The organism is Paenibacillus sp. J31TS4, assembly GCF_018403265.1.
GTDB lineage: Bacteria > Bacillota > Bacilli > Paenibacillales > NBRC-103111 > J31TS4.
Genome location: NZ_BOSI01000007.1, coordinates 56,993 through 107,670, shown reverse-complemented (window position 1 = coordinate 107,670; position 50,678 = coordinate 56,993). Strand labels below are relative to the sequence as shown.

38 protein-coding genes, 1 rRNA gene, 3 pseudogenes and 1 riboswitch (1 of these 43 cut by a window edge) are annotated in these 50,678 nt (G+C 60.7%); of the genes and pseudogenes, 10 read left to right on the top strand and 32 right to left on the bottom strand.

Features of this window, described 5'->3' with window-relative positions; translation table 11 throughout:
* From KJS47_RS21560 to KJS47_RS21515, 10 genes are all read right to left on the bottom strand, one after another.
* Nucleotides 1–203, bottom strand: a 16S ribosomal RNA gene (locus KJS47_RS21560); the annotation flags it as partial.
* A 358-nt stretch (nucleotides 204–561) separates the two neighbouring features.
* On the bottom strand, nucleotides 562–1,962 hold the full coding sequence (locus KJS47_RS21555; protein WP_213527608.1) for an NCS2 family permease: 1,401 nt from the start codon (nucleotides 1,960–1,962) through the stop codon (nucleotides 562–564).
* Between the two features lie 113 nt (nucleotides 1,963–2,075).
* Nucleotides 2,076–2,176, bottom strand: a riboswitch (purine riboswitch).
* 76 nt (nucleotides 2,177–2,252) lie between these two features.
* On the bottom strand, nucleotides 2,253–2,513 hold the full coding sequence (locus KJS47_RS21550; RefSeq protein ID WP_213527606.1) for a hypothetical protein: 261 nt from the start codon (nucleotides 2,511–2,513) through the stop codon (nucleotides 2,253–2,255).
* A gap of 237 nt (nucleotides 2,514–2,750) precedes the next feature.
* A complete protein-coding gene (locus tag KJS47_RS21545; RefSeq protein WP_213527604.1) occupies nucleotides 2,751–3,455 on the bottom strand; it encodes an ArsR/SmtB family transcription factor in 705 nt (234 codons plus the stop codon).
* A gap of 435 nt (nucleotides 3,456–3,890) precedes the next feature.
* Complete coding sequence (guaA, locus tag KJS47_RS21540) at nucleotides 3,891–5,429, bottom strand: glutamine-hydrolyzing GMP synthase (RefSeq protein WP_213527602.1); 1,539 nt, start codon at nucleotides 5,427–5,429, stop codon at nucleotides 3,891–3,893.
* Between the two features lie 347 nt (nucleotides 5,430–5,776).
* A complete protein-coding gene (locus tag KJS47_RS24165; RefSeq protein ID WP_249716632.1) occupies nucleotides 5,777–8,638 on the bottom strand; it encodes a transglutaminase-like domain-containing protein in 2,862 nt (953 codons plus the stop codon).
* Nucleotides 8,625–9,848, bottom strand: a complete 1,224-nt coding sequence (locus tag KJS47_RS21530; RefSeq protein WP_213527600.1) for a DUF58 domain-containing protein — start codon at nucleotides 9,846–9,848, stop codon at nucleotides 8,625–8,627. The genes KJS47_RS24165 and KJS47_RS21530 overlap by 14 nt, the downstream gene beginning before the upstream one ends.
* A 10-nt stretch (nucleotides 9,849–9,858) precedes the next feature.
* Nucleotides 9,859–10,845, bottom strand: coding sequence for an AAA family ATPase (locus tag KJS47_RS21525; protein WP_213527599.1), 987 nt, complete (start codon nucleotides 10,843–10,845; stop codon nucleotides 9,859–9,861).
* A gap of 54 nt (nucleotides 10,846–10,899) precedes the next feature.
* On the bottom strand, nucleotides 10,900–12,459 hold the full coding sequence (locus KJS47_RS21520; RefSeq protein WP_213527597.1) for a polysaccharide deacetylase family protein: 1,560 nt from the start codon (nucleotides 12,457–12,459) through the stop codon (nucleotides 10,900–10,902).
* Nucleotides 12,460–12,996: 537 nt separating this feature from the next.
* Nucleotides 12,997–13,860, bottom strand: a complete 864-nt coding sequence (locus KJS47_RS21515; protein ID WP_213527595.1) for a hypothetical protein — start codon at nucleotides 13,858–13,860, stop codon at nucleotides 12,997–12,999.
* Nucleotides 13,861–14,378: 518 nt separating this feature from the next.
* Here KJS47_RS21515 and KJS47_RS21510 point away from each other — a divergent pair.
* Nucleotides 14,379–15,257, top strand: a complete 879-nt coding sequence (locus KJS47_RS21510; protein WP_213527593.1) for a YitT family protein — start codon at nucleotides 14,379–14,381, stop codon at nucleotides 15,255–15,257.
* Between the two features lie 101 nt (nucleotides 15,258–15,358).
* On the opposite strand, the gene bcp is transcribed toward KJS47_RS21510, so the two are convergent.
* Nucleotides 15,359–15,841 carry a thioredoxin-dependent thiol peroxidase gene (gene bcp, locus KJS47_RS21505; protein ID WP_213527591.1) on the bottom strand — a complete coding sequence of 161 codons (483 nt, stop codon included), beginning with the start codon at nucleotides 15,839–15,841 and terminating at the stop codon, nucleotides 15,359–15,361.
* 434 nt (nucleotides 15,842–16,275) lie between these two features.
* Between bcp and KJS47_RS21500 the strand changes: the two genes are divergently transcribed.
* The 4 genes from KJS47_RS21500 to KJS47_RS21485 all read left to right on the top strand — a co-directional run bounded on the left by KJS47_RS21500 (nucleotide 16,276) and on the right by KJS47_RS21485 (nucleotide 25,057).
* A complete protein-coding gene (locus tag KJS47_RS21500) occupies nucleotides 16,276–17,301 on the top strand; it encodes an LCP family protein (RefSeq protein ID WP_213527589.1) in 1,026 nt (341 codons plus the stop codon).
* A gap of 186 nt (nucleotides 17,302–17,487) precedes the next feature.
* Nucleotides 17,488–18,822 carry a glutamate-1-semialdehyde 2,1-aminomutase gene (locus tag KJS47_RS21495; protein WP_213527587.1) on the top strand — a complete coding sequence of 445 codons (1,335 nt, stop codon included), beginning with the start codon at nucleotides 17,488–17,490 and terminating at the stop codon, nucleotides 18,820–18,822.
* Between the two features lie 489 nt (nucleotides 18,823–19,311).
* Complete coding sequence (locus KJS47_RS21490) at nucleotides 19,312–23,856, top strand: glutamate synthase-related protein (RefSeq protein ID WP_213527585.1); 4,545 nt, start codon at nucleotides 19,312–19,314, stop codon at nucleotides 23,854–23,856.
* Nucleotides 23,857–24,259: 403 nt separating this feature from the next.
* Complete coding sequence (locus KJS47_RS21485) at nucleotides 24,260–25,057, top strand: helix-turn-helix transcriptional regulator (protein ID WP_213527583.1); 798 nt, start codon at nucleotides 24,260–24,262, stop codon at nucleotides 25,055–25,057.
* A 272-nt stretch (nucleotides 25,058–25,329) separates the two neighbouring features.
* Here KJS47_RS21485 and KJS47_RS21480 read toward each other — a convergent pair whose 3' ends face one another.
* Nucleotides 25,330–25,734, bottom strand: a complete 405-nt coding sequence (locus KJS47_RS21480) for a VOC family protein (protein ID WP_213527581.1) — start codon at nucleotides 25,732–25,734, stop codon at nucleotides 25,330–25,332.
* Between the two features lie 357 nt (nucleotides 25,735–26,091).
* Here KJS47_RS21480 and KJS47_RS21475 point away from each other — a divergent pair, with 357 nt between their 5' ends.
* Both KJS47_RS21475 and KJS47_RS21470 read left to right on the top strand, forming a co-directional pair.
* Complete coding sequence (locus KJS47_RS21475; RefSeq protein WP_213527579.1) at nucleotides 26,092–26,547, top strand: pentapeptide repeat-containing protein; 456 nt, start codon at nucleotides 26,092–26,094, stop codon at nucleotides 26,545–26,547.
* A 245-nt stretch (nucleotides 26,548–26,792) separates the two neighbouring features.
* Complete coding sequence (locus KJS47_RS21470) at nucleotides 26,793–27,890, top strand: L-dopachrome tautomerase-related protein (protein ID WP_213527578.1); 1,098 nt, start codon at nucleotides 26,793–26,795, stop codon at nucleotides 27,888–27,890.
* 187 nt (nucleotides 27,891–28,077) lie between these two features.
* Here KJS47_RS21470 and KJS47_RS21465 read toward each other — a convergent pair.
* The 8 genes and pseudogenes from KJS47_RS21465 to KJS47_RS21435 form a co-directional block, all read right to left on the bottom strand.
* Nucleotides 28,078–28,353, bottom strand: a pseudogene (locus tag KJS47_RS21465) (spore coat protein).
* 36 nt (nucleotides 28,354–28,389) lie between these two features.
* Nucleotides 28,390–28,592: pseudogene (locus tag KJS47_RS24160) on the bottom strand (hypothetical protein).
* 32 nt (nucleotides 28,593–28,624) lie between these two features.
* Nucleotides 28,625–28,813: pseudogene (locus KJS47_RS21460) on the bottom strand (glutathione-dependent formaldehyde dehydrogenase); the annotation flags it as partial.
* Between the two features lie 146 nt (nucleotides 28,814–28,959).
* On the bottom strand, nucleotides 28,960–29,631 hold the full coding sequence (locus tag KJS47_RS21455) for a bifunctional 2-keto-4-hydroxyglutarate aldolase/2-keto-3-deoxy-6-phosphogluconate aldolase (protein ID WP_213527576.1): 672 nt from the start codon (nucleotides 29,629–29,631) through the stop codon (nucleotides 28,960–28,962).
* Nucleotides 29,632–29,764: 133 nt separating this feature from the next.
* Nucleotides 29,765–30,733, bottom strand: coding sequence for a sugar kinase (locus KJS47_RS21450; protein WP_213527574.1), 969 nt, complete (start codon nucleotides 30,731–30,733; stop codon nucleotides 29,765–29,767).
* A gap of 3 nt (nucleotides 30,734–30,736) precedes the next feature.
* The gene (kduD, locus tag KJS47_RS21445) at nucleotides 30,737–31,492 is read right to left on the bottom strand and encodes a 2-dehydro-3-deoxy-D-gluconate 5-dehydrogenase KduD (RefSeq protein WP_213527572.1); all 756 of its coding nucleotides are present in this window, start codon (nucleotides 31,490–31,492) and stop codon (nucleotides 30,737–30,739) included.
* Between the two features lie 195 nt (nucleotides 31,493–31,687).
* Nucleotides 31,688–32,449 (bottom strand): sulfite exporter TauE/SafE family protein, encoded by a 762-nt coding sequence (locus KJS47_RS21440; protein WP_213527570.1) that lies wholly within the window; start codon nucleotides 32,447–32,449, stop codon nucleotides 31,688–31,690.
* A gap of 405 nt (nucleotides 32,450–32,854) precedes the next feature.
* Nucleotides 32,855–33,421: a ribonuclease FAU-1 family protein gene (locus KJS47_RS21435; RefSeq protein ID WP_213527568.1), complete on the bottom strand. Its 567-nt coding sequence runs from the start codon at nucleotides 33,419–33,421 to the stop codon at nucleotides 32,855–32,857.
* A 164-nt stretch (nucleotides 33,422–33,585) separates the two neighbouring features.
* Here KJS47_RS21435 and KJS47_RS21430 point away from each other — a divergent pair, with 164 nt between their 5' ends.
* Nucleotides 33,586–33,861 (top strand): hypothetical protein, encoded by a 276-nt coding sequence (locus KJS47_RS21430; RefSeq protein WP_213527566.1) that lies wholly within the window; start codon nucleotides 33,586–33,588, stop codon nucleotides 33,859–33,861.
* A 131-nt stretch (nucleotides 33,862–33,992) separates the two neighbouring features.
* Here KJS47_RS21430 and KJS47_RS21425 read toward each other — a convergent pair whose 3' ends face one another.
* The gene (locus tag KJS47_RS21425; protein ID WP_213527564.1) at nucleotides 33,993–34,355 is read right to left on the bottom strand and encodes a VOC family protein; all 363 of its coding nucleotides are present in this window, start codon (nucleotides 34,353–34,355) and stop codon (nucleotides 33,993–33,995) included.
* A gap of 259 nt (nucleotides 34,356–34,614) precedes the next feature.
* Here KJS47_RS21425 and KJS47_RS21420 point away from each other — a divergent pair, with 259 nt between their 5' ends.
* Nucleotides 34,615–36,954: a type IA DNA topoisomerase gene (locus tag KJS47_RS21420; RefSeq protein ID WP_213527562.1), complete on the top strand. Its 2,340-nt coding sequence runs from the start codon at nucleotides 34,615–34,617 to the stop codon at nucleotides 36,952–36,954.
* 381 nt (nucleotides 36,955–37,335) lie between these two features.
* Here the strand turns inward: KJS47_RS21420 and KJS47_RS21415 are convergent, their stop codons facing one another.
* The 11 genes from KJS47_RS21415 to KJS47_RS21365 form a co-directional block, all read right to left on the bottom strand.
* Complete coding sequence (locus KJS47_RS21415) at nucleotides 37,336–38,190, bottom strand: protein phosphatase 2C domain-containing protein (protein WP_213527560.1); 855 nt, start codon at nucleotides 38,188–38,190, stop codon at nucleotides 37,336–37,338.
* Nucleotides 38,191–38,267: 77 nt separating this feature from the next.
* Nucleotides 38,268–38,900 carry an NUDIX hydrolase gene (locus KJS47_RS21410; RefSeq protein WP_213527558.1) on the bottom strand — a complete coding sequence of 211 codons (633 nt, stop codon included), beginning with the start codon at nucleotides 38,898–38,900 and terminating at the stop codon, nucleotides 38,268–38,270.
* Complete coding sequence (locus KJS47_RS21405; RefSeq protein WP_213527556.1) at nucleotides 38,893–39,699, bottom strand: DeoR/GlpR family DNA-binding transcription regulator; 807 nt, start codon at nucleotides 39,697–39,699, stop codon at nucleotides 38,893–38,895. Before KJS47_RS21405 ends, KJS47_RS21410 begins: the two co-directional genes overlap by 8 nt.
* 441 nt (nucleotides 39,700–40,140) lie before the next feature.
* Nucleotides 40,141–40,989 (bottom strand): inositol monophosphatase family protein, encoded by an 849-nt coding sequence (locus KJS47_RS21400; RefSeq protein ID WP_213527554.1) that lies wholly within the window; start codon nucleotides 40,987–40,989, stop codon nucleotides 40,141–40,143.
* 88 nt (nucleotides 40,990–41,077) lie between these two features.
* Nucleotides 41,078–41,890, bottom strand: coding sequence for a sulfite exporter TauE/SafE family protein (locus KJS47_RS21395; protein WP_213527552.1), 813 nt, complete (start codon nucleotides 41,888–41,890; stop codon nucleotides 41,078–41,080).
* A gap of 176 nt (nucleotides 41,891–42,066) precedes the next feature.
* Nucleotides 42,067–42,954: a hypothetical protein gene (locus KJS47_RS21390; protein WP_213527550.1), complete on the bottom strand. Its 888-nt coding sequence runs from the start codon at nucleotides 42,952–42,954 to the stop codon at nucleotides 42,067–42,069.
* Between the two features lie 181 nt (nucleotides 42,955–43,135).
* A complete protein-coding gene (gene fabI / locus KJS47_RS21385; RefSeq protein ID WP_213527548.1) occupies nucleotides 43,136–43,903 on the bottom strand; it encodes an enoyl-ACP reductase FabI in 768 nt (255 codons plus the stop codon).
* Nucleotides 43,904–43,987: 84 nt separating this feature from the next.
* On the bottom strand, nucleotides 43,988–45,010 hold the full coding sequence (uvsE, locus tag KJS47_RS21380) for a UV DNA damage repair endonuclease UvsE (protein ID WP_213527618.1): 1,023 nt from the start codon (nucleotides 45,008–45,010) through the stop codon (nucleotides 43,988–43,990).
* Nucleotides 45,011–45,274: 264 nt separating this feature from the next.
* Nucleotides 45,275–45,598 (bottom strand): hypothetical protein, encoded by a 324-nt coding sequence (locus KJS47_RS21375; RefSeq protein WP_213527546.1) that lies wholly within the window; start codon nucleotides 45,596–45,598, stop codon nucleotides 45,275–45,277.
* A 17-nt stretch (nucleotides 45,599–45,615) separates the two neighbouring features.
* Nucleotides 45,616–46,770, bottom strand: a complete 1,155-nt coding sequence (locus KJS47_RS21370) for a D-alanine--D-alanine ligase (RefSeq protein WP_213527544.1) — start codon at nucleotides 46,768–46,770, stop codon at nucleotides 45,616–45,618.
* A gap of 60 nt (nucleotides 46,771–46,830) precedes the next feature.
* Nucleotides 46,831–47,850: an amidase domain-containing protein gene (locus KJS47_RS21365; RefSeq protein ID WP_249716628.1), complete on the bottom strand. Its 1,020-nt coding sequence runs from the start codon at nucleotides 47,848–47,850 to the stop codon at nucleotides 46,831–46,833.
* 578 nt (nucleotides 47,851–48,428) lie between these two features.
* Here KJS47_RS21365 and acnA point away from each other — a divergent pair.
* On the top strand, nucleotides 48,429–50,678 hold the 5' portion of the coding sequence (acnA, locus tag KJS47_RS21360) for an aconitate hydratase AcnA (protein ID WP_213527543.1). 468 nt of this gene lie beyond the right edge of the window; the window shows 2,250 of its 2,718 coding nt (coding positions 1–2,250); it begins with the start codon at nucleotides 48,429–48,431; the stop codon falls past the right edge of the window.

The following is a 50,678-nucleotide window of genomic DNA, read 5'->3' as shown; positions in this document are numbered from 1 at the left end:
ATGCCAGGCGACATTCTCAACTATCCGGTCTTAGCTCACGTTTCCGTGAGTTATCCCGATCTTATGGGCAGGTTGCCTACGTGTTACTCACCCGTCCGCCGCTAAGCATCAGAGAAGCAAGCTTCTCCTCAACTCCGCTCGACTTGCATGTATTAGGCACGCCGCCAGCGTTCGTCCTGAGCCAGGATCAAACTCTCCATAAAAGTGCCACCCCAAAAAGTGAAGAACAGCTTCGCAGCGTATTCCGATTACTTTTCGGGGGCCCCGGGTAAAACCCAAGGGCAAGGCGATTTAAAGAAAGAGCGATTCGCTCATTTGTTCAAACAGTTGCAATGGGTTCGAAAACCGCACTGCGCTGGCTTAAATTACTCACTCGTTGTTCAGTTTTCAAAGGGCATGTCCACTGTCGCAATGTGTCAAACCGTGTCTGTCAAAAGCGACTTTTATAAGATACCATGAATCGAAGCAGTTTGGCAAGGGTTTTGTTAAGAAAAAATAAAAATTCCCGCGGGACAAGCCCCGCGGGAAGGAAATAGGCCGGATTCGGCAAAGGATTATCGCTTAGCCCGCACTGCCGTACAGCGCGTAGCGGAGAATGATCAGAACGGCCAGAACCCACATCAGCCAGTGAATGTTGTACTTCTTCTTGCCGGTCAGGTTCACGATGGCGGCCAGCACGACGTAGAAGACGATGCCATAGGAGATCCCGTTCGCAATGTTATACGTGAACGGCATCATCGTGATGGTGAAGAATGCCGGGATTGCCATGACCATGTCTTTGAAGTCGATCTCGGTGATGGACTGCATCATGAGAACGCCGACGATGATCAGAGCGGCTGCCGTAGCGGAGCCCGGAATAAGCGCCGCAATCGGTGCCAGGAACAGTGCCAGAAGGAAGCAGACGCCTGTCGAAACGGCGGTCAGGCCGGTCCGTCCGCCCGCGGCTACGCCTGCAGAGCTTTCGACGAACGCGGTTGTGGTGCTTGTGCCGAGCATGGCGCCGCCGCTTACGGCGATCGCGTCGACGAGCATCGCTTTGCCGACGCGGCGTCTGCCCTCTTCCGGATTCTTCATCAGTCCCGCACGGTTCGCGGTTCCTACCAGCGTGCCGAACGTATCGAACAGCTCGACGAAGGTAAACGTAGCGATGATCGAGATGATACCCGCATGCATGATGCCGCCGAAGTCAAAGGAAGCGAACGACAGCTGGCCCAGATCCGGAATCCAAGGAGTTTGCGGGCTGGACAGCGTGCTGAAGTCGATCTGGCCGAACAGTGCCGCCAGAACCGTGGTCAGCAGCATGCCGATCAGAATCGCTCCCCGCACACCGATCGCCATCAGCACAGCCATAATAATGAGGCCGGCGAGGGTGAGCAGAACGGTCGGGTTGGTCAGGCTTCCCATGTGGATGATCGTTTCGAAGGAGAGTACGTCGGTGAAGACTCCCTTCGGAATATCGTTGACAGACTCGACGGCGACCGTCATCAGTCCGCTGTTCTTAAGTCCGATAATCGTAATAAACAGGCCAATCCCTACGGTAATCGCGTGCTTCAGGCTGTCTGGGACGGCCACGAGCAGCATCTGTCTTACTTTGGTTACCGTCAGGAGAATGAAGATAATCCCCGAGATGAAGACGGCGGTCAGTGCCATTTCCCACGTAATCGGTCTGCCCGTTCCTGCGGACGCAATAACCACGGTGGCAAAATAGGCATTAAGCCCCATGCCGGGCGCGAGCGCGACAGGGAAGTTGACGAACAAGCCCATCGCCACGGTGAAAATCCCCGCTGCCAGCGCAGTTGCAAGGAATACCGGGTACCACTCCATGCCCGTCTTTCCGAAAGCGGTTAAAGTCATCGGGTTGACCGTCAGAATGTACGCCATGGCCATAAAGGTGGTAATGCCGGCCAGGATCTCCGTGCGTACGGTTGTTCCATTCTCCTTGAGTTTGAAGAACCGATCCATTGTTGAGTACTCCTCCTAGAGTGAAGTTAGAACAACAAAAAGCCTAAGGTTGCGATGACCTTAGGCTTCTCAGAAAAAAGAAAGAAGATGATGCAGGACGCCATTCGCCCCTCTTCCGCTTTCCTTCTTTTCGTAGCCAGATCATTTACGGTGACCTCGTAGAGACTCCCGGGCCGATTCCCGGGATTATACGAAAACGTGTTATTCTGTTTTCATTTTAGTAGGACTCTCGTCCCTTGTCAACTAAAAACACGAACATTGAAGAATTCTTTTATGGAAGTCGTTCGGATTCAACCCTTGCTTCTGGCCGTATGCCGAAGGACGATCTCCGCCGCCCTCAGGCGGATCTCCAGATTCTCGTGCTCCAGCATCTCGCGCAGCACTTCCTTGGCGCGCATGCTGAGCCGCTCGTGGTCTTCCTCTCTGCGGAACAATGCCCATTTGCTTCGGCCCGGCACGCCTCCGTACATCCACCCGTGCTTTGCCGCAGACTCCACTTCTTCTTTGCGCGTCATCATCTCGTGCTCGAGATGAAACAGTTCGAAATTCATTCGGTCTTCCTCCTTTTATCGTTCCTTATGATTAGAGATACCTTTCGATCAAAAGTCATGTCCATTGCCGTGTATGTAACGGTCGCCTGCCTTGTGGCCAGGCGGCCGGTCAAGTTCGTTTGCTGCCGGAACGAAACCGCCGGGATAGCCGGGTCCCCGTCCTCCCTAGCACCGGGCGCGGCGTGGGCGATTCGGTGAATGGCCCCCGCCGTCAAGCCATCCGAAGCCAGGTACCAGTTAGTCCGCAGACTCGCCGGTCCCTCCTTCCGCCTGCCCCTTCTCCGGCGGTTTGCCCGCCGAAGGCCGCCCGAGCGATTCCAACGCTTTGTCGAGACTCTCGCACTCCATACCTTCCTCGTCAAACCACGGCTCATCGATCTGAAAGCCAACGGTCGTCATATAAAACCACTCGCCGTCCGGGTCTTCCTCCTGCCCCAGCTCATTCAGCAGCTCCCGATAGCGGCCCAGCCACTCCACGTATTTCTCCCTCTTCATCTGAAACTCGATCTGCATATTGATCCTCGGCCAGCTGCTCCGGTCCGCATTCTCGACCGCGAACGCCTCTTCCGGAGCGGAGATGGCGCGCATTCTGGCGCGGTTCAGGCCGTTGATCGTCGACTCCCGGTAATAATCCACCACTTCCGAGCCGTACGGCAGCAGCTTGGCGGAAGGCGTGTAGCCGCGCGCAGAGGATCGATAAAACTTCTGCAAAATCCCGTTCTTGGCCTCGGTCTTGGCTACGAAGATCAGACCGTTCTTCTCCAGCTCGTTCAGATGGTAATGAATCTTGGATCTCGGAATCTCCAGCTGCTGGGACAGCTGCTGGCCGGTATAAGCCTTCTCGATCAGCAGCATGATGATCTGCGCGCGGAACGGATCGCTCAGCGCCTTAAGCTGCTCGTAGGTCTCGACAATCATGCACTGCTTCTGCTTTTGTGTCATTCCTATCACGTCCTTTATCGTCATCGGGGGAGCGGTGAAAGCATGGCTGCCTCCCGATTCTTCTATTTTGTAAGAGCGTCCCTGCTTCGATGCTAGCTCGAAGCGGAAGCGGTGAATCGGAACGGCGGGGACAAGAGACCTTGCGGCGAGCCTGCCTCCAGGCGGACTGCCGGCCCCGCAGCGAACTGCCGGTCTCCAGACGGAGTGTCCGTCTGGAAGTTTCATCCGAAAAAGGATTTTTACACCGTCAGTTTTATTTACTCATATGATAATTCGCGACGGTAATTTCTGTCAACGGGGAAAATAACTATAATTTACCCTTTGCCGGGAAGAGGGCGCGCCTGCTTAATCCGCAAAAAAAGACTGCCCCGCGTCATCTTACGATGACCCAGGACAGCCTGTTTGCTGTCTAGTATGTGGTTGAAACGCGGAGGCTTATTCCCACTCGATCGTTGCCGGCGGCTTGGACGTAATGTCGTACACGACGCGGTTGACGTTCTCCACCTCGTTGACGATCCGGACCGAAATCTTCTCGAGCACGTCGAACGGAATGCGCGCCCAATCGGCCGTCATGCCGTCGATGGAGGTGACGGCGCGAACGCCGACGGTGTAAGAATACGTGCGGGCGTCACCCATGACGCCGACACTCTTCATGTTCGGCAGTGCCGTGAAGTACTGCCAAATCTCGCGTTCGAGTCCAGCCTTGGCGATCTCCTCGCGCAGAATTGCATCCGAATCCCGGACGATCTGCAGCTTGTCCTCCGTGACTTCTCCGAGCACGCGGATAGCGAGTCCCGGTCCCGGGAACGGCTGGCGCCAGACGATGACCGGCGGCAGACCGCATTCCTCGCCGACCTTACGAACCTCGTCCTTGAACAGAGCCTTGAGAGGCTCGACGAGCTTGAATTTCATGTCCTCCGGCAGGCCGCCGACGTTGTGGTGAGACTTGATCGTCTGCGCCGTCGCCGTGCCGCTCTCGACGATATCCGTGTAAAGCGTGCCCTGGGCAAGGAATGCGAAGTCGTCGAACTTGCTGGACTCCTCCTCGAACACCCGGATGAATTCGGTGCCGATGATTTTGCGCTTCTGCTCCGGATCGTCGACGCCCTTCAGCTTGCCGAGGAACCGCTCGCTCGCGTCGATCTTGACGACCTTCATGTCGAACTTGCCGACGAACGTCTCCATAACGCTATCCGCCTCTCCCTTGCGGAGCAGGCCGTGGTCGATGAACATGCAGGTCAGCTGGTCGCCGATCGCCTTGTGCAGCAGAATCGCCACGACGGACGAGTCGACGCCGCCGCTCAGCGCGCACAGCACTTTGCCGTCGCCTACTTGAGCGCGAATGTCGCTGATGGTTTCTTCAATGAACGATTCCATCGTCCAGTTGCCTTCGCAGCCGCAGACGCCGTACAGGAAGTTGTGAATCATCTCGTTGCCGTATACCGAGTGGCGCACTTCCGGATGGAACTGCACGGCGTACATCTTCTTCTCCGGGTGGCTCATCGCCGCGAGCGGCGCATGATCCGTACGGGCTTCGATCTGGAAGCCTTCCGGCAGCTCGGTCACGAGGTCCCCGTGGCTCATCCAGACAACCTGCTTCTTGTCCAAACCAAGCACGAGCGGGCAGTCGTCGTTGAACTCGACCTCCGCCTTGCCGTATTCGCGCTTGTCCGCGCGCTGCACCTTGCCGCCCATCTGATGCGCCATCAGCTGCATGCCGTAGCAGATTCCGAACATCGGAATGCCCAGCTCATAAATCGCCGGATCGACGCGCGGAGCTCCCTCTCCGTATACGCTGGACGGGCCGCCGGAGAAGACGATGCCCTTGGGAGCAAGCTCCCGGATCCGCTCCACCGGAGTATTGAACGGAAGCAGCTCGCTGTATACGCCGAGATCGCGAATCCGTCTTGCAATCAGTTGGTTGTACTGGCCGCCGAAATCGAGCACGACTATCAATTCGTTTGGTTTGTTCATGTCTACCTACCTTTAGCCTGAATTGGCACCGCGTTCGCTGCCGGAAGCGCCCCGCACTCCCGAAAATAACCGCACCGGGCCTACATTAATGCAGATAATTATATATAACTTGAAGAAGAGGCGTCAAGGAAACGAGCTGGAATTGTCCGCTAAGGCCGTGGTGACTACCGGCGGTACCGGAAACCTGGAAAATCCCGGAGGTCGCCGGGCCGAAAACGACGCTGCCCGCGCCCCGTGAAGGGTGAAGCGGACAGCGGAGCAACGCCAGGGGTCGAGTCTCTTCTCACCTGATGACATGAAGCTTCCCGGCGCGCGGCGTCTAGTATCGCATGACGGAGAGCAACTCCCTATTGGCGGCTACCGCGCTGGCGCCGGTCCAGCTCCCGGAACACCGTCTCCTCGAGCTTGCTGCGCACCTCGGCCAGCTCCTGCTCGCCGAGCGGCGGGCCAGCCGGCCCGGCAAAGCTGGCCCGCTCGACCAGCCGCGCCCAGGCGGCGAGCGCCTCGCGCTTGGCGGGCCCGCACGGCTCGAGAGCGGCCACATATTCGCGCACGGTCATGTGCGCGGCGGGCGGCCCTTCGAGCCGGTAGAGGCGCCGGCCAAGCGCCTCGAGGCGGCGCAGCCGCCGGCCGGCTTCGCCGCGCGCGGGCAGCGGCGGCGCGTCGCCGGCGGCGAGGCGTACGCGGGAGCGGCGCAGCGCTGCGTAGCACGCCGTACCGGCGGCAAGCGCCGCCAGCACCGCCGCCAGCGCGGCCCCCGGCACGCGGCCGGCCAGCCGTGCGGCGAGCCCCTCGGCGGCAGCCTTGGCCGGAGCCGGCGGCGCGCTCTCGCCGGCAGGAGCGCCGGGGAAGCCGGGCGTCGGCTCGAACGGCTGCCAGCCCGCGCCGGCCACGTACACCTCCGCCCAGGAATGGGCGTCGAGGTTGCGCACCGTCACCGCATAGCGCGGCTGCCCGTCCGCCGCCGGCGCCGCGGCGAAGCCGACCTCGCCCGGGGCAAAGCCGGACACCCAGCGTGCCGGCACGCCCGCCGCCCGGAGGAGGACGACCATTGCGGTCGAGAAGTAGTCGCAGTAGCCCTCCTTCCCTTCGAACAGAAACGCGTCGACGAAGTCCGCGTTTCGACGGGAGGGCGGGGCCGGACTAAGCGTGTAGCGATAGTGCGTGCGCAGGTAGGAAGCGACGGCCTCCGCCCGGGCGAGGTCGTCCTTCGCACCCGCCGTGACCGTGCGGGCGAGCTCCCTCACCCGGGCCGGAAGCGTGTCCGGCAGCTGCAGGTACGCATCCGACAAGGGAGATGGCGAGAGCTCCCCGAGCTCCGGCTGGCTGCGCAACGCCTCATCGGGCGTCACCGTTTCCGAGAGCGGCTTCCAACGGATGCCTGTCCCGCCCCCGCCGTTTACGGAGTCGGTGACGGCAGGCTGCCCGCTCGGGCGCGGCTCGGGAGCGGCGGCCAATGTAGGTAGTGCCTCGGCGTCCGACGGCAAAGGCAGCTGCGCCATCTCCGTAGCCTCTGCCGCGGCGGCGTTGGAGGAGGACGCAGCGCCCGCGGCCTGTGCGTTCGGCCCGGCGCCCGCGCCCCCGGCAGTCGGCACCGCTTGCTCGGCCCCTCCGGCGACCGGCACTGCCGACCCTCCTCCCGAGGCGGCCGCTTCTCCGGAGTTCCGCTCCTGCGAAAAGCCGGGTTCGGCGGCAGCCCCAGCCCCGCCTGCGGCCAGCTCCGGCGACGCGGTGCCCTGGAGCGCCCCCTCTCCGACGCCCGCTTGTCCTTCCGCAGCCGGCTCTCCGGCCGAGGCAGCCGCATCTCCGGTGCTCTGCCCTTGCGAAGCGGCCCCCTCCACACCGGCTGCAGCCTGTCCTTCCCCGGTCGGCAGCGCAGAAGGCAGCTCGACCTTCAGCCGGTAATAGACGAGATCGCGCGGGGAAGCGGCGCCGCCCGGCCGCGCATCTGCGGGAAGCTCCGTACCGTCCGCGTCCGTCATCGCCTCGATGCGGACAATCGTCCCACCGGCGAACAGCCGGTCGCGGGGACCGTCCGGCTCGAGGCGGATCTCCTGGGTGATGAGGCGGCCGCGCGGTGCCGGGCCGGCGGCGGAAGCAGCTTCCGCAGGGCTACTCTCCTCCCCTCCGATTAACGTGCCCTGCCGGCGGAGTTCCTCTTCATCCGCCTCGCCTCTCCGCCAGCCGGTGCCGTCGTAGTAGCTCTTCACGTCGCCGCGCCAGTAGGTCGGCACCTCGGTCAGCGCCGTGAACGCCACCGAGGCATCCGGCGTCACCGGCCCGCCCAGCCGCCGATCCGCCGCGGTGAACCCGGTGCGGGCGGCGGCCCCGCCGGTGTCCGGCCGGAGATCGGCCGGCAGCCGCCCCGGGGAAGCACTCCCGGGCCAGGCGGACGCCTCCGCCAGCGTACGGCGCAGCTGTTCCTTGGCCGCCTGCCAGGAGGCGAACCCCTCCTCGCCCGGCCGCGACGCGGCGCCGGCCAGTCCAGCCAGCACGACGCAGCAGGCCAGCGGAAGCACGAGTGCGGTCCAGCCCCAGCCCCCTACTGCAGGGGACGGGCCGGTGCCCTCTCGCTGGGTGTCCGCCGCCTGCCTGCGCAGCGCCGCATACTGCTGCAGGCCGGCCAGCGCCGTTCCGGCTGCCAGCGTCCGGAGCGCGGCCCCCTCGGCGGCCGCCCCGTAGCCGAGCTGCAGCACGATCAGGTAGCCCAGCGTTGCCGCCACCAGCCAATGCATCCGGCGGCCTGCCAGAAGCACAGCCTGGAGCACGGACGCCAGCATGGCCCAGCCGCCGATATACAGAAGCGCCCGCCCGGCGGCACCCAACTGTTCCGGATTGCCATTCGCGAGAGCCGCGCCGTCCGCTGCCAGCTGCTCCAGAAGAGAGAGCCAGCCGCCGGACGCGGAGGGACCGGCCGCCGCCTGGACCGCGAAGCATGCTGCCGCCAGCTTGAGCGGCCAGGAGGCCCAGCCGGGCACCCGCAGCCCGTCCAGCAGCAGAAAAGCGCCGAGCGCCCAGGCGAAGGGAGATTGCCATGCCGGGGCGTCTTGACCCGCGACCTGCTCGAGAGGCCCCATCCATTCCCGCAGCAGAAGAAAGAGCAGCACCGTCAGCACCAGGTCGAGCACGGGCATGCGGGCCCCAACCTCTTGGAGATTCGGCTGGCCGCTCTGCGTCCCGGGGGGACCGGGCCGATCAGACACGTGCATATCCGGCACGGTGGCCACCTCCTTCGCTTCCTTCTTCCTCCTGCCGCCTTCCCCAGACGAGGAAGGGGCAGCCGAGCGATTCGAGGTGCTCAAGCCAAATCTGCGCCCGCTCGGCCGCCTCTCCACCGCCCGGCGGCACGAAGATGAGCATCAGCGGCCGCCGCCGGGACCGGAGCAGCCGGATGCTGGCAGCCAGTTCCTCGTCGATGCGTGAGGTGATGCAGGTAACGGCCGCCGCCGGAGCCCCGAGGCCCACCCTGACGACGAGCTCTGCAAAACCGAGCCCCCCCTCGGCCGGCTCCAGAACGGCGAGCGTCCGCCACAGCCGGTCGTTCGGCCGCTGCGAGTCCGGAGGCAGCGAGAACGCGTCCCGGCCCGGTACGGCGAGGCCCGCAGGCGTCCCGGCCTGTTCGGCCTCCCGCAGCAGACCCGCCGCGATGCGGATGCGACGTTCCAACGCCTCCTCCCCGTCATGAGAAGACTCGCCCGACAGGGAGCCGTCGAGGAGAAGCAGCAAGCCCTCGGGCCGCCGCTCCTCCGGACTGCGGCTGATGAGCCGCCCTGCCTTCGCCGTCGCCTTCCAGCTGATCTGGCGCAGCGCGTCGCCCGGGGCGTAATCCCGCAGCGCGAGCCCCGGGTCGCCGAAACTGGCCGGCAGAGCCGCCGAGCTGTCCGTTCCCGCCTCCGCCGGCTCTTCCTTCCAAAACAAAGGTGCCGGCTCGGGATAAACGAGGAACCGGGCCGCCTCCGGCGACCTGCTCGTTCTCTGAAGCAGGCCGAGACAGTCCCCGGCAGCCGCCTCCAGCCCGTCGAGCACATAGCTGCCCCGCGCCAGCCCCCGCAGCTCGTATACCGCCCTCACCTCCCTGGAAAACCATGGGAACAGCACGAGCCGGACCGCAATCTCTTCGCCGGTCCGCTCGTTGCGGCCCCCGTCCCGGATCACGAGCCACGGCAAGGGAACGAGCGACCGGTGACGGAGCGTAACGGTGACGTGGACGCCGCTTTCCTGTCCGGCCGCACCCTCGTGCACAGCTCTCGCCAGCGTGCAGCTGCGGAGCACGCCGGCCGTGTGGCCTGCGGCCGCGAGCAGCAGCGCGGCAAGGCCAAAGCCGGCCGCACCCGCAGCTCCGCCCGCTCCGGAGGCGTAAAGCGCAAGTCCGGCGGCAGCCGCGATAGCTGTCGCACCGGCATTCCAAACCCTCTCCATGCCGCTCCTCCTACTCGCCGGCAGCCCGGGAAATCCCGGGTACCGGAACCCGGCGGACGATGTCCTGAAGCACGGCTTCCGTCTGCGCCCCGCCGAAGCGGACTTCCGCCGCAGGGCGTATGCGATGGGCCCATACTTTGTCCAGCATCGCCTTCACATCGTCCGGCACGACATACCGCCGCCCGTCCGCGAACGCCTGTCCCTGCGCAGCCAGCAGCAGGGCGAGCGTCGCCCGCGGGCTAGCGCCAAGCGAGAACGCCGGATGCCGCCGCGTCTCCTCGGCGAGGCGCACGATATACCGTTTCACGGAATCGTCCGCATGCACGCGCCTCACCTCGCGCTGCAGCAGCAGAAGCTCCTCTCTGAGCAGGACAGGGCGCAGCAAGTCTCCGGCGCGGCTATCCGCGTGACGGCCGAGCATCTCCACCTCGCGCTCCGGGCTCGGGTAGCCGAGCCGGATGCGCAGGAGGAACCGGTCGAGCAGCGCTTCGGGAAGGCGGTAGGTTCCTTCGCAATCGGCCGGATTTTGGGTGGCGAGCAGCAGGAAGGGAGCCGGCAGCCGGTGAGACGTTCCGTCGACCGTCACTTGCCCCTCCTCCATCGCTTCAAGCAGCGCCGCCTGCACCTTGGCCGGCGTCCGGTTCAGCTCGTCGGCCAGCACCACGGAAGCGAACAGCGGCCCTTCCCGGAACGCGAACGTGCCGTTCGAGCTGTCGAAGACCGATACGCCGGTCACGTCGGACGGGAGCAAATCGGGGGTGAACTGAATGCGCCGAAAGGAGCAGTCGAGCGTCCGGGCAAGCGCCCGCACGAGCGTCGTCTTGCCGACGCCCGGCAAATCCTCCAGCAGCAGATGGCCCCCGCACAGCAGTCCGACGACCGCCGCCTCCACCGCTTCCCGTTTGCCGACGACCGCTTTCTCCACACTTGCTAGTATCCGTTCGATCAGCACCTCCGGCTCCTCGTACAGCCGGCGGCTGTCCTGGCGATATGTCATGAATGGACCCCTCCTAGATTCATATGAATCTAGCATTTCCATTCCTTGGTCCTTTTACACCGTATAGCCGGCGGACTTGGCCGGAGAACCCGACGCCGTGGGCCAGATCGGCAGCAAGCGCCCCTCCCACGGAGCGGCCCCTTCCTCCAGATCGACCCGGTAGCCGTCCGGGGACAGTGAATAGCCGGCCACTTGCCAGCCCAATGCTTCGGTCATCATCCGAAGCCCCGCGTACACCTTGCCGTCCTTCCACTTGACGTCCGCCAGCCGATAGACTTTGGCCGGCTGGCCGTCTATCCGCACCTCCAGCGTATGGGTACCGGGATCTACGATGACGACCCGGTTCCCGAGACGCACCTCTGCCGCGCGGTGATCCTTCTGCCAGCTTAAAGAGGCCCCCAAACGGGCGGCCAGCTGCTCGAGCGGGACGGCGAAGCGTCCCTGTTCGAATTCGTAGGAAGCGGCCGGCAGCTCCCAGACGGCGTCTCCTGTCCGGACGACGAGAGGGACCCCCGCTTTGATCGGGGGCGGGCCGTTCTCCGCACCGAGAGCCTCCGGCCGTCCCTTCTGCGTCTCCGGCTGTCCAGCTGGGGCGGGAGAGTAGCCGGCGCCTGTAACCGGGACGATCAGCCCGCCCGGCCGTTCGCCGGCCGGACGCACGTAGCCCTCGCCTTCCGCGCCTGCCGGGACGGCGGGCGGCGCCCCGTCCGCTCCCAGTCTCTCCTGCCGGTATGCCTGTGCTGCTGCCAATCGGGCGGCGAATTGTTCCGTGCGGTCGGCCGGCCGGTCCCATTTGACGGAGCCGAGTCGGAATCGAACGGGCTGCGGGCTCTCGTCCAGTGTCCCGAAGGTGTAGCCATGCTCCTTGTAATAGGCGATAATGGCGGGCAGCGCCCGGACCGTCTCGTCGTGGCCGGTTCCGTCGTGCATCAGCACCGTCACCTCCCGGGAGAGCGGCGATTCTTTGACTTTGCGGAGAATCTCCGAGGCCGGAACCCCTCTGCGGGAAGCATCTCCGCTGTCTACGTTCCAATCCGCGATCCGGTACCCCGCCTGCTCAACATAATAGAAATAGAACGCGTCGAAGTTCGTGAACGTGCCTCCTGGAGCCCGAAACAGTGCCGGATACTGCCCCGTCGCCTCCAGCAGTACCCGGTCGGTCCTGCGCAGCTGCTCCCACAGTCCGTCAAAGCTTTCGTACAGCTCCTTGTATACATGATTATAAGAATGGCTTCCCAGCGCGTGCCCTTCCTCCACAATCCGGCGCACCATCTCGGGGTCCTTCTCCGCCAGCTCGCCCAGGACGAAGAACGTCGCAGGAACCCCCTCCCGCTCCAGAATGTCCAGCACCTTGGGTGTCAGGCGGCTCGGTCCGTCGTCGAAGGTCAGGTAAACCGTCGGCCCGTCCGGAACGACTGCCGCTGCCGCCGCCGATTCTATCTCCACTCGCTTGCCCGCCAGCAGCTTCTCATAGACTTGCTTCTCCTCGTCTCCCAGGGTGTACCCCTTCTCCGCCAGCGCCGGGACCGTCCCAAGTGACCCCCAAGCCACCGCCAGCGCCGCAGCGGATGTCCAGAGCCTCCGGCCAATCTGCTTCCATCGTTCCTTGATCATGGGTGCGTCCCCTCCGCTTGTTCTAGCATCCGGTCTCCGTATGAGAGACAGTGTGCTAGAGTATATGGGAAGGACGAGCCGAATATGTCTCCCGTTAGGGGGCGAGAGGGCACCCTGACCAAGAGGGCGAGCCCGGAGCACGCACTTGGCAGACATCCTCAGCCCCGACGCGTGGAGATACCCCTCTCCCGGGAGAGCCGATCGACTCGTTGGCAGCGTAGAGCCACGCCCGAGGAACCAAAGGAATTTTGCAAAGAACGCCCTGGACTTTACGATGAAAATAACCAAAAGCCATAGAACGCGCATCACGCAAAAGAGCGGGAAGCCCGCGCTCCAGCGCCGCTTCCCGCCCTTTCGTTTTCCCTGCCTTCTACGCTTTCCAGCGCCGCTTTACAGCCTGCTCGCTTTCCTTTCCCACTTCTACCGCCTGTCTTCCCGCTTCCTTCCCCTCTTTTAACGCCTGTCTTTCCGCTATCCTTTTCCTCTTCCTACAGCCTGGCCTATCGCCTCGTATGCCCGCTTCCCTTTCCTGCTTCCCTATCCCCTGCCTATCTGCTTTCCGAAGCTCGGTTCGCCGCCGTCTTCCGGATGCAGCGCCTCAGCAGCGTCTCCCGGCCCAATCCACATCCAGATCTGGTCCATCACTTTGATCAGATTGGACCGGCCGTCTCCGTCCTTCGGCTGATCGCTGAAGTAGAATGGGTGTCCGCCGAGAATAGGCACGTCCACCGCCCGGGCGAACCGGCGCAGGAACGGCCACCCCGACCAAGTGACCCAATCGCCGATCCGCCCCGCCTGCCGGAGATGGAACACTCGGCTCCGCCAAGAACGGCGGACGGGCCGGTAAGGCGAGCCTACCTGTACGACCCACGGCAGCGGGTACCCGTCGTCGGCCAGCAGAAGAGCCGCATTGTAAGCCGCCACACCGCCTCCGCTGTGGCCGATCAGCACGAGGTCGGCCCCCTCCTCCCGGGGACAACTCTCCGCAACTGCCCGGTGCACCGCCTGGCCGCCGCGCGTTCGGTCATAACGCTTGTAAAGGTCCTTGCCGACCTCCCAAACCTGCTTATACAGATAAGAACGCGCCTTTTCCTTGGGGACCTCATCCATCGTGCCGTACGGATACAGATCGGCCGTGCTTACCCGCTCGATGCCGGCCGTCCGGTAACGGGCACACAGATCCTCCATCGCCCGTCCGAACATGTTGCCGGCTTGCCAGGTGCCGATGCCCGCGACGAAAAAGACATGGATGGGACGGCGCCCCGCCCCCGTCCTTTCCCTCGGCCCAGCTTCCGTCCACAGCAGCCGATCCGCCTGGTCTCTCAGGGGAGCGGGGGATTCCGGTATCCATCCTCCGTCCACAGGCTCCCCCGGCGTTCCGATTTGCGATTCCGTATTCACCCGGCATCCCCCCTTCTTGTCCAGCCCGCCCGTGAAGTCCAACGGGTGCCGCATCCTTCTGTTAGTATCTACCCGATTTCGCTCGTCCGAATCGGGCAACCTTTTCCTCTCCTACCATTATAATGCCTTCCGTCGGCGGTTGAAAAACCGGATCTTCCGTACCCAGACCAGCCCTCGCTTAGGAGCGAGCGACGCGGTACGGCCGAAGGAAAGACCTAGGAAAAGATCAAGGAAAGGGCCGAAGAAAAGCACGTCCACGGCAAAGACATATAGCGAAAAGAATGAGAGCCCATTCGCGTGGAGACGTTATAACGGACGAATGAGGGCAGCCTTCCTATCCCCCACAAACCCATAGTTCTTCTTGGTCATCGCGGACGTTTCTGCTATAATGGAACAAGACGTTAATAATTAACTAGTCTAAACAAACGAGGGGGGAGTCGGGGGAATCATCGGCTTTCCTCTTTTTTTGCAGAAGAAAGCCGTGTAGCAGGCGTCATTGAATCAATTGGGGGGAACGTATGGAAACAACGATTGAAAAGCAACATGCCAAGATGTCCATTGCCAAGCTGCTGCAGCGCGTCTTTTTTCTCTTGCTGGGTTCCGCCATCGTCTCGGTCGGCCTGGAGATCTTCTTGGTGCCGAACAACATCATCGACGGCGGCATCACCGGCATCTCCATCATGCTGTCTCATATCCTCAACATCAAGCTGGGGATTTTCCTGACCATTCTGAACGTGCCGTTCCTGTTCCTAGGCTACAAGCAGATCGGTAAAACGTTCGCTCTGTCCACACTGCTCGGCGTTCTCGCCATGTCCATCGGCACGACCCTGCTACATCCTGTCGAACCGATCACCATCGATCCGCTTCTCGCGGCCGTTTTCGGCGGCGTACTGCTCGGGATCGGCATCGGCATCGTCATCCGCTTTGGCGGCTCGCTGGATGGCACCGAGATCGTCGCCATTCTTCTGAGCAAGAAATCTCCATTCTCCGTCGGCCAGGTCGTCATGTTCATCAACATCTTCATCCTCGGCAGCGCCGGCTTCATCTTCGGCTGGGACCATGCCATGTATTCTCTGATCGCTTACTTCCTTGCCTTCAAGGTTATGGACATTACGATCGAGGGACTGGACCAATCTAAGTCCGTATGGATCATCAGCGACAAGCACGAGGAGATCGGCCAGGCGCTGACCTACCGGCTCGGCCGCGGCGTCACGTACCTGAACGGCGAAGGCGTCTATTCCGGCGATACCAAGAAGGTCATCTTCATCGTTATCACGCGTCTTGAGGAGGCCAAGCTCAAGTCCATCGTCGAAGAATGGGACGAGAATGCATTCCTCGCTATCGGCAACATTCACGATGTGAAGGGCGGCCGCTTCAAGAAAAAGGATATTCACTGATTTCGGGAGGTCCGGCACCAAAGAGGGCTCGGCTCCTCGATCCGCCGGAAAAAAGACCGGACAAGACGGCTGCCCGCCTTGCCCGGTCTTTTTCGTATGCTTCAGACCGACTCCCGATCCTCGAACGCCTTCACGGCCTCTAGTGCGGACTCGACATGTCCCTTGACAGACACCTTGCGCCATTCCTGGAGCAGCCGTCCGTCCTTGCCGATCAGGAAGGTCGAACGCTCGATGCCCATATATTCCCTGCCAAAGGTTTTTTTTAGCTTCCAGACGCCGTACTGCTCGCATACCGCGTGATCTTCATCGGCCAGAAGCAGGAACGGCAGGCCGTATTTGTCAGCGAATTTCTGATGGCGCTTCACCGGATCGGTGCTGATACCGAGGATGACGGCGTTCAGCCGTTCAAATTCGGCGTGCCGGTCGCGGAAGTCGCACGCTTCTGTCGTACAGGTCGGCGTCATATCTTTAGGATAAAAGAAGAGCACGACATACCGGCCCGCAAAATCGTGGAGCCGGACCGGCTTGCCCTCCTGGGAGGGAAGAGCAAAGGCGGGGGCGGGAAGCCCCGGTTGAACCGTCATCTTGGGTGTCCTCCTTCCCGCTGGCCGGAGGTGATTCATCGTCTCCGGTTCGCGGTAAATTTTGTATAAATCCGGGCCGTACGGCCCGGGCTGCACCGGGTCTTTGGAACCGGATGAAAGGGCGTACGACAAGCGCGCTCAGCGTGCCGCTCTTCCCGTCCCCCCGCCGGATTGTTCTCTGCTGGCAAATTGTCGCAACGTTCGTCAGGTTGCGGGAATTCCTTTCGTCCTACTATAATATAGGCATGTTTTTCGGGAGAAAATGCGACAAGCATGTCGAATGCCGCCGAGGCGGCAGCCCGGACAACCCCGGCTGTCTGTCTCTTCCGGAAGCGGCCGCACTATGATTCCGGCCCCGATTGCACATGCTACTCATCATACACCAATCCGCGAAGCCGAGGAAAGCCGCCGGCCAACAGAAAGGAAGTCCGCCGATGCGCAAAACGTTAAAATGGACCGCCATTGTGCTGGGAATCGCCCTGATCGGGACGATAGGGTTCTTCGCCTACAGCTTCGTCGATTTCGCCAATGGCATCCATACCGATTCCAAAGATTCCAAGTTCTTCGCGAATGTGCCGAGCGCGTCGCCGACTGCCCCGCCCAAATGGGAGGGCAAGGAGCAGGTGAACATCCTGCTTATGGGAGGGGATTCCCGCGAATCGAACAATCACGAGCCGCCCCGCTCCGATACGATGATGCTCGCTTCCATCGATCCGGTGACGAAGAAGGCTTACCTTTTCTCCATCCTTCGGGACTCTTACGTAAAAATTCCCGGCCACGGCAGTGACCGAATCAACGCCGCGCTAGCGTATGGGGGCCCCTCGCTCACGATGCAGACGGTGAGCGAGATGACCGGCCTTCCGATCCAATATTACGTCTATACCGATTTCGAAGGCTTCGTTGCCCTCGTCAACGCGGTCGGCGGGGTCGAGATCGACGTGGAGAAAGACATGAAATACACCGACAAATGGGACGGTCCCGAATTCGATATCGACTTGAAGAAGGGCCTGCAGACGCTCGACGGCAAGACGGCGCTCCAATACGTCCGCTTCCGTCACGACAAGCTGGGCGACTTCACCCGCACGGAGCGGCAGCGCAAATTCATGACCGCGCTGGCGCAGAAGATGCAGCGCACGACGTCGCTTGTCCGGCTCCCTTCGATTCTCAACAAGGTAGAGCCGTACATCGAGACGAACATGCCGATGACCGACATGCTGAAGCTCGGTTCGCTCGCTTATGATGCGAAGACGGAGGGGCTCGTCACCGAGCAGATCCCGCCCGCACCGCTCGTCCAGGAGAAGAGGATCGGAGGAGCCGACGTGATCGGCTTCAACCAGAAGCAGCTGCAGACCTATCTCAAGGAGCTGCTGGCCGGCGGAACGCCCGGCTCGCCCAATCCGTCTGGGTCCTCTGGCAGCTCGACCGGCATCAAGAACCCGACTCCGTCCCCAAGACGGTAACGGACTGTCCCGGCCTGAGGCCGAGGCAGCCCGCCAGACGACACGCCCCTCGCGTTCATGTGCACCATGTTGCCCATACGCGAGGGGCGATTCGTTTGCAGCAGCCGGCAGAGGAACTGCCGGCCTACATACCAGCCGGACGTCCGCAGGAACGGCCGGACTTAAGAGAGAGAAAGGAAGATTGGCATGAACCGAGAACGCTCCGAAGCCCTGTACCAGCAGGCACTCGACCATATCGTCGGGGGGGTCAACAGCCCCTCCCGTTCCTTCAAAGCCGTAGGAGGAGGCGCCCCCGTCTTCATGAAGCGAGGCAAGGGCGCCTACTTCTGGGATGAGGACGGCAACCGGTATATCGACTATCTCGCCGCTTACGGGCCCATCATCACCGGACACGCTCATCCGCATGTTACCGAGGCGATCTGCCGCGCGGCCGAGAACGGCACCCTGTACGGCACGCCGACGGAAGGCGAGGTCGTCTTTGCGCGGATGCTGAAGGAGGCCATCCCCTCACTCGACAAGGTCCGCTTCGTCAACTCCGGCACCGAAGCGGTCATGTCGACGATCCGCGTCGCTCGCGCCTATACCGGCCGGACGAAGATCATCAAGTTCGCCGGCTGCTACCACGGCCATTCGGACCTCGTTCTCGTCGCGGCGGGCTCCGGCCCCTCCACGCTCGGAACGCCGGACAGCGCCGGCGTCCCTTCCTCCATCGCCCAGGAGGTCATTACCGTGCCGTTCAACGATCTGTCCGCCCTTGAGGAAGCGCTGAATCGCTGGGGCAGCGAGACGGCGGCCGTCATGGTCGAGCCGATCGTAGGCAACTTCGGCATGGTGATGCCGAAGCCCGGCTTCCTCGAGGGGCTGTGCTCGCTTGCCAGGCAGCACGGCGCGCTCGTGATCTATGACGAGGTCATCACCGGCTTCCGCTTCCATTACGGCTCCACCCAGACGTATGCCGGCCTGGTTCCGGATGCCGCCAGCAGAGCCGCCATCGAGCCCGATTTGACGGCGCTCGGCAAGATCATCGGCGGCGGCCTGCCGATCGGGGCTTACGGCGGGCGCAAGGAGATTATGCAGCAGGTCGCGCCGCTCGGTCCCGCCTACCAGGCGGGCACGATGGCCGGCAACCCCGCGTCCATCGCGGCGGGCATCGCCTGCCTGGAGGTTCTGCGGGAACCGGGCGTCTACGAACAGCTGAGCCGGCTCGGCGCCCGGCTTGCGGACGGCATCGCCGCCGAAGCCGCCGCGGCCGGCGTTCCGCTCACCGTCAACCGGATCGGCGGAGCGTTCTCGACCCACTTCTGTTCGCACCCGGTGACAAACTACGAAGAGGCCCAGGATACGGACGGCGAGCAATTCGCCCGCTTTTTCCGCCTCATGCTGGAGCAGGGAATCTGCCTCGCTCCGTCCAAGTACGAGGCCTGGTTCCTGACCGTAAGCCATACCGAAGAGGATATTGAGCAGACCATTCGCGCCGCTGGCCAGGCATTCCGGGCCATGCAGGCCGGCGTTTCCTCCTAAACCCCCATCTGCCCCCTTGGAGGGAGGAGAATAGAGAAATTCCGAACATTAAACCCATGAACAAACCGAAGCCGCCCGTCCCCGACGGGCGGTTTTTGCTTGCCTCGAATCCTGTCGAACTCGGATCGCTCGCCAGATGACACAGGCCCCTTTCTCAAACCACTCCTTTTTTCTCTATTATCCATAAAAAATGCATAGATTTTAAAAAAGATAGCGCTTCCATGTCAGGTTTCCTTACTTAGAGGGGATTGTCGGGGCAAAAATTTCGTGGTATTCTGTATTTACTTTTTATTTTCAGACAATTCCCCCAACTCATGTTTCCACTTTGCAGCGCAGAGCCCCAAAGTCTTACTCCCCATAAGACTACATGGCGTCCCCCTTCCTTTCCACTCGATAAAAAAGGGCTGCTATGCAAATTAATGTATTTTTATACACTTGAAAGCAGGAGGTGAAGGTCAGGTTATCTGACCGGCACATATGAATGATGTCATGAGAAACGAAGGCCGCTTTCGCCAATTACTGGAGACAGAGCACGACAGCTGTGGAATTGTTTGCGTGATCGAAAAGGACGGAAACCCGTCCCGCGATAATATTCAAAAGACGATTGATGCTTTGGTTATGATGGAGCATCGTTCGGGTTTTATAAATGGGGAAGGGGATGGCTGCGGCATTCTGACCGACATCCCCCGCGCTTTGTGGCAGCACCGCTTGAAGGAAGCCGGCCTAAATGGATTGCTTGCTTACGACGTCCGTTTCTCGGTCGCCCACATCTTCGTCCCGCGTAATCTTGAGGTCGGCGTTGACCAAATCCAGGCGGGCATCCGCGAGCTGTTCGCCTCGCATGGCGTGTCCATCCTGATCGAGAAGGAGAATGAAGTCGACAGCTCCGTACTCGGACCGAACGGCCGCAACGACGAGCCGACGTTCTGGCAGATCGCCGCCCTGTGCGAGCAGCCCGGCGTACAGGCCGCCGACCATCTGTACGAGCTGCATATCGCCATTGAATCCGCCTACAAGGTTCACGTGGCAACGCTCAGCAATGTCACGGCCGCCTACAAGGTAATGGGCTCCGCCAGCATCCTCCCGCAATACTTCAACGATACCCGCCATCCGCTCTTCGAGGCCCAGGTGACAATCGGCCACAACCGGTATTCCACCAACACGCTCTCCAGCTTTTTCCGGGTTCAGCCCTTCTCCCTGCTCGGCCATAACGGTGAGATCAATACGATCAAGAAGCTGCGCTACGAGGCGGGGATGATCGGCGTTCCGCTCGTCGACGGCGGCTCCGACTCGCAGGATATGAACCGGGCGATCGAGACGTTCATCCATCGGCACGGGCTCAGCCTGTTCGAAGCGATGGAGCTGATTTTTCCGCCGATTATTAATGAGATGAAAAAATACCGCCCCGAGCTTCAGGACATGTACGTCTACTTTCGCCAAATCTGGGGGCATTACGCCCAGGGTCCGGCCGGCATCGTCTCCCGTTACGGGAACGAGTGCATCTTCAGCGTCGATGCGCTCGGCCTTCGCCCGGTATGGATGGTCGAGACCGAGGCGTCCCTGTACTTCTCCTCGGAGCAAGGCGTCGTCACGGTCGGCGAGATGGTCGCCGAGCCGAAGCCGATCGCTCCCGGCGAGAAGGTCGGCGTCGTCCTGACGCCCGGCGAGCACGTGCAGGTGCTCTCCCATCCGGAAGTCCAGCAGCTCGCCTATGAGCGGGTTAGCAAGCGCCTCTCCTTTGCGGACATGCGCCGGCATCTCGAGTTCCCCGCGGAGGGACCGCAAACCGGGCTCCAGCCAGTCGTACAGGCAGCGGACAATATGTACAGCGCCTTCGGCTGGGATCGCGAAGGCATCCAGATGATCGAGAGCATGGCGGATACCGGCGCCGAGCCGATCCGCTCGCTCGGTCACGACGGCCCGCACGCCGCCCTCCACTGGGAGCGGCAGAACATCCCGGATTTCATCAAAGAGAGCGTGGCGGTCGTGACGAACCCGGCGATCGACCGCGACCGGGAGATGGAGCACTTCTCTACTCGCGTCGTCATCGGCCCCCGTCCTTCCTTCTACGGCGACGTGGACGGGAAGCTGCGGCTGGAGCTCGCCTCCCCGCTCGTCCTCGAAGGACTGAACGGTGTAGGCAGTGACGCCGAGCTGAGCCAGCTGTCCTATGAGCAGCTGCTCACCCTGTTCGCAGCCGAAGGCAAGGAAGCGGTGGCGGTGCTCTCGCTTACCTTTGCCCGCGGCACCTCGCTCGAGGACGGGCTGAAGACGCTCGCCGCCCAAGCGGTCGAGGCGGTTCGCGGCGGCGCCGCGCTCGTCGTCCTCGACGATGCGGACGCCCACACGAACGACCGGCTGTGGATGGACCCGCATCTGGCGGTTTCGTCCGTCGATATCGCCCTTCGCGCGGAGAAGCTAGGCCAGGGCGACAATCTCCGCAGACACGCGTCCATCGTGCTGCGCTCGGCGGCGGTCCGCAGCCTGCACGACATCGTCGTCGCCTGCGGCCTCGGCGCCGATGTCATCTCGCCGTACCTCCTGTTCGCCACCGCCTCGGGCAAAAACGGGGCGCCGGCGGCACGCAAAGTATACGGCGCGCTGACCAAGGGCATCGAGAAGGTCATCTCGACGATCGGGACGCACGAGCTGCGGGGCTATACGCGGTTCTTCTCCTCCATCGGCCTCAAGCCGGAGCTGGCGGACGTGCTGGACATCGTGAACTATCTCGGCTCGGACGAAGCGGGAACCGGCTTCACCGAGCTCGAGGAGGATGCCGCGAAGCGGTATGACGACTTCGCGAACGCCAAGGCCAAGGCGGGCCGCAACTTCCACTTCTTCCAGCGGATGTGGAAGGCGCTCGTCGAGGCGGCGTCCGGTACGGCGCCGTACAGCGACTACCGCGATAAGCTGCAGGAAGAGGAGCAGCGCAACCCGGTCTCGATCCGCCACGTCGCCTCGTTCGATTACGCCAAGTCGCACGAGACCCGTAAGCCGCTGGATCCGTCGCAGGTGGATATCTCCGTCGGCGGCCACAGCCTGCCGATGCTCATCTCGTCCATGTCGTTCGGCTCCCAGAACGAGACCGCGTTTCGCGCTTACGCCGAAGCCGGCGAGCGCCTGAACATGGTCACGATGAACGGAGAAGGCGGCGAGATTAAGGATATGCTCGGCAAATACCCGAGAACTCGCGGCGCGCAGGTCGCTTCGGGCCGGTTTGGCATCAACGTCGAGCTGGCGAATGCGGTCGCATTCCTCGAGATCAAGATCGGCCAGGGCGCCAAGCCGGGCGAAGGCGGCCACCTGCCGGGCACCAAGGTGACGGCCAAAATCGCCGCCGCCCGGAACGCGACCATCGGCTCCGACCTGATCTCGCCGTCCAACAACCACGACATCTACTCGATCGAGGACCTGGCGCAGATCATTACCGAGCTCAAGGAAGCGAGCGGCCGCAAGGCGAAGATCATCGTCAAAGTGCCGGTTGTGCCCGGCATCGGCACGATCGCCGTCGGCGTCGCCAAGGCCGGCGCGGACGTCATCACGCTCTCCGGGTTCGACGGAGGGACCGGCGCCGCGCGGATCCACTCGATCACGCACGTCGGCCTGCCGACGGAGATCGGCACCAAGCTAGCCCACGTGGCGCTGATCGAGGCCGGCCTTCGCCACAAGGTGGAGATCTGGTCCGACGGTGGGCTCAAATCGGGCGCGGATGTCGTGAAGATGATGCTGCTCGGCGCCAACCGGTGCGGCTTCGGCAGCATCGCGATGCAGGCGATCGGCTGTACCGCCTGCCGGGGCTGCCATCTTGACACCTGCCATGTCGGGATCGCCACGCAGATCGACTCGATGGAGGAGGCCGAAGAAAAGGGACTTCGCCGGTTCGTGCCCCGCGAATTCGACCTCGCCGTCGACGGCCTGATCCGCCTGTTCGGCGCGATGGGCGAAGAAATCCGCGAGATTGTCGCCCATCTCGGCTTCAAGAGCGCGCAGGAGCTGGTTGGACGTTCCGATCTGCTCAAGCAGACGGCCGCTCTTGAGCGGATGGACCTGTCCGATCTGCTCCGCCCGGCTCCGCTGCAGTTCGTGACCGAGCGCGAGGCGGAGAAGGAAGTCGCCGCGGCGACCCTCCTCTCCTCCGATATTCGGATGGCGGCGGGAGCGGAAGCGCAGGACTACTTCCCGGATTCCCTCTCGTTCGCCGCGCCGGTGGAGCGCAGCTGGTCCCGGGTCTCCGCCGAAACGCGGATTCTCGGCAGCCGGTATTCGAGCCACCGCGTACGCGGCCGGTTCGACGGCAGCTACAGCAGCCTGCCGCCCGTCTCGCTCCGGCTTAACGAAGGGTCGGTGCCCGGCAACGGCCTCGGCGCCTTCAACGCCAGCGGCGTCAATATCGTCGTACAGGGCGGTGCCGAGGACGGCGTCGGTAAGATGTCGAACGGCGGCAAGATCGCCATTCTGAAATCGCCGGGCAAAAACGGCACCCTGCTCGACGGGTCCGTCGGCAAATCGTTCGGCTACGGCGCTCAGAACGGCCTGTTCCTGATCCAGGGCAGCGCGGATACCCGGGCCTGCATCCGCTTCTCGGGCGCGGACGTCGTCTTCGGCGGCGAGATTACCGCTCCGCTGCAGGATGAGCTCGGCGGCATCGCCGCCCGTGCGAATCTCAAAGGGTTTGCATTCGAGTATATGACGAACGGGCGGGCCGTCGTGCTGGGAGACCCGGGACCGTGGATCTGTGCCGGCATGACGGGCGGTGTCATCTACCAGCGCCTCGTACCGGAGTTCGGCCTCGACCGCGCCGCGATCGAGCGCCGGATTGCCAAAGGCGCCAAGGTGAAGATCGAAGCCGTCGGCGGCCCGCAAAGCGTCCGCGATCTGACCTACCTGCTCGGCGCCTACCGCGACGAGCTGGCCGCCTCCGGGCAAGCCGAAGAAGCGGCCAAGATCGAGCGCCTGCTCGCCGATCTGCCCGCCCACTTCGTCCGCATCGCGCCAGAGGGCCTGCAGGCGGACCAATCGGTAGCGACCGAGTAACACCTAACAACCATTGATGCGTACCTGTTGGATCTTGTGGAAGGGATGGCAATAGGATCATATACGCTAAACGCCCCCTCCGGGCAGCTGCCGGCCAAACGATGAAGGTTTGGCCGACGGCCCCTGATGGGGGCGTTTCTTTATGCATGGCAAGGAGCCGCTTCCGGTTCTACTCGCCGACGGGCATGCGGGGATCGGCAGGCTATTGGTCTGCCTTCCACCCATCCCGAAAAAAAACTCTCGCTTGACGAACAAAGTATGGTTACAGGCGGGATAATATGGTAAAATTACAGAACAAACGTTCTCGATTCATTCGGATGATCGATCTTAGAACGACCGGCTCCCGCGGATTTCTGAAGTATCCGCCGGTCGATTCCGCACGGAAGGAAGGTACTCCTTTACGATGACGGACAAATATGCCGAAATCGACGCGGTTGTCTCTTACATCCATGACCATCTCTACGATCCGCTGCCGCTTGCCCGCCTGGCTGAATACGCAGCCTATAGTCCTTATCACTTCACCCGTATCTTCAAGGAACGCATCGGACTCTCTCCCCAATACTACATATCTTCCCTTCGTCTGCAGAGGGCGAAGGATTTGCTGCTGCGCACCGACATGACCATCCGCGACATCGGACTCGAGGTCGGCCAGCAAAGCCTCGGGACGTTCACCACCCGGTTCACCGAACGTGTGGGCATGACGCCCTCGCACTTTCGGCATTCCGCTTCGCTCGCGGACAGCCATTTCCGCTCTCTACAGCGGCTCTCGGACTGGCGGGAGTCGCCAGGCTATTTCCTCTCCCGCCTCGCGAGAGTCGAAGGCACGGTACGCGCGGACGTGCCGTTCGACGGCTTCGTGCTGATCGGATTGTTCCCAAAGCCGATCCCCGAGGGCTTCCCCTTGTACGGAACGCTGCTCTCTTCGCTCGGCTCATTTTGCTTCGCGGACGTGCAGCCGGGCACCTACTATCTGATGGCCACCTCCGTATCTTGGAGCATGAACGTGTACGACATGCTGCTGCCTCATACGACGCTGAGGACCCGGTCCCATGACCCGATCGTGGTCGCTCCGAATCGCCCCGTGCCGCCGCAGGAGGTAACGCTCTATCCGCCGCGTCTGGACGATCCGCCCATTCTGATCTCGCTGCCTCTCCTGATGCGCAACTTCCTGCAGCGGGTTCAGAGGCGAGAGGTACGCTGACTCCGGGAATTTGGAACCTATCTGGCTGACTGGCTGGAGAGGCATAGGAACGGACACATACATAATGAACGAATACCCCCGGGAACAGGCTGCCTCCTCTTCCGGGGGTATTCATTCTCGCCGGGCCGTTACCCGAGCAGGCAGGAGGAGACGAACGCCTCCGTCCCTCCTGCCTGTCCTGCCGGGCAGCCGGCCACGCCTTCTCGGCCCTCTATGAACCGGTTCCGATCCAACCGCACCGAGTCCCGCGGGGAACCTTGCCGCGACCCTCTTTAGTTGCCCGGTCCTGCGGTCGTAATCATCCACTGAACGCCGAATTTGTCATCCAGCTGTCCGAACATCGCTCCCCAAAATTCCTTCTGGAGCGGATGCTTCACGGTGCCGCCGTCTGCCAGCTTGTCGAAGGCGTCCTGCGCTTCGGCTTCGGACTCGAATTCGAGACATTGCTGAACGGCGTTGCCCTGAATGACCGGTCCGTTCATCATGTCGGACATCAGGAAGGTTACGCCCGCGGCAACAAGACTAAGATGAATCACTTTGTCCTTGGTCTCCTCCGTTGCGTTCGGCAGCTCCCCGAGCCTCTTGATGGACGTGATCTCGCCTCCGAGCGCGCGTGTATAGAAGCCCGCCTGAGCCTCAGCGTCCTCCGAGAATAAATATGCAAAGTGTTTAGCCATTGTTCAACATCCTTTCGGCGATTGGATTGGGATTGCTTTCTGGTAGCCTTATTTTACTAGAGCGCGGTTGATGATATTTCTTCCCGATTGCGGTCTTGGGAATGGAACAGCTTAGCGGATTCATGGAATAGGATGCAACAATAGGAAGTTGCTTTCGTTGGAACGCATCTATTCAAATCCAATCTCCATACAAGGTTCCCATTTGTAAATATTTACTACAATCCTATACCTTTGCTAATAAAAAAAGGCTAGGTTAAACATTATTGTTGTTCAGTCCCTACGCTAATCAAAAAGGGATTGGTGCATTGCTGATTAATAGGTTCATCGGAACCAAAAAATAAGAGGAGGCTAATGAATATGAACGAATGGGTGAATGGAGCAGTTCAATTGCAGAAGGCCGACATTTCCGACTCCAAATTTAATCAGGTCGATGCTAAAAGGCTCACGTTTCAAGAGGTAGACTTGGCTGGAACACAAATCAACTGTGCAAATTTGGAAGGAGTTACTCTAACCGATGTGAATTTGACGGGGGCCAAAATATCAATTGCAAACATGAGCGATATTGTTTTCGAAAAAGCTCAAATGACCGGTGCGCAGTTTCGCGACATTGACTGGCCGATAGAAGGAATTGATGCCAACTATAGTCCTGAAGAAAATTACAGACCGGTGGTATTTGACTCGTGCATTTTACGAAATACACAGTTTACGAAATGTGATTTATCCAATGTAGTCATCAATGACTGCAATGTTACGGGACTAGTCATAAACGGAATTGAGATTGATAAATTACTGAGTAAGGAAAAGGAGGAATAAGGTATTCCGCTATCCGGGAACATTTGTCTAATGTGAAACTCCACAATTAGTTAGAATTGTTTCAAAATTTGTTAGACGGTTTGTTTCATAATTCGTTAGAAAATGGAGTTTATACATTTAATTGTATATATACAAAACGTGGTCAGGCTGTTAGTATGCTTGACCACGTTTTAAATAACCAGGCACTTGAGCAAAATTTAGTCATATATATAAGATATCCATTCAAACCTGTTGAGGAGGGTATCATGCAAATAATGTTACCGAGTGAAGAAAATTTCGGTAAGATTGAAGCGGTTTTTTTATTTGACGGGGCCATGCCTACAGGCGTTACTGTTTCAGAAACCGGGCGTATTTTCATTTGCTTCCCGAAATGGGGAGACGACGTTATATTTACGGTGGCTGAAATCGTTCAGGATACCTTGCAGCCATATCCTAGTATAAATGCTAATCTGGTAAGCCCATCGAACATCACAATGTCCTTCATTAGTGTCCAAAGTGTCGTTGCTGATGGAAAGGGAACTCTTTGGGTACTAGATACAGCAGCTCCTAATTTCTCAGAACCCATTAAAGGGGGAGCGAAATTAGTGGCTGTGGATTTAAACACAAATACGATAAGAAGAGTATATAGATTTACGGAAGATGTTGTCTTGCCAACCACTTATCTGAATGATGTTCGATTTGATTTTCGTGTTGGTAAAGCAGGTTATGCTTATATAACCGATTCGTCTTCCCGAGGTCCAGGAGCAATTATTGTGGTTGATTTAGAAACGGGTAATGCCTTCAGACGATTAAATGGGGCAAATTCAACTTCGCCGGATCCCTATTTTTTACCGAAAGTTGAAGGTAGAATCTTGATGAATCGAAACAAAGATGGATCTACTTCACCTTTTAGATTGGCCTCTGATGGTATTGCAATTTCACCGGACGGCAAGATTTTGTTTTTTTGTCCTCTCACCAGTCGTCATCTGTACTCGATTTCAACGGCAGCCCTAAGAGACCGAACGATATCGGATATGAATTTACAGTATCTCGTGAAGTATTGGGGAGAAAAAGGTGCGTCAGATGGAATGATCACCGGGACAAAAGGAAACCTTTACGCCGGAGACTACGAAAACAATAGCATTCGAAAGATATTACCGAATGGCATCATGGAAACGATTGCACATGATCCGAGAATATTATGGCCGGATACTTTTTCCATTGGTCCAGATCAATGCTTATATTTTATCGTGAACCAATTACATCGGCAGGCTAGGTTTCATCATGGAAAAGACCTGCGCCAGAAGCCCTATTCTTTACTCCGTATGAGAATAGACGAATCACCTGCACCTACCTTCGTATAATTGGTTTCCTGAGACAGCATTTAGGGGCGCGGTGGAGAAGTCACATTGTGGCTATGACAATCAGAAGCAAAACAAACTAAGGAATTCTTGACATGGTGATCATTTTATTCTCTAAAGTCCTCGGCTAAAATCAAAAACGCGCCTGAACCATGATGGTTTTGCGCGTTTTGTCGGGACGAATACGGTGTCAGGACGGAATGTTCATAGCGGTCTGAATATTTTTCAGATCGAGCTGAATTTGCTCCGGAATATGGTAGGAATGTTATAGGCCCCGCTGCATCATGTAGTTTGTTATCTTTTCATGGGAATCAATAGCTTCGTCGAGCTGTTTCATCAAAATTTGTTTGATTTCGGTGGTGGCACATTCGGTTACGGCCATGGCGTAGTTTCTGACTCCGCTCTTGGCGTTCATCAAAAAATCCATTGCGATCACGTCGTCGGTCAGCGTATGAAGCCCTGTCAAGTATTTCTAATAGGGGTGTTCATGTTTCTATATCCTTTAGGTTAGGGTCACTTTAGACAGCACTCCACCGAGCTCCTGAAGCTGCTGCTGTGATAATTGTACGTCTTGCTGCAAAATTTGCTTGAGCTCCGGTCAGTTACCAGAGCTTGCATGGTTTTGGATTTGGTCATGCAAACGGTCTTGAACGCAGCCATTTCATGAACCTCCAGCATCTCATGCAAAGCGTAATTGGAATTCATTCGAATTGTCCTCCCCCTGTATTTACCCATATTCAGGGCTTTAAGACGACTTTGATGCAATTGTCCGTTTTCGTATCGAACATTTCATAGCCGTGCTTGGCTTCGCTAAGCGGAATGACGTGCGTAACAATATCTCCAGGGTCTACTTTGCCCGACGTAACCAGCTCGTACATATACGGCATGTAGTGAATGACCGGGGCTTGTCCGGAACGGATATTCAGAAAATTTCAAATAGCATAGATCTAAAAATGAAAATAAACAAAGCCCAGCTGTAGTTTGTTTTAAACACAGACAAAAAAGAAGACCCGAAGGTCTTCTTTTGCGTCTTCCGCCAAATTAACGGAAAGGGAGTAGCAAGAGAACGTGCCTAGTGGAGCTTTGGCTTGGCCGCCAGGTACGCTTCCTTGTACGCCGCCGCCTTGCGCGCCACAAGGCTGTAGTCGCCGGTCTTGACCGCCTCGGCCGTCAGGTCCGAGCCGATGCCGACCGCTACGGCGCCGGCCTTGATCCACTCGCCGAGGTTGTCCAGCGAGACGCCGCCTGTCGGCATCAGGTTCGCCAGCGGCAGCGGCCCTTTGACCGCCTTGATCATGGACGGCGAGAACAGGTTGCCCGGGAACAGCTTGACGATGTCGACGCCCAGCTCCAGAGCGGTCTGAATCTCCTGGATTGTCATGCAGCCCGGCAGAATCGGCACGCGGTACCGATTGCAGAGTGCGACGGTTGCCGGGTTGAGCGACGGGCCGACGACGAATTCCGCGCCTGCGAGAATCGCCATCCGGGCCGTCTCCGGATCGAGCACCGTGCCGACGCCGATAATCGCATAGCTCGCGGGATCTCCCGAGAGGCAGGAATATTTCGCCGCCAGCTGCTCGATCGCCTTAAGCGCCCCAGGAACCGTCATCGTGACCTCGATCACCTTGATGCCCCCGGCGATCGCCTGCTCCGCCATTTCCACGACTTGCTCCGGCGTGTCTCCCCGGAGGACGGCGACGACGCCTTCCTCCATAAGTTGTTTCGTGATGTGCAGCTTTTTCATGCCGTCTCACCCTTTCTCTACGTATGGTTTGCGACCAGCGGCCTAACGTGCGGACAGCCCGCTTGGCCGCGTCTCTCTGCTGTTCTCCTGGACGGCCCGGCCGCTAACGAGCAGCCTGCCGTCCGGGGTTCTCCTATCGTTCGATATGAGCGACGTTGTTCAGAATAGCCTCGGCCTGCTCCCAGGTCGGGATGCCTTCCCAATCTCCCTCCACCTGGATGACCATCGACCCGATCAGGTTGCCGAGACGGACCGCTTCCGGCGCCGGCAGGTCTCTCAGCACGCCCGCCAGGAAGCCGGCACAGAAGCCGTCTCCCGCTCCGACCGTATCGACTACATGCTTCGCTTCGAAATAAGGGACCGCCGTGAGCTGCCCGTTCTCGAGCACATAGGTTTCATTATCTCCGCCCTTGATAACCGAGACCGCCTGCAGCTGGCCGAGCCGCTCCACGATCCGGTCGAACTCGTCCGTCTCGTACAGCAGCTTGAGCTCGTCCAGTCCGGGCAGAAAATAATCCGCCTGCTCGGCGATCGGCAGCAGCACCCGGCGGGCCTCCTCCACGCTCCACAGCTTCAGCCGCAGGTTCGGGTCGAAGCACACCTTCACGCCGCTGCGCTTCGCGATGGCGACCGCCTCCAGCACCGTCTCCCGGCACGAATCGCTGAGCGCCGGCGTAATGCCGGTGATGTGCAGCAGTCTGGCCGACGCGAGATACGCCTCGTCCAGATGCTGCGGCGTCATACGGCTCGCCGCCGAGCCGCGGCGGTAGTAATAGACCGACGAGCGGCCCATCACCGCTTCGCGGAGGATAAGCCCGGTCGGGGCGTCCCCCGCCAGCACGGCGCGGGAGACGTCGACGCCTTCGCCGCGAATCTGCTTCAAGATGCGCCGCCCGAGCGGATCGTCGCCCAGCCGGCCGAACCAGCCGACGCGGTGCCCGAGCCGGGCGAGACCGATGGCCACGTTGCTCTCGGCGCCGCCGAACGACTGCTCGAGCCGCCCCGCATATTCCAGTCCTTTGCTTCCGTCCGGAAGCAGGAGCGCCATCGTTTCGCCGAAGGTGACCACTTCCGGATGATTTGTTCTCTCTATGCTGCCCATACTTTACCTCGCCATCCAGCCTCCGTCCACACAAAGGACGTGGCCATTCATATAATCGGAAGCGCGCGACGCCAGGAAGACGACCGGCCCCTCCAAATCCTCCGTCGTGCCCCAGCGTCCGGCCGGAATGCGCCCGAGAATCTCGGTACTCCGCTTGTCGTCCGCCCGCAGCGCCGACGTATTGTCCGTCGCCATGTAGCCCGGCGCGATCGCGTTCACGTTCACGCCCTTGCCTGCCCATTCATTGGCCAGCGCTTTGGTCAGGCCGGCCACCGCATGCTTCGACGCCGTGTAGCCGGGCACGTTGATGCCGCCCTGGAAGCTCAGCATCGAGGCGATGTTGATAATTTTGCCCGATCCCTGCTTGATCATCTCGCGGCCCGCCAGCTGGCACAGAAAAAAGACCGCGTTCAAGTTCAGATCCAGCACGTCGTGCCAGTCCTGAGCCGCGTGCTCGGCCGCCGGCGTGCGCCGGATAATGCCGGAGTTGTTCACCAGAATATCGAGTTTGCCGAACTTGTCCAGCACCTCGTCCATTATGCCGGGAAGCGCTTGCTCATTCGCAAGATCGGCAACGATCGTGTGGGCGCGGCGGCCCGTCGCCTCAATCTGTTCCTGCACCTCGCGCGTCCGGTCGCGGCTTGTGACGATCGCCACATCGGCTCCCGCCTTGGCCAGCCCGAGCGCCATTCCGCCACCAAGTCCTACTGCTCCGCCCGTTACGAGAGCAATCTTCCCCGAGAGATCAAACATTGTCATCGTTAAGGAACCCCCATCCGTATGTAGATGCGCTGTACCTAGTTCCCTCTCATTATAGAGCAGACTTCCGGTCCCGTCCAAGCCATCCTGCCAAAGCAGGGCAGAATGACGCGTGTGCCCGGCTGCATCCCCCGATTTGAAGACGGAGGGGAGCCGCTTTCCCATCACCGGGCGAAGCGGCTAGCGTTCCGCCGCTTACACGAGCAGGAGCAGACCCGCGATCACCGGCAGGACGACCATCGTCGTCTTCAGTACCCGTTCCGGCAGCCGCTTGGTGAACTTGGCACCGACGTAAGAGCCGAGCATCGTGCCGGCTACCACCTGGAGCAGGAGGAGTCCGTCGAGATAGCCGGCGTGCAGATAGCTCGCCCCTCCCGACACCGCCGTCGGCAAGATCACCAGCATTGTCGTGCCGGCGGACAGCCGGGGAGGCAGCCGCAGGAACGTCATGAGACCGAGCTGGATGAACGGAGCCGAGCCGATGCCGAACGTCCCCGACAGCAGCCCGGTGACGAAGCCGAGCCCCACGCCGATCGTGCCAAGCCTCACGCCGCGCGCCTCCCGGAATTCCGCCGCCTCGCCTGTCCCGTGGCGGGCGACTGTCGTCATGCGCAGCCACAGCAGGAAGGCGGAAAGCAGCTGCATCGCGGCTGTCATGACCATCAAGGTGCCGCCGGGAATATAGACGGCGAGCTGAGAGCCTGCCCAGGCTCCCACCGCCCCCGACAAGCCGACGACGAGTCCGGTCCGTATAAGCGTATTGCCCTCCCGGTAATGGCTGAACGCCCCTGACACGGAAGTGGATACCATAGCCGCTAGCGCCGTTCCCAGGGCGATGTGGATCGGTATGCCGAAGAACACGGTCAGGATGGCGATAATAAAGCCGGACCCGCCCGCTCCGACGAATCCGAGCAGCAGGCCCAGCAGCAGCATGGTGACTACGATTTCGAATCCCATATGGCATTCCCCGATTCTGTTAACGTTGTTCTAATTGTAACTCCCGCTGGAGCGCAGCGTCCAATATAGAACAGGGATACCTTTATAGCTATTGCCTATAAAAGGAACGAAAAAATTGCGGCGGTTCCGCCCTTGCCGAATCCGCTGCTGCACACCGCCCGTTCGGATCGAGTCCCGACTGGCTATCCCCATGCCAGTACAAGCTCACATTTTTGCCCCGATTGCCTGTCCCCTGGAGTTCTTCCACTGCTCCTTATTGATCCGACCCATAATGTTCGTCGAGATCTCCCCAACTCACTTTCCTATCCCGGACGACCTGCCCGTTCCTCTCACAAAATGAAGATTCTCGGATGCAGCGGGCCCTTCGTCCAGGTACTTGGACATTCTGGTGCACCGGCGCATCCTCTACGAGCCTTCCGCCTGCCTCTCCAGCTCGGTGATTAACCGCTCCCGGTGCATCTTTGCGAGTCGAAACGGAGCGAACACCCCCTGCTCGATCTCCGCCTTGACCCGGAGCATCTCTCGCCACGCGAGCACATACTCGGCCTCCTCGATGTCCCCGTCCCTTAGCGCCTCCCGCAGCTCGTCGACATCCTTGATGAACAGCCCGCCGTCCGGAACGGCCACCAGATCCAGGAAGAGATCGTCGAACCAGGCAACGCCCCGGTCATCCGTCCCGCTCCGCAGATACATGTCGATGTACCATTGAACGATGCGGCCGGACGGGTCGAACATCGTCGTGACCGCATGATGGCGGCCAGCTGGGATTTGCAGCATCCACTGGTATCCCTTGTCCGCGATAAGCAGAGGCCCGGCCGCCGTTCGGCCGTGCAGTGGCTCTCTCACCTCATCGATCCGGAGCAGGGACACATGCCCCTCGAAGGCTTCGTCCGTGAGCGTCAGCTGCGCATAAGCCCGCTTGGTGACGCGCCGCCAATCCGAGCGGTCTGCACGTTTTCGTTTGAGCGGCATAGGCCCGCCTCCTTTCCTATTCCTCTCATTGTACGGAAAACCGGCGGACATATGTAAAAAAATGTGCCGTACCCCCAGTTTTTTGGCGTGCCGTGTTTCCCCCGTCTCCGAAACGGGTAAGAACTGACAAGTCAGCAAAACGTTTTACGCTTGGAGGGTTCAACATGATGACATTTCTTCATTCGCTCAGCCCCTTTCAACAGGCTATCGGCGCTGTCCTGATCGCCTGCCTGGTTTCGACCCTGATCTTTTGGCTGTTCCAGCCGGCGGACGATTACGAGAGCGAATTTGACGATATGGCGCCTTTCTTCAAGGATGTACCGCCTGTCCTGCAAAATTCCCATACCGACTCGGAGGTCCGGCAGCTGCTTGCCGCCAAGGAGCTGGAGCCGCCCTTCGTCGTTCAACGGGAAGAGCGTCCCGTCTCGACCCAGATCTAGTGAGGCCCGGGCCTCTAGCAGATGCTCCATCCGGTCACCCATCCCTATAGATTGCCAAATGCAAAGCAAAGAGCGCCCTCCTCGAGAGAGCGCTCTTTTGCCGGTTCTTCCGTTCCAGACGGTGCCGGAAGCTAGGCCTGAATGACGCTGATCCAGTTCCCGCTCCCATCGGCAAAGTCGAACCGCAAGGGCTCACCCGGTCTCATGTCCGACACGCGGATTCCCTTTTCCCTCAACCGCTCCCGGACGGCTTCCGCATCCTTCACCGCAAAGTTAAACGGCGTATATTGTTCAATAGGCTGAAAATCTGCCACCTGAACAAGATGAAAGCCGCAATTGGGTGCGATGGCGAGACCGCCCATCCTGCTGTTCTTCCAGCGGAGCGCGAAGCCGAACACGTCCTGGTACCAGGCCAGCGCCTCCTCCAAATCTTTTACGGGAAGAAACACCGCATCTATCCGTTCCACCAGCTTTTCCGTCGCTTGACTGCTCATCGGCCAGCCGCCCTTCCGTATTGGGAATATTATCCATCCCTCACATCGTACAAGTCCTTCCGCAAGCTGTAAAGAGGGAGTTGCAGGCCCTTCTCAACCGAAGTAACCTCCTGCTGTCAGCGGCGGCCGATCCCCATTCCGTTCCCGATCGGCTGGCCCTTCCGAACGAGTTCGCCCCTGCTCCCCTCCTGCCAATCCCCGAATCATGGTAAAATAGAGAGAGTAGCCGCGCTAGTCTTCGGGGCAAAAAGGAGTTTACATGAAAACGTTAGTGATAGCCGAAAAGCCCGACATGGGCCGCAATATAGCAAAAGCGATCGAGCCGAGGGCCGTCAACAAACGGACCCATATGGAGGGCGACCGCTATATCATCACCTGGGCGATCGGCCACCTCATTACGCTGGCCGAGCCCGATCGGTACGACGACCGGTACAAGAAATGGAACCTCGCGGACCTGCCGATCATCCCCGAGACGTTCAAGCTGATTCCCAATGCCAAAACAAAGGATCAGCTCAAAGTGATCGCCGAGCTGGCCAAGCAGTGCGGCGAGCTCGTGAACGCCTGCGACGCCGGGCGCGAGGGGCAGCATATTTTTTCCCTCATCCAGCGCCATCTCAAGCTGAAGCAGCCGGTCAAGCGGCTCTGGATCTCGGATCTGACGCCCGAGACGATCCGCAAGGGATTCGATGCGCTGCGCGACGGCGCGGAATACGAGAATCTGACCCGCGCGGCCCGTGCCCGCAGCGAGGCGGACTGGCTGGTCGGCATGAACGGATCTCGGGCGTTCACGACGAAGCACAACGTGCTGCTGTCGGTCGGCCGCGTCCAGACGCCCGTGCTGGCGCTCGTCTACGACCGCCAGAAGCAGATCGAGGCGTTCTCCTCGCTCAAGTTTTACGAGGTGCAGGGCTTTTTCCGGCAGGGCGGGACGAGCTACAAGGGCCTGTGGCAGGGCGACCGGCTGACCGATCCGGAGAAGGCCCAGGCCATCGCCGGCAAAGTAAACGGCAAGCCGGGCCGGATCGCCAGCTACGAGGTCAAGGAGACGCGCGAATACCCGCACAAGCTGTACGATCTGACGCTTCTGCAGCGGGAGGCGAACGGGAAATACGGCTTTTCGGCCAAGAAGACGCTCGATCTTGCGCAATCGCTCTACGAGAAGCACAAGGTCATCACCTATCCGCGGACAAATTCGAATTACGTCAACGAGCAGAATATCCCCGAAATGCACAAGGCGCTGTCCGCGCTGGAAGGGACGAGCTACGGCGAATGGGTGCGCCAGGCGTCGCGTCAGCTCGTCCACAAGAACAACAAGAACGTGTGCAACCCGGCCAAGGTCGAAGACCACCACGCTATTCTGCCGACCGCCAAAAAAGCGGGAAGCCTGTCTCCCGACGAGCAAAAGGTATACGACCTGATCGTCCGCCGGTTCCTCTCCCATTTCTTCCCGGCGGCGGAATACAAGGTGCACACCGTGCTGACCGAGGTCGAGCGGGAGACGTTCAAGACGACGATCAAGGAGCTGCTCAGCCTCGGATGGAAGGTGTTGTACGCAGACGGCGGCGCCGGTGCCAAGAGCAAGGCCAAAGGGAAGGGCAAGGAGGAGGAGGAAGAGGAGGAAGAGACTACCGAAACGCCGTTCGTCCTCGACGCGGCTCAGGGCGTCCTCTGCGCCGAAGCCCAGGTCAAGGAGAAGGAGACGCAGCCGCCGAAGCCGTTCACAGAGGGCACGCTGCTCAAGGCGATGGAGAGCGCCGGCCGGCAGATCGAGGACGACGATCTGCGCGAGGCGATGAAGGAGTCCGGGCTCGGAACGCCCGCGACGCGCGCGGCGACGATCGAGCGGCTCAAGCAGGTCGGCTACATCGACATGCAGGGCAAGCGGATCGTCCTGACGCCGAAGGGCCGGACGGCGATCGAGCTGATCCGCGGGGCGGGCGTCGACCTGCTGACGTCGCCGGAGATGACCGGCCACTGGGAGCGGCGGCTGAACGAGATCGCCCGCGGCCAGGCGTCCGACGAGTCGTTCATGGAGAAGGTGAAGGCGTTCACCGTCTCCATCGTGACGAAGGTCCGCGGCCAGCAGCGAGCCGACCGGCTCGCCTTCGGCGAAGCCGATGACGGCGGCGGCCGCGGCAAACGCGGGCGGGGCCGGGCCGGAGCCGGCGCGTCCGGGCGCAGCCGCGCAGCCGGAGAGGCCGGCGGGGAAGCGGCCGCGGCCAAGCCGCGTACGCGCGGTGCCAGCGCCCGGACGCGCGCCGGAGCGGCGAGCGGCGGCGGGAGCGCAGGCGGCACGGCGACGGCGGCTCCCGCGGGAGCGGGCACCGTCGTCGGGCGCTGCCCGCGCGACGGCTGCGGCGGCACGATTTTTCTCGGCCGCAAGGGGTACGGCTGCAGCCATTACAAGGAAGGCTGCCGGTTCGTCGTCTGGAAGGAGACGCACGGCAAGACGATCTCCGACGCCATGATGCGGCAGCTGCTGGAGAAGGGGCGGACGAACAAGCTGAAGATGAAGACAAAAGCCGGCCATTCCTATGACGCCCGCCTCGTCCTGCGAGACAAGGAGACGGGGGAGATCGGCATCGAGGCGGTCACTTGACCGGCAGAGGATCGGGCGAGTCGGCGGGACGGGGCGCCGGAACAGGCGGTCTGATGTCCGTTCCGTGCCGCCGCTGACCGATCAACGGGGCACCTGGCAGTCGAGAGCCGCTCGCCTCCCCAAGCAAGCGGGACGTCTGGCATGCCGCTCTATAAACAAATCCCCAGCTTCGGCAGCCGCCGGAGCTGGGGATTTCTATTAATCTATCGTTTCGATTAATTAGCCAAAAAAAACGAGAACCCAGAGAACATAGCCCGTCTCTGGCAAAGCCTCCCTTTTTTGTTGGTTACTGCGATCACCGGCAACGCAGCACCTTTTCCTTCCACGGCATGCTTCGCTTTCACGGCCGGCCATTCGCGATGTTCGGCCTAACCTTGCCTCTCAGCTAAAGCCGATCCAGATCGCCGTTTTGTCGTCGGATTGTTTGAACCGTGGATAGCGTTCGCAGTTTGCGTCGTCCTCCTCCAGCATGAGCAGCCAATCGACGTAGGCCCCCAGCCCCTCGTTCACGATTCTCTGGGCCACCGTCTCCAGACCGGCTCCCTTTTCCCCTTCTTGGTTAGGCAGGAACAGCCCGTCGGTCATCAGCAGCAGCCCCTTCAACCGAATCCGGTTGATCCTCCCGTATTCGAGCATCTCCTCCGCGGCCGGATCGCCGTTCAGCACGGAATAGCCGTCGAGCGTATTCATATGCTTCTTGTTGCTGAGAATATACGGCTTGGCATAGTTCTTCAGCTCCTCGAGCTTCTGCAGCCCGCTTGCCCGGCCTTCCCGCCACAGGTTGCCGATGTTATCGTCGAAATACGCCACCTGATCGCGCGTCACGATTCGGATGCTGCCGTCCGTCTCAACTGCGATCAGCATGCAGTCTGCCGCCTGCACGTACTCCACGTACCTGTCGTGGATCCGGACGAGCGCAATTCCCGTCGTCCACAGCTCTTCCTTCGCCGACGGATCGATCCCCGCCGCCACCATCTCCTCGCGGAGCAGCCGGTTCGCCCGCGCCACCTCCACCTGGAGCGACAGCGGGCGCCCTTCAGCCTCCTCCAGCTCGTCAAAATGCCGCTTCACCGTCCGCGAAGCCAAATATCCGCCCGTCTCCCCGTTCGGACCGCGGAACGGGACGAGCGAGGTTGCCCCGTCCAGCACGCCATAGAGACCGAGACGCTCGTTTACGATAAGCGCGTCCTCGTTCCATTCGCCCGTGCCGATGATCGAGATCGTTTCGATTTGCATGCTATCGCCTCTCCTTTACTAATCCATACTCCCACGCCAAATCCTTGCCCCCACGTCTGGTCGGCCGGTGCCAGCACCTACTCGAAATAGGTCGGCTGCTCCGGCTGCCGCAAATAGCCGAACAGCCGGCGAATTTGCGCCTCCGTATTGCGCTCCGTCGACAGCGGAGGCAGCTCCTCCTCGCCGAAAAACTCGACGGCCGACGTCTCGATGCTCGTCGCCGCCTCGCCTCCGATCAGCTCGCAGCGAAAAAACAGCTTGTAAACATGGTAAGGGGACGGCGGGACGGCGTGAAACTTCGGGTCGAACACCGCAAGCAGCCGCACCGGCATCACGTCGAAGCCGGCCTCCTCCTTCACTTCCTTCGCCGCCACCTCGGCCGGCGAATAGCCGACGTCCGCCCAGCCGCCCGGCAGCGACCAGCGGCCGTCCAGCGTCTCGCGCACCATCAAAATCTTATCGTCCCGGAACACCGCAGCTCGAATATCGACCTTGGGTGTCTGGTAGCCAGTCCCGGAGGCGAACAGCTCCGTCACCCTCTCCCGCTCTACCCCTGTATGCTCCGCCATAATTTCTACGCTGAGCCGGCGCAGCTCCTCGAACCGCTCCAGGTCGTAGACGTCCTTCGAATAAGTGAGCCCGGCTTGCGCCAGCGACTGGATTTGTTTCGCCCATTCGAGCCACTTCGGCTCGACTTGCTGTCTAATCATGACGGATCGCTCCTTTGAGCCGGGGTTCCGGCACTTCTTCGGTTGGGCAGACGATCGGCACCTTCCACCGATTAAGCTTGGCCCGCATCTCATCGGGCAGCCCGTTCGTCACCACAACGTGCATCTCCCTCAGCTCGCATACATTGAACCGGTCCCAATGGTTCCAGTTCGATTCGTCCACCATGAGCACTGTCTGTCTGGCCTGCGCCATCACTGCTTTCTTCAGCTCCATCGTCTCGGACAGACTGGTCGTCACCCGTCCGTCGGTCCCGATGCCGGACGTCCGCAGGAAGCACTTATCCACGTTCAACTGCCGGATCGTCTGGATGGCCATCGGCCCGTAAAACGCTTCGTCCTCCTCGTGGAAGGAACCGCCCGTATGAAGCAGCTTGACCTTGCCGGCGATGCCGGCCAGCCCGTGCAGGCTGTTGGTAATGACCGTCACTCCCGGCACCGCATCCATCTCGTTCATCATCAGGTCGGTATAGCTTGAGGACTCGAGAAATACCGTTTCGCCCGGCTGGATCAGCGACAGCGCGGCCTTGACGAGCGGCATCTTGCGGTCGGGCTCCCCGCGGTTGCGGTAAGCGACGAAGCCTGAGACAGAGGTCGGCGGCACCGCTCCTCCATAGGTTCTCTGGGCCAGCGCCCGCGACTCGAGCCAGCGCAGGTCCTTCCGGATCGCGTCGGGGGTCACCTTGAACTGCTCGGCCAGCTGCCGCACCTCGACGCGGCCGTTCCGGTTCAGCAGCTCGACGATCTGGCGGCGGCGTTCTTCTCCAAATAGAGCTTCCGTCATGCTGCAGGTCTCCTCTGTATCGTTTCGTATTGTTTCATATTTATTCCAAGTGTAAAGCGATTTCAATTTGGCGTCAATAGGGATAAGTTGGACAAATCGCGACACAATCGGACGAAATTTGCAGGAAGTATGCCCATATTCCAACCCACCGCTGGTCCGAAGACGGTTCGTTACCGAACCACTGCCGATCCGTTTCCCGTTCGTTCGCCCGGATGCGGCGTCGAACGAAAAAGCCTTCCCGTTTCCGAAGGAACGAGAAGGCTTTAGGAAGACTTCAAAGGGCGAAGCAAGGGAGCTGGCATGCTGACAGGCCGTCGTCCGCCGATCTGATGCTGACCTCTCGATCCGTCCCCATCACTTGCATCAGATGGCGGGCTCCAGCTACAGGGCGAGCGGCTTGGCGATCCGGTAGGCCGGATAGATTATTTTACAAAAAAATGTCTAATCCGGAAGCCCCGCTTCGCCAAGCTTTTGCAAAAACGGCTCATGAATGCGTCCGTTCGACGCTACGATGTTGCGCACCTCAAGCGAAAACGGCGCGCCGGTCAGATCGCTCGCTTGTCCGCCGGCTTCCTGGACGAGCAGCGAACCGGCGGCGATGTCCCACACGCTGAGGCCGATCTCCCAGAAGCCCGACAGCCGACCGGCCGCTACATAGGCTAGATGCAGTGCCGCCGACCCGGCGGTTCGGATGTTGCGAACCTCGGGCGCCAGCAGACGGATCCCCTCCAGATTGAGCGGCAGGAACAGCGGATTCGCCGGGAATCCGGTCCCAAGGAGGCTGTCCCCCAGCTTGTCTTCACCGGACACCTCCATGCGGCGGCCGCGCAAGTAGGCGCCCTTGCCCTTTTCCCCGACGAACAGCTCGTCCCGGATCGGATCGTAGACGACCCCGACGATCACCTCGCCCTTGTGCGCCAATGCAATGGAGACCGAGAAGAACGGAAAGCCGTGGACGAAGTTGGTCGTTCCGTCGATCGGGTCGACGATCCATAGATAATCGGCCTCCCGGTGCTTCTCGAGCGCCTCCTTGGACGCGGCGGGACCGGGAAGCACGCCTTCTTCTCCTAAGAAGGAATGGCCGGGAAAATGCGTCAGGATCAGCTTGCGGATCATCGACTCCGCGCCCTTGTCCACCTCGGTCACCAGATCCTGCGGGGACGTCTTGAGCGCCAGCTGGCTGTGCGCGCCAAGCCGGGTTTTGATCCATTCCCCGGCTTTGGCCGCTGTATTGACGGCAACGGCGGTGAAGCTTTTGCTGCTTACGCTAAAGATCTCTTCCTGATTCACTCTCTCGCTCACACTCCGTTATGCGTTCTTGTATCCTCATTCCCCTCAGTATAACAAATCGGAGGACGAAAGATAGGTCCGAATGGCTCTAAAACGCCCCGATAATCATGCGCGCCGCGAACAGAAAGAGCGTCACCCGGAGCAGCCACAATAGGCCTTTCCCGCTCATCCGCGAAGCGATCCGGGCGCCGAACCAGCCTCCGATCAGTGCCCCTGGCCCAAGCGCCGCGGCACTGAACCAGTCTACTTCTCCGAGCGCGACGTGGGTCACGCTGCCTAGGATGGAGCTGAGGAAGATAACGAACATCGAGGTCGCCGTGGCGACGTGGGGCGGATAGCCGAACAGCAGCACCATGGCGGGGACGAACAGGGAGCCGCCGCCGATGCCGAACAGGCCGGAAATCATCCCGACAAAAAAACCGATTAAGAGAGCCGCCGGCAGATTGTAGCCGTACTGGGAACTCTCTCCCTTGGCGTCCGTAAACGTCCGCTTGATCTTCCAGTCAATCGTGACCGGCTTCATATAGTCGCGCGCCACCATGAGAAGCGCCATGAACAGCATGAAGATGCCGAAAGCGAGTTCGAACCGTTTGGCCTCGAACATGCCTGTCAGCGAGGCTCCGAGCATGGCCGCCGGCCCGCTCGTCAGGAAGTAGAGCCATCCGCTGCGGAAGTCAATTCTCTTTTGCCTATAGTAGGTGAGCGTCGACGACAGCGCGGTCAGAATAAGTACCGCGAGCGACGTGCCCACCGCAACGTTGGTCGGGATGTCCCGGTCCAGGAACATGGGACCGATATAGATGAGCGACGGAACGATGATGATGCCGCCGCCTAGTCCGACGATGCTGCCGAAGGTGGCGGAGACGATACCGATCAGCAGAAGCAGCAGAAACGCTAACATTGGCGGAGCCCTCTTTCTGTATGGAAATGACAACCAAGTGAAGCCCATGGTATCATATCCGGCCGCCCGGTAGCAAAAAAAATCGGCTCCGCTGCCCGCATGGCGGTTCCGCCTTTTGTCCCTCCCTCCAATCCCCAGCCTCCCTTATGCCCAAGCCCAGGAAGCCGCAAACTCGGCTAATTCGCCGCGATCGTCGGATGGACGAGCCAGTCGCGCTCTCCAAAGGAGAGCAGATCCTTCACCCGCGAAGTAAGCCCGTCCGCCACCGCCCACTCGTACAGCCTGCGGCTGAGAAAGAGCGGCCGATAAAGCTGGCGGGAGATCGCGAGCGGCTCCTCCGGCAGGGCGAAGTCGGCCGGCTCGGCCAGTGCGTCCTTCTCCAGATGGTAAGGAAAGTAGATGCGGTTCAGCTTGCCGCAGGACGCGCAATGTTCTTCACCCGGCCGGTACAAAAACTGCTGCTCCGGGCTGACGGGCAGCATCCGATCCACGACGAGCCGGTAAGCGGGCTGGCTCTCCGTTTCTCCTCCCTGGTGGAGGAGCGGCTCGAGCCGATAGCCGGTCGCTCCTCTCCGTTCGAGCCAGTCGGCCATCTCGCCGGAAATGACCCATTGACCCGCGCCTCCGTTCACCAGCACCCGGTCACGGAGGACGGAGGTATCGGCCGCGAGCGGCGTAACGGGCTTCTGCTCATAAACGCCGCATGCCTCGCAAGCGGGTTCCAGCGTCACGAGCGTGCCCCGGTCCTCCAGGAACGCCCTGTGCGAATTTCCGGACGACAGCAGCATCAGGTAGGGCGCTTCCTCCCACTCCGTCGTCTCGAACTCGAACGTATAGGTCGGTCCGCTGCGCACACCCGCCTCCTTGAGCCTCCGGTAGATGTGCCACTGGCCCTCGTGGTCATACTGGAACCGAAGCGAATAGTAGGTCGTGCCGTCGATTCCGGCCTGTCCGCCGTCCGTCAGCAGCTGCTCCGGGCCGAGCTCCTCCCTCACCCAGCGATCAATGCTCTCCTGCTGCTGCCTCCCGTTCACCGAGAACAAGAAATCCATCCACACCTTCATTCTGTATGTCACTCCTCGGTCGTCGTCTTGTCCTAACGTTGTTCTCTCTATTTCTAAGACCATTCTTGCCGGGCATCTGTCACGCTCGTACGGCAAAATGTTCGAAATTCAGGCAAATCTGCAAAAAAAGCTTCTTTCCGCAGCTGCGGAAAGAAGCTTTTCTTATGTATGGCTTGGGCCGCTAGCCGACAATGTTGTAGCCGTTGTCGACGTAGATGATCTCACCCGTGATGCCGCGCGACCAGTGGCTCATCAGGAACATGGCGGTATCGCCGACTTCCGCCTGCTCGGTTGTCCGGCGCAGCGGGGCGCGCTCCTCCACCTGCCGGAGGATGGTGTTGAAATCCTTGATGCCCTTGGCGGCCAGTGTCCGGATCGGGCCGGCGGAGATGCCGTTGACGCGGATGTTGTGCGGGCCGAGATCCTGTGCGAGGTACCGGATGCTGGCTTCGAGCGCCGCCTTTGCCACGCCCATCACGTTATAGTTCGGCATGGCGCGCTGGGCACCCAGGTAGGTCATCGCCATGATGCTGCCGCCTTCGGTCATCAGCGGATAGATGCGCTTCGCTACGGCGACGAGCGAGTATGCGCTGATGTCGTGCGCGAGTGCAAAGCCTTCGCGCGACGTGTCGGCGTACATCCCCTCGAGCTCCTCGGTCTTGGCGAAGGCGATGCTATGAATGAAGCCGTGCAGGACGCCGAAATGCTCCTTGAGCGCTTCGACCAGAGTATCGATCTCGGTGTCGACCGTGACGTTACAGGGAAGCACGAGCGAATCGGGGATGGTAGCGGCCAGCTTGGAAACACGTTCCTTGACGCGCTCGCTTTCGTACGTGAACACGAGACGCGCGCCCTGCGACGCAAGCGACTGGGCAATCGCCCATGCGATGGAACGGTCGTTGGCGACGCCCATCACGAGGATATTTTTGCCGGACAGAACTTGGGTCATGCGAATCCCCTCTTTTCTCAAGAATGACGGCGGGGGACAAGCCTCCCGCCGTTTTCTACAAGTTACCCCAATTGGAAGGGGTTTTCAATACCCAATCTCGACAGAGGCCTGGGTTCGCACGCGGACGTCCGGCTCCGCTCCCAGCTCCTCCATCAGCCGCAGCAGCGCTTCGTCCTTGCTCTTGGCCTCGATCATGACGTCCAGCCGTGGCGTCAGCGGGGCGATCTCGCGCAGGAACCGCAGCACATGCCCCGCGTCGACGAAGTCGGCATGCGCCCGAGGATCCTTGTCGCTCCTCGGACTCGAGACGTGGATCTTGGGTGGCAGCCAGTCCAGCTGCCTGTTGTCCGCCCGCCCATCTGCACCTTCCGCCTCTCCTCTGGGACCGAGCCGCCTCCACGTGTCCAGAATGCGGGGCCACAGGGCGAGCGCCTTCTCCCCGCCGGGATTGACCTCATGGTGATGCAAGTCGAGCACCATCGGCACCCCGACCCGCTCGCATGCCTCCAGCGTCTCGGCGGCAGTGAACGTCTTGTCGTCGTTCTCCAGCGTGAGCCTATCGAGCACCCGCTTCGGCAGGGCGGACGCCTGCTCGACGAATCGCAGCAAAGACGCTTCCTTGTTCCCGTACGTTCCCCCGATGTGGATGTTGTTGCGGGCTCTCTCGTCGAGTCCCATCAGCTCGAGCATGCGCGTATGGCGCTCCAGATCGGCGACCGAAGTGCGCAGTACCTCCTCGCGGGGCGTGCTCAGCACCGTGAAGTGATCCGGATGGAAGCTGATGCGCATGCCGTGTTCGCGGACATACCGGCCGACCTCGGCGAATTTGTCCGCGAGCGCAGGGAAGGGGTCCCAGTCCGCCAGCTCCTCGTGGCCGACGAGCGGCACGAGCCTCGAGGAGAGCCGGTACAATTCGATCTCGTAGGCCCGGTTGTGCCGCAAGAGACGAAGCGTGTTGTGCAGGTTCTCCTCCGCGATCCGCTCCAGCTTGCGGATCGCCGCTTCGCGGTCGGTCAGCTTGGAGAACGAGGCGTAGGTAATCGTTTTGGAGGGGGACGCATTCTTCACCAGCAGCGACATGGCGACGTATCCGAAGCGGACGATCATGCCGGGTTCTCTCCTTTCCTGGCACCGTCCGGTGCCGTGCTCGTGTCCGTGATCCGCCGGACGGCCTCTGGCCCCCGTCCGGCCACATGCAGCTTCCTCTGTCCGGCTCGTGCCGTTCTCTTCCTCCCCGCTTCGCTGGGGCCGGCCGAGCGCCGCGGGAATCCAACGCAAACAGGGGATGGTCTCTTTACCATCCCCTGTTTGCATTCTCTCTATTAACCTGCGCCGTCTCACGGACGGATCCCTTGCGATTTCACCGCGCGGTCAGGCGTTCTCGCGTGCTCCGAAGAACATCTCGTGCGCCAGCGCCGTCTGGATGCGGGATTCCTCATCCGTCAGCTTGCGGACGAGCTTCATCTCGACCGAGGTGATCTCTTCGCCCTGGAAATTAATCTCGGCGATCGAGGCGTGAATATGCACAATCGCGACCGCACGGTTGTCCGGCGTGTAGGCAATCACCTTTTGCCCGGTCGGATAGATGCGAAAGCCCTGCTTGACCATTTTGGCGGTGCCGTATTCCAGCAGCTCATAGAGCTCCTGCTCCGATTTGAACTTGCAGACCGAATTGAACTCCGTTTGAAACCCCATGTGCAAGCCCCCTCTTCCTACTCGGCGTCGAATTTGTATTGAATCGTCCTCTTGTCCGCGTGCCGCTGGAAGGCCAGCTTGATCAGATCGCTCAGAAGCTCGGCATACGGCTTGCCGGTTTCCTTCCACAGCAGCGGGTACATGCTGAACGGCGTGAAGCCGGGCATGGTGTTGATTTCGTTTATGTAAAGCTTGCCGTCCGTCCGGCCCAGAAAAAAGTCCACGCGGGACAGCCCCGTCGCGTCGATCGCCTGGAAGGCCCGGATGGCCATCTCGCGCACCTGCTCCTTCGTCTCCTCGGGCAGGTCAGCGGGGATGATCATCGCCGACTGGCCATCCAGATACTTGGCCTTGTAGTCATAGAAAGCGCTGGACGATACGATCTCGCCCGGCACCGAAGCCTGAGGCTCGTCGTTGCCGAGCACGGCGACCTCGATCTCCCGGGCGTCTATGAATTCTTCCACGATCACCTTGCGGTCATACTTGAACGCGAGCCGGACGGCCTCGATGAGCTCATCCCGGTTCGACGCCTTGGAGACGCCCACGCTAGAGCCCAGGTTCGCCGGCTTGATGAAACACGGATAGCCGATCGCCACTTCGACGTCCATCAGGAAGAACGCTTGGTCCTTCTCCCACTGGGGCCGCGTGAAGTGCCGGAACACGCATTGCGGGAGCTCTTCCTGGGCGAAAATTTTTTTCATCATGACTTTGTCCATGCCGACCGCGGAGGCGAGCACCCCCGCCCCGACATACGGAATGTCCGCCATCTCGAACAAGCCCTGAATCGTGCCGTCCTCTCCATAGGTGCCATGCAGCAGCGGGAAGACGACATCCAGCGCAGGAGCGCCGTCCGCCGCGGAAGACGAGACAGGAAGCCCTCGTCCGGACGCCTCAAACAGCGGTCCGAGCACCGTGCCGGGCCCGGACGCTTCTTCTTCCGCCGCTCCGGCCTGCTTAGGGAGTCCGGCAAAAGCCAGCTGCTCCACGGATTCGACAGGTCCGGGCAGTGCGCCACCGCTGCGCCATTCCCCATCCGGCGTTATGTAAAAAGGATGTATCTCATAGATGGAATGATCGAAGGCTTTGATGACGGCAAGAGCTGTCTGGAGCGATACCTGGTGCTCTCCCGACTTGCCCCCATAGATCAGACCTACGCGTAGTTTTCTATTCATAATAACCTCCGATAGGATGATGGATAAGGAAGCGACGAGCTCCTGTCTAGGCGCCTTTCGTCAGAGCCGGTCGAGAATATGATAAAAACGGTACACCGTCCGTTCGGTCCAAGCGTAGGAGTCCCGGTAATCCCAATAACGATGCCGGCTGTTGTTCGTATGCGCGTTCACAAGAGGATAGCCATCCGCCGAGATGGCGGTGACAATCGTCGTGTGACCGAAGCGTCCGGTTCCGTCCCAGTCGTAGCAGATGACGTCCCCGATCGTCAGCTGGCGGGCGGACTTGACCGATTCCGCCTGCAGCCCGCTCCGGCTTGAGGCGAGGTATTGCGTCAGCCCGTTCGCGACCGCCCAGCTGAAGCTCCACAGCTCCTGGGCGCCGCTCCGTCCGCGGTACCACCAGCCTCTTTCCCTCCTACCAGTATAATTCATCGGCGCTCCCCCTGCAAAGACGCACTGCGACACGTAATTCGTGCAGTCCACCTCAAAATGCAGGAACGCCGGATTCGGATCGTTCCAGTGCGCGTCGGCATAAGCCGCCACTTGGGTGCGGTTATAGTGGGTCCCCGCCCGCAGTTCCTCCTGTCCGAAGACATCTCGGCTCAGGAGAGGGCGGCGGGCCTGCGCGGCGCGCACTCCTTCTCCCTGCTGGCGGATCAGTCCCGGTCCTTCCTCTATGACCACGTCCGGCCAAACGGGCGCTGCCTCGGGCTGCTCGATCCGGTCGATATACCAGCCGCCCGGCGCCTTGGCCAGTACGACACGCTCGTGCTCGATCCACTCCTCCAGCTGTTCCCGAGACCGGCTCTCATAGCGGAACCGGTGATGCAGCTCCAGCTGCACGGCCGCTTCGTCCGTCCTCACCCCGTCCCCGCTTTCCTTCACGCGCACGCGGATTTCGTGGCGAATCGCCCGCCAGCCTCTCTCGAGCCGAACGGCCCGGAGTCTCTCCAGTTGACCCGCCAGCCGATCCAAATATTGGTCGTCTCTCACTACGGCCGCCAGACGGTCCAGCCGGTAGTCGATCTCCATCCGGCTCCGCTCGTCCGCATACCGGTATATGACGGATTTCCAGCTCAATGGGCTGCCCTCCCTGCCGTGCGGCGGTTGCCGCTTCTTCGCTTTCCACTCTTCCCCCGCAGACGGAAGCGGAGCGACGGCTCCGGCTTCCGCACAGCGGCGCCGCTCTTCTGGTTTCTTTCACTATATGAACCCTGCCGTCGTTTCATGTTCGATTCGGTCCCCTCCCGGCATAGGCACAGCGCCTTCCCGCGGCGACCTCGCCCGCGGCCCGGTGGCCCGGCGCCCCCCTGCCGAGGTCGCCCTGTCGTCTCCAATTGGAAGGGATCGGGGCCGTCACTCCTCGCTCGAGCCTGCCCTGATGCGTTCCTCCACCCTTAGGCACCCGACGGAGGGGCTCCGGCCCGGCCCGGCCCGGACCGCACAATTTCCTCGCGGAGCCAGGAAAACCGCCGCTCCTTTAGGGCAGACTGTAACTGAAATATTCCTCGAAAAAGGGTTTACCCGTCCGTCGAAAAATTGTATACTTAGTGAGAAGCTTTATTTGTGAAATCCGTTTTCACTTGGTGAAACAATAAAGATTCTTAGCTTTCCCTGCGCCATTTTTCATTACCGATTCAAAGGAGGCATTTGCGACGATGGCAAGACAAGACCATTTTTCCGTGAAATCGACCTTGTCGGTCAACAATCAGGACTTCGTCTACTACGATCTGAACAAGCTGGAGGCCAAAGGCTTCGGCTCGATCTCCAAGCTCCCGTTCTCCATCAAGGTGCTGCTTGAAGCAGCCGTCCGCCAGTTCGACGGCAGAGCGATCACCAACGACCATGTTAAGATGATCGCCGGCTGGGCCGAGAACCCGGACCACAACAAGGAGATCCCGTTCATTCCCGCGCGGATCGTTCTGCAGGACTTCACCGGCGTACCGGTCGTCGTCGACCTCGCAGCCATGCGTGCTACAGTAGAGCGCGCAGGCGGCAACCCGAAACAGATCAACCCGCTCGTTCCGGTTGACCTCGTTATCGACCACTCCGTCATGGTAGACGCCTTCGGCACCAAAGAAGCGCTCGCCTACAACGAAGCGATCGAATTCGAGCGCAACGAAGAGCGTTACAAATTCCTCCGTTGGGCGCAAACCGCGTTCGACAACTTCCGTGCTGTTCCTCCGGATACGGGGATCGTTCACCAGGTTAACCTCGAGTTCCTGGCATCGGTCGCCGCAACCAAGGACATGGGCGGAGAGCTGGAAGTTTATCCGGACTCCCTCGTCGGCACCGACTCCCATACGACGATGATCAACGGTCTCGGCGTTGTGGGCTGGGGCGTTGGCGGTATCGAGGCGGAAGCCGGCATGCTCGGCCAGCCGCTCTACTTCGTCACACCGGAAGTCATCGGCTTCAAGCTGACCGGCACACTGGCAGAAGGTGCAACGGCAACCGACTTGGCGCTGACCGTTACCGAGATTCTCCGCAAGCGCGGCGTCGTCGGCAAGTTCGTCGAGTACTTCGGCCCGGGCCTTGACTCCCTCGGCCTGTCCGACCGTGCGACGATCGCCAACATGGCGCCGGAATACGGCGCAACGATCGGGATCTTCCCGGTTGACGAAGAGACGCTCAAATATCTGAGACTGACTGGCCGCAGCGAAGACCAGATCGCTCTCGTGGAAGCTTACTACAAGGCGCAAGGCATGTTCCGCACAAGCGAATCGCCGGATCCGGTATATACCGACACGCTCGAGCTTGACCTGTCGACCGTCGTGCCGAGCCTGGCCGGTCCGAAACGTCCGCAGGACCGCATCGAGCTGACCGCCATGAAGGACGCGTTCCAATCGGCAGTCCGCACGCCGGTCGAGAAGGGCGGCTACGGCCTGAGCGACGACAAGCTGGAAGAAGAAGTGAAGGTTTCCCACCCGAACGGCGACACCTCCGTCATGAAGAACGGCGCCGTCGTCATCGCAGCGATCACTTCGTGTACGAACACTTCGAACCCAAGCGTTATGGTGGGTGCCGGTCTCGTCGCGAAGAAAGCCGTCGAGCTCGGGCTGACGAAACCGGGCTACGTGAAGAGCAGCCTGACTCCGGGCTCCCTGGTCGTAACGGAATACCTGACCAAGGCGAACCTGATCGAGCCGCTCGAAGCGCTTGGCTTCCACGTGGCAGGCTACGGCTGTGCAACCTGTATCGGTAACAGCGGCCCGCTGCCGGATGAAGTTTCCCAAGCGATCGCCGACAACGACCTGACCGTCGCTGCCGTCTTGAGCGGCAACCGGAACTTCGAGGGCCGGATCCACGCTCAAGTCAAAGCCAACTACCTGGCGTCCCCGCCGCTCGTCGTCGCTTACGCGCTGGCCGGCACGGTGGACATCGACCTGACCAAGGATCCGATCGGCTACGGCAACGACAATCAGCCGGTATACCTGAAGGACATCTGGCCGAGCAACCAGGAGATCCAAGAAGCGATCCGCGCGACGCTCAGCCCTGCGATGTTCCATGAGAAGTACAAGGACGTCTACCGCGCCAACAAGCGTTGGAACGAGCTTCCGGTCGCCGAAGGCGAGCTGTACGAGTGGGACAACAGCTCCACTTACATCCAGGAGCCACCGTTCTTCAAGGACCTGACTCCGGAACCCGGCAACATCGGCGACATCAATGCCGCCAAGGTGCTGGCTCAGCTGGGCGACTCCGTTACCACCGACCACATCTCCCCGGCGGGCAACATCTCGCCGTCGAGCCCGGCCGGCAAATACCTGGTCGAGCATGGCGTTGAGCGCAAGGACTTCAACTCCTATGGCTCCCGCCGCGGCAACCATGAAGTCATGATGCGCGGCACGTTCGCGAACATCCGGATCCGCAACGCCGTGGCTCCGGGCACCGAGGGCGGCGTGACGACT

Bases quoted from the DNA above. Each gene is read 5' to 3' on its own strand.
- KJS47_RS21370 (WP_213527544.1), bottom strand. From the start codon at position 46,770: ATGAATAGAAAACTACGCGTAGGTCTGATCTATGGGGGCAAGTCGGGA.
- KJS47_RS21395 (WP_213527552.1), bottom strand. From the start codon at position 41,890: ATGTTAGCGTTTCTGCTGCTTCTGCTGATCGGTATCGTCTCCGCCACC.
- bcp (WP_213527591.1), bottom strand. From the start codon at position 15,841: ATGACGGTTCAACCGGGGCTTCCCGCCCCCGCCTTTGCTCTTCCCTCC.
- KJS47_RS21500 (WP_213527589.1), top strand. From the start codon at position 16,276: ATGCGCAAAACGTTAAAATGGACCGCCATTGTGCTGGGAATCGCCCTG.
- kduD (WP_213527572.1), bottom strand. From the start codon at position 31,492: ATGACAATGTTTGATCTCTCGGGGAAGATTGCTCTCGTAACGGGCGGA.
- KJS47_RS21495 (WP_213527587.1), top strand. From the start codon at position 17,488: ATGAACCGAGAACGCTCCGAAGCCCTGTACCAGCAGGCACTCGACCAT.
- KJS47_RS21405 (WP_213527556.1), bottom strand. From the start codon at position 39,699: ATGACGGAAGCTCTATTTGGAGAAGAACGCCGCCGCCAGATCGTCGAG.
- KJS47_RS21530 (WP_213527600.1), bottom strand. From the start codon at position 9,848: ATGGAGAGGGTTTGGAATGCCGGTGCGACAGCTATCGCGGCTGCCGCC.
- KJS47_RS21475 (WP_213527579.1), top strand. From the start codon at position 26,092: ATGAACGAATGGGTGAATGGAGCAGTTCAATTGCAGAAGGCCGACATT.
- KJS47_RS21510 (WP_213527593.1), top strand. From the start codon at position 14,379: ATGGAAACAACGATTGAAAAGCAACATGCCAAGATGTCCATTGCCAAG.
- KJS47_RS21520 (WP_213527597.1), bottom strand. From the start codon at position 12,459: ATGATCAAGGAACGATGGAAGCAGATTGGCCGGAGGCTCTGGACATCC.
- KJS47_RS21390 (WP_213527550.1), bottom strand. From the start codon at position 42,954: ATGAAGGTGTGGATGGATTTCTTGTTCTCGGTGAACGGGAGGCAGCAG.
- KJS47_RS21450 (WP_213527574.1), bottom strand. From the start codon at position 30,733: ATGGGCAGCATAGAGAGAACAAATCATCCGGAAGTGGTCACCTTCGGC.
- KJS47_RS21555 (WP_213527608.1), bottom strand. From the start codon at position 1,962: ATGGATCGGTTCTTCAAACTCAAGGAGAATGGAACAACCGTACGCACG.
- KJS47_RS21430 (WP_213527566.1), top strand. From the start codon at position 33,586: ATGATGACATTTCTTCATTCGCTCAGCCCCTTTCAACAGGCTATCGGC.
- fabI (WP_213527548.1), bottom strand. From the start codon at position 43,903: ATGACCCAAGTTCTGTCCGGCAAAAATATCCTCGTGATGGGCGTCGCC.
- KJS47_RS21415 (WP_213527560.1), bottom strand. From the start codon at position 38,190: ATGCAAATCGAAACGATCTCGATCATCGGCACGGGCGAATGGAACGAG.
- KJS47_RS21490 (WP_213527585.1), top strand. From the start codon at position 19,312: ATGAGAAACGAAGGCCGCTTTCGCCAATTACTGGAGACAGAGCACGAC.
- KJS47_RS21435 (WP_213527568.1), bottom strand. From the start codon at position 33,421: ATGCCGCTCAAACGAAAACGTGCAGACCGCTCGGATTGGCGGCGCGTC.
- KJS47_RS21525 (WP_213527599.1), bottom strand. From the start codon at position 10,845: ATGACATATCGCCAGGACAGCCGCCGGCTGTACGAGGAGCCGGAGGTG.
- KJS47_RS21470 (WP_213527578.1), top strand. From the start codon at position 26,793: ATGCAAATAATGTTACCGAGTGAAGAAAATTTCGGTAAGATTGAAGCG.
- KJS47_RS21420 (WP_213527562.1), top strand. From the start codon at position 34,615: ATGAAAACGTTAGTGATAGCCGAAAAGCCCGACATGGGCCGCAATATA.
- KJS47_RS21425 (WP_213527564.1), bottom strand. From the start codon at position 34,355: ATGAGCAGTCAAGCGACGGAAAAGCTGGTGGAACGGATAGATGCGGTG.
- KJS47_RS24165 (WP_249716632.1), bottom strand. From the start codon at position 8,638: ATGCACGTGTCTGATCGGCCCGGTCCCCCCGGGACGCAGAGCGGCCAG.
- KJS47_RS21410 (WP_213527558.1), bottom strand. From the start codon at position 38,900: ATGATTAGACAGCAAGTCGAGCCGAAGTGGCTCGAATGGGCGAAACAA.
- guaA (WP_213527602.1), bottom strand. From the start codon at position 5,429: ATGAACAAACCAAACGAATTGATAGTCGTGCTCGATTTCGGCGGCCAG.
- KJS47_RS21440 (WP_213527570.1), bottom strand. From the start codon at position 32,449: ATGGGATTCGAAATCGTAGTCACCATGCTGCTGCTGGGCCTGCTGCTC.
- KJS47_RS21455 (WP_213527576.1), bottom strand. From the start codon at position 29,631: ATGAAAAAGCTGCACATCACGAAACAACTTATGGAGGAAGGCGTCGTC.
- KJS47_RS21485 (WP_213527583.1), top strand. From the start codon at position 24,260: ATGACGGACAAATATGCCGAAATCGACGCGGTTGTCTCTTACATCCAT.
- uvsE (WP_213527618.1), bottom strand. From the start codon at position 45,010: ATGATCGTCCGCTTCGGATACGTCGCCATGTCGCTGCTGGTGAAGAAT.
- KJS47_RS21550 (WP_213527606.1), bottom strand. From the start codon at position 2,513: ATGAATTTCGAACTGTTTCATCTCGAGCACGAGATGATGACGCGCAAA.
- KJS47_RS21545 (WP_213527604.1), bottom strand. From the start codon at position 3,455: ATGACACAAAAGCAGAAGCAGTGCATGATTGTCGAGACCTACGAGCAG.
- KJS47_RS21480 (WP_213527581.1), bottom strand. From the start codon at position 25,734: ATGGCTAAACACTTTGCATATTTATTCTCGGAGGACGCTGAGGCTCAG.
- KJS47_RS21375 (WP_213527546.1), bottom strand. From the start codon at position 45,598: ATGGGGTTTCAAACGGAGTTCAATTCGGTCTGCAAGTTCAAATCGGAG.